This window comes from Streptomyces sp. NPDC104096 (assembly GCF_055584385.1).
Map to the genome: position 1 here is coordinate 1 of NZ_JBVJMD010000012.1, position 56,590 is coordinate 56,590.

Here is a 56,590-nt window from a genome sequence, read left to right on the forward strand (position 1 = left end):
GCTATCAGAGATCCCGTTGCGTCGTACGGTTCAACCACCAATACCCCCAACCCACTTGACGTGGGCAGGTTCCACTCTAACTCCGCGGCATTGGCTCCTGTGCCGATGGGTTGGGACTTCGAACACCTCCCTCAACGGCACGGGATCCCTGTCCGTTGCGGCACCCACCCCACACGCGTCACCCGATCGGTGGCCACCCTGAAAACGCTCGATGACGCGCTGGACATGGCCCGTGCTGCCCCGGGAGAACGCCTGGGAGGAGTTCACCCCCCTTCCTGCGGTTCGACACCGAGATCCGGCGCATCATCTGCACCACCAACACGATCGAGTTGGTCGACACCCGCATCCGGCGGGCGGTCAAGGCCTGCGGACACTTCCCCCACGAGCAGGCAGCGTTGAAGTGCGTCTACATGGCGATCATGTCCCTCGATCCCACCGGCAAGGGTCAGGCCCGCTGGACCATGCGCTGGAAGACCGCACTCAACGCCTTCGACATCACCTTCGCCGGCCGCCTCTCGGCGGCCCGCCAGTAACCTCAACTACCCCAGTTACACCACTCGTTTGAGAGTCCCGTCATCGGCAGGGACTACGTGGTCGACCACGAGGTATAAACGATGATCATGCGAGGGGCCGGGGCAGCCGGCCTCCCGTGTTTGTCACAACCGGAAATGGATACGCAGGTGGGCGATTTCGAAGTACACGTCGGCTTCAAGAAGGATTTCGAGCTCTACGTCGGACCGGCGCGGGAGATCGACGACTGGATGCGGTTCGCCGAGGAACTGTGGGAAAGCGTCGCCGGGATTCTGCGCGTACCCCTCGGTGTGTCCGCCGACGTATCACCCGACGGTGACGAGTTCAGGTACTGGTTCGAGAACAGCGAGATGAGCGTCTCCCTGTACGTGGGCCGTCCGGAGCCCGGTGCCGTCGACCGGGCGCCGGCGATCCTCACCGCCATCTCACGGTCCTACGACGTGGAGAGCTGGCGGCTCGCAGAGCAGCTCTACACCCAGCTCGTCTCCATGGGCGATTACCTCGTGGCGGCGTTCACGGACGACGGGACACCGATCGCCGCCAACTTCGACATCAACGACGACTGGTAAGCCTCCAGACTCCTTCAGGCCGCTCCCGATCTCTTCAAGTCGGCGGGAACGCCTGGAGGCGGTTGCCGCGCCCGTGTGGCGGTGTGTAGTGCCGCCTCGACCGGGTGGCGGCGCCCGGCGTTCAGGTCGCGCAGAGGCCAGCTGCCGACGCGCGAAGAAGAAGTGCCCACTCCGATCCCGCGAGACTGGCCGCCTACCCGCCCCTACCTCCTTCCTTTTCCTGGCTTGGGCTGGGTGTGGGGTGTGCAGAGGGGGATGTCTGGGTCCCGGCCACGCTCGAGCAGCATGGTGACCTGCGGAGACTCCGTCAGGGGTCGGGAGAGGGGCGACAGTTGTCGGTGGGGTTGTGGGCGTGGTCGGGGTTATCGGATCGTGCCCGTGGTCGGGTGGTCTTGGTCGGGACTGTGGTCAGGGCTGGCTGCTGTCGTGGCTGTACGGGGTGCCGGAGGGACCGGCGCCTGGTACGGGAGGTGGCGGGTGTGTCGTTGAATCTGGGGCTCTGGCTCAAGTTCTGTGGTCCGTGACTGTGGGTTACCTGTTAGATCTCGAAAAGAACTTCTTCTTGTGGCGGGGTCGGAGGATCGAGAACATCGCGGAGGCGCGTGATGTCCTGGCGCCATTTCGGCCCCTTCGTGGCCTCGCCCCACAGCTCGGCGAGTTCAGACAGCTCGGCAACCACTTGGTCCAGGGCGTCGATGGCGAGTGCTCGAAGGTCTTCGGACAACTGCGGCAGCGGCTCCGATGGGCCGTAGTTCGAGCACGCGGGCTCGCCGTCAGGGTGCTGGGCGACCACCAGGGCTGCTGCGGCAACCGCTCGCTTGGCATCGGAAGTGTTCAGGTAGTCGGCGGTGTCGGCGGCACGTTTGAGGACTCTCCGGATCATGGGTTCGCGGTCTTCCATGGTCGCGTCATCCAAGTCGCCGGCGAAGTCGGCGGCGGTGTCGTTGTCGAAGGGGCCGATGTCCCAGGTGCCCATATCTCTCCTCGCGCGGTCGTCTGGAGATCGTCGCACTGGCCACCGACAATGAGGTCAGGAGGCAAGCAGCACCCGCTTGCGCAGGAGCTGGAATCCCGCGCGGCCGAACATCTGGCGCTTCAGCATCGTGATCCGGTTGACATGGCCTTCGACCGCGCCTGAGCTCCAGGGCAGGGTGAGTCCGACGATGACGGCATCAAGATCGCGGTCGATGCCTGCGGCGAGGGTGTGGAGGCTCGGGAGGTCGTCCTGCCGGACGGCGTCGAGCCAGTCGGGGAGGCGCTGCCCCTGGCGTTCGGTGAGCATGGCCGCGAAGGACCGGACCTGGCGGGTGAGGGCGTTCAGTTCCGGACAGTTGCTCTGGACCGTCTTGAGCTGGAGCTGTTCGGATTCGGCGAGGGTATCGGGGTGCCGAAGGACCCATCCGGCAACAATGCGTGGTGAGGGCGGCCGGGCGGTCACCGGCCGTGGTGAGGTGCGCTTTTCTCTCAGATAGGCACGGACGCGCTGGTAGCTGCCCTTGTAGCCGAGCGGCACGATCTCCTCCCACAGCTTCCACGCGTTGGTGAAGCCTTCGTCCCAGCGGTCGTCCAGGTAAGGCTTGTAGTCGTCGAGGACCGAGGGCCGGTTCTGCCACTGGCCGGTGAACAGATCCTCCGGCTTCGCGGCATCGGAGAACCGTTTGACGGTGTGCCAGGCCATGCCGAGCTGACGCTGGACGGAGCGCAGGCTGTGTCCAGCCTCCAGGAGTGCGTGGACGGTGGCGTGCCGGGCCCGGGTGCGGTCGGCGAACCGGTGCCCGGTCGGCCAGGGCGAGGCGGACGTTACCTCTTCCGGGCCGGGTTCCGGGTCGGGTTCAGGGGTAGCTGGCACAAGGGCACGCAGGCAGCGACGGTGCTGGGCGACGGCCCGCTCGGCAGCCGCGCTCAGGTTGTGCCAGAGATGCCACCGGTCCGCGACCTGGACGGCCTGTGGGGCGCCAGCGGCGGCACCCTCGGCGAAGAAGGGCTCCCGGTCCCGGCACACGAATTCGACGCCAGGCCGGTCGGCGAGCCAGGCCGCAAGGTTGGACGCCTCCCGGTCCGGCAGTAGATCGACAGGGCGGCGGGTTTCGATATCGACGAGGACGGTGCCGTAGTGGCGGCCTTTGCGGGTGGCGTACTCGTCGACACCGACCACCCGCGGTGTGGTGGTCTCCGGTTCGGGCAGGCCGTCGATCAGGCGCAGGACGGTGCTCCGGCTGACCGGCATGCCGAGGACGGCGGCCAGCCGGGAGCCGGCCCGCCCCGCCAGGGCGAGACCGACCACGGCCAGATCCGAGCGCAATCTCTCGGTGCGCTGGCCGTGTCGACGTGTCAGTCCGGCTATCTGCTCGACAAAGGTCCGGCGCGTGCACACGGTGTTCCGGCAGACAAACCGGCGGACTCGTAACCGGAGTACGACTCTTCGTCCCGCACTCGGGGCATCGGCAGGAAACCGCAGGTAGGACCCGTGAACCCGGCTCGACCACACACCGCATCCCGGACATGCGGCGCCGTCCGCAGTACAGCGGGCGTCAACACGGACTATCGCGATGTTCACGTCCACCGACAGCACCTCTACGTCCGCGACCGACGGAAACAACAGCTCCTTGAGTCGGAGCACGGCCTCTTCCACGGCCCCGAACTCTCAGCCCAGCCGCCTTGTCCACAAACCATTTTCGGGCGACTTCATGCACCACACGAAGAGACCCAGCTATCACTCAGAGTAGCCACTCCACAGAAGTTGAGCCAGAGCCGAATCTGGAGGCGACGGTCGGGGACCGGCTAGCGTTGGCCGTCGTGGGGCAGTACCGGCTGGTGACTGCGGAGCAGCTGCATTTGTTGACTGCGGCGGGGGTGCGGATCGAGCAGACGCGGCGGCAGTTGATGAAGTTGCGGGGTAGGCCCTGGTGCAGCGGGTGACGTTGCCTCAGGCGGGGCGGCGGCGGGTCTGGTTCGCCACGGCGTACGGGGTACAGGTCGCTTGCGAGTGGCCGGAGCTCCGTGGCTTCGCTCCGCCGCGGCTGATCGCCGATACCACGGCAGCGCGGCTGCGGGTGGCCCACGCCCTGGCCGTGGGCGAGGTGGCCCTGTCGTTCGTGCAGGACGCCCGCGCCCGCGGCGACATCTGCCGGCCGCTGGACTGGATACCGGAGGTCCACCCCCTCGGGGGCGGAGAGGCAGCCATCCCCGACGCCTTGCTGTTCTACCGCACCGACAGCAGGTCGATGCTGCGGGCGTTCGTCGAGGTCGACCGGGCAACCATGGGCCCGGAACGGCTCGCAGCGAAACTCACTGCATACGCCCGCCTGCACGCTTACGTCCCCATAGCGCCGCCCGGCCGGCACCGGCAGGCCGGCGGGGTGCAGACGGAGCCCGGCTGACGGCACCGCTACCCGCTCTTCCCGCGGCTGCTGTTCGTCCTGGACGGCACCAAAGCAGCCGGCGTCGACAACCGGATCAGCGCCCTGCACGCCGCATCCCAAGAACTGCCTGTCGCGGCGTTCCTGCGGGACGTCCCGGCCATGGCAGCGCCGCTGGTCGACCTGCTGCGCGACGGACCCTCCGCACCCGTGTGGCGGCCCGTAAGCAACCCGGTCCGCAGGGTCGGCTGGATGCACTCACGCACGTCGTGAGCGCGGCCTCGCGCAGGCCTGCGCGGTGCGCCGTGCGCAACGCCGGTGTCTTCTCCGCTCTGCTGGAAGGTCTGATCGCTGCGGCAGCCCGCGTGGACCGGACGGATCTGTCGCTGGTCAGCGTGGATTCCACGACCGTGCGGGCCCACCACGACGCTGCGGGGACGCGGGTGAGCGATGACCTCATGAGGGTGCTGGAGGAGGCCGCGCGGGAACAGGAGCGGGCCCGGCAAAAGGGGGCGGTGCGCAGGAACAGAACGGACGGGCCGAACGGCGGCGCGTCCGGCGCCGGCTCCGCCTGAAGCAGGCTTTGCTCGGCAGGTCCCGGGGCGGCCTGACCGCGGGGCAGGCGGCCGACAGTCCACAGTTCATCCCCGTCCTGCAAAGGGTGCGGGTCCGGTTACCCGTCGGCCGTCTTTTCACCAGGCCCGGTGCGGTCGCTGGGGACAAGGCCTATTCATCCCGTGGAAACCGCGCCTACCTGCGCAGACGCAACATCGAAGCGGTCATTCCCGAGAAGAGGGACCAGGCCGCCAACCGGAAGAAGAAGGGCGCCGGAGGCGGCCGGCCCGCCAGCCACGACGTCGATCTCTACAGGGAACGCAACACCGTCGAACGCCTGATCAGCAAACTGAAGGCCTGGCGAGGCATCGCTACCCGATACGACAAGTCGCCCGAGAGCTACCTCGCCGGCCTCCACCTCCGCGCCGCAATGAGCTGGATCAGCGAACGATCGAGGACCGGTAGCTCGTCGTGGTCGTAGCTGTGTCTGCCCGGAGTGCGCCGTCAGATGTCCGTCACGCGCAGTCCGGCGTGCGCCTTGTACCGCCGGTTGATCGAGATCAGGTTGGCGACCAGGGCTTCGACCTGGTGGGCGTTGCGCAGTCGGCCACCGTAGATTCCGCGCATGCCGGGGATGCGCTCGGCGAGAGCCTGGATCGTGTCGGTGTCGGCCCGTCTGTCGCCAAGCACGAGAACGTCGGTGTCGAAGTCGCTGACGGTGGTGTCGGCCAGGAGGACGGCAGAGAGATGGTGGAAGGCTGCCGTGACGCGGGAGTCCGGGAGAAGAACGGCTGCCTGCTCAGCGGCGCTCCCTTCATCGGGGCGCAGTGCAAAGGCCCCCTGCTTGTCAAAACCCAGTGGGTTGACGGTGTCCACTACGAGCTTGCCGGCGAGTTCGCTGCGCAGGGACTCAAGAGTTCGTGCATGACCGTCCCAGGGGACCGCGATGATCACGATGTCGCTGTGTGCCGCGGTGTCCGCATTGTTCGCGCCGCTGATGCCCAGGCCGAGTTCTGCCGCGATGTCCGCCGCCCTCTCCTCGGACCGGGAGCCGATGATCACCTTCTGGCCTGACTTGGCGAACTGGTAGGCGAGCCCCTTCCCTTGTGGTCCGGTGCCGCCGAGGATTCCCACCGTCAGTTCGGAGATGTCCGGGAGATCGCGCGGAGTGGGGGCCGATACGGATTCTGAAGTCATGATGTTCTTGCTTTCTTCTCAGTGTTCGAAGGGCGCCGGTGCATGGGCGGAAGTCGGAGGGCGACGGTCTCGCCGGTCTGGTCTTGGGTGAGGCTGTCGTCGGCAGTAGCTGTCGCTCGCCCTGCCGCCTGGTTGGTTCTGAGGGGGCGAGTGGAGGATCGATCCGGTCAGTTCGCCCTCCTCTTTCGGGTGGCTATCCCACGTTTCCCAGAACGGGCAGGAGTTCGGGGAGGTGCCCGTCGGAGGCGAGGCCGGCGTCGATCCGCTCCTGCGGCACCGCGCCGTACAGCGTGGTGCGCTGGCGGGCGGGTCGGCCCGCGGCCTCCGCGATGGCGACAAGGTCCCGGATGGAACGGTGCGAGCCGTATTTGGAGCCCGCCATCCGGGAGATGGTCTCCTCCATGAGGGTGCCGCCCAGGTCGTTCGCGCCCGAACGCAGCATCTCTGCCGCGCCTTCGGTGCCGAGCTTGACCCAGCTGGTCTGGATGTTGGGAATGTGGGGGTGCAGCAGGAGGCGGGCCATGGCGATGACCGCGCGGTTGTCACGGGTGCTGGGTCCTGGCCGGGCGATGCCCGCCAGGTAGACCGGTGCGTTGGTGTGGATGAACGGCAGGGTGACGAACTCGGTGAATCCGCCGGTCTGCTGCTGGATCTCGGCGAGGAGGCGAAGGTGACCCAGCCAGTGGTGGGGCTGGTCGACGTGGCCGTACATCATCGTCGAAGAGGATCGAATGCCCAGTTCGTGGGCTGTGGTGACGACTTCCACCCAGGTCGCGGCGGGCAGTTTGCCCTTCGTCAGGACCCAGCGCACCTCATCGTCGAGGATTTCCGCGGCGGTCCCAGGGATGGAATCCAGGCCCGCTTCCTTGGCAGCGGTCAGCCACTCGCGGATCGACATGCCGGTCCGGGTGGCACCGTTGACGATCTCCATCGGGGAGAAGGCGTGCACGTGCATACCGGGGACGCGTTCCTTGACCGCGCGCACGATGTCGAAGTAGGCCGTGCCCGGCAGGTCCGGGTGAATGCCGCCCTGCATGCAGATCTCAGTGGCGCCGACCTGCCACGCCTGCTCGGCACGATCGGCGACCTGCTCGATCGACAGGGTGTAGGCGTCGGCATCGGTGCGGCGCTGCGCGAAGGCGCAGAACCGGCAGCCGGTGTAACAGACGTTGGTGAAGTTGATGTTGCGGGTGACGATGTAGGTGACGTCGTCGCCGACGGTGTCGCGGCGCAGGTCGTCGGCGATCCGGGTCAGTGCGTCCAGAGCCGGGCCGTCGGCGTGCAGCAGGGCCAGGGCCTGATCGTCGGTGAGCCGAGTGGGGTCGTCGGCGGCAGTGGAGAGGGCTTGTTTGATGTCGGCGTCGAAGCGATCGGGGACAAGGCCGGGTGCTGCCTGCTCCTTCAGTTCCTGCCAATCGCCGTAGACCTCGTCGAAGTCGTCGCGGCGGTCGCCGGTGCGGCCGTCCGTGTCGATCGTGCGGTGCAGGTCGGTACGGCCGAAGCCGGTGGCAGAAAAGGCCTCCTCCGGCTCCTGCCAGGGTCGGCCCGTGACGACCGCGTCCTCGCGGGCGAGGCCGGTGTCGCGATCTGCCAGTGCCTCGACGTGCGGCAGCAGCCGCGGGTCGAGCCAGGGTTCGCCTCGGCGGACGAACTCCGGGTAGATGGTGAGCCGTTCCTTGAGGGTGAAGCCTGCGGCGGCGGTGTGCTCGGTGAGCTGATCGATCTGGGGCCAGGGGCGTTCGGGGTTCACGTGGTCGGGTGTCAGCGGTGATACTCCGCCCCAGTCGTCGATGCCCGCGTCGATGAAGCGGGCGTATTCATCGTCCACCAGGTTCGGCGGCGCTTGGATCCGTGCGGCCGGGCCCAGCACGACCCGGGCGACGGCGATCGCGGCGGCGAGTTCCTCCAGCTCCGCGTCGGGCATACCGCGCATGGCGGTGTCCGGCTTGGCACGGAAGTTCTGGACGATGACCTCCTGGACACCGTGGTAACGGCGGGTGGTGCGGCGGATGGCGAACAGCGCATCCGCGCGCTCCTCGTAGGTCTCGCCGATGCCGATGAGGACGCCGGTGGTGAACGGCACGTTGGAGCGGCCTGCGTCCTCAAGGACGCGCAGCCGTAGGGCCGGTTCCTTGTCGGGCGAGCCGTAGTGCGGCTGGCCGGGTTCGGACCACAGTCGGGTGGCCGTCGTCTCGAGCATCATGCCCATAGAGGGGGCGACGGGCTTGAGCCGCTGCAGGTCCGTCCAGGACAGCACTCCCGGGTTGAGGTGCGGCAGCAGGCCGGTCTCCTCCAGGACACGGATCGACATTGCCCGTACGTAGGCGATGGTGTCGTCGTAGCCGTGCGCATCCAGCCACTCGCGTGCTTCGGGCCAGCGGTCCTCGGGCCGGTCGCCCAGGGTGAACAGGGCTTCCTTGCAGCCCATCTCGGCGCCTCGGCGCGCGATGTCGAGCACCTCGTCGGGCGAGAGGAACATGCCGTGGCCGGCTCTGCGCAGCTTGCCCGGGACTGTGGCGAAGGTGCAGTAGTGGCACTTGTCCCTGCACAGTCGGGTCAGCGGGATGAAGACCTTGCGGGAGTAGGTGATGATTCCCGGGCGGCCCGCCTCCTCGAGACCGGCGTCGCGTATCCGGGCTGCGGTCGCCGCGAGTTGGGTGAGATCCGCACCGCGGGCCTGCAGCAGCACTGCGGCCTCACCAGAGTCGAGTGCGACACCCGTCTCTGCGCGATGCAGGGCACGTCGCATTGCGTTGGCAGACGGTGCTGTCGTGTCTTTCATGAATACAACCATAGAGTGATGGAAAAAGTCCGCCGACTAGGGAATTCGACGACTTTCTCTGTGCGGCCCGGCATACCGATTTGCATGCTCAGGTGATTCTTTTTTCTGACCAGGAGCGGCCGGATTCTTCTTCGTGGAGGTGGCGGGTTCCGCAGCGACTCGAACGCGGCCGCACCTGGAGTGCTCAGGACTGCATCGACCGTTGGCGGCTTGGGGCGACGGCCGCGTGGGAGTGGTGGAGTAGCACGGACAGGATCAGTACAGCTGCGACAGCGAGTGCTCCGCCGAAGTACATGACGCTGCGGATTCCGGAGAAGTCGACGACGCGTCCTCCGATGAAGGATCCGAATGCGATGGAGAACTGATAGGCCGCGACAAACATTCCGGATCCGCTTTCGTTGGAAGCCGATTCGTCTGCCGTGAACAGCCAGGTCTGCATGGCGACGGGGACTGCTCCGTAGGAGATGCCCCACACCGCCTGCACGGCGAAGGCTCCGGCCGACCAATGACCGAGGAGCGGCATCGCCAGCGCGGACACTCCGAGCATGAACATCATCAGGAATACGGTGGCCATGAGCCGCCGAGCCAGCGCGTAGACGGCGACGAAGTTGCCGACGACTCCCGCGACGGCGAACACCAGCAGCAGGGTGCTGACACGGCCGGAACTGGCTCCGGTGTGCTGCTGCAGGAAAGGGGCGACGAAGGTGTAGGAGGCGAACTGGGCGGTCACGACCAGCAGGGTCGCCAGTAGCGCCAGGCGAGCCGGCTTGCTCTTCAACAGCGCGCCGAGGGAGCGGACATGGGGTGCTTGGCCGACGGGAAGACGCGGCAGCACCATGAATTGCAGGATGAGCGGCAGGATGCCGAGGGCGGCCACGAACAGGAAGGCCGATCGCCAGCCGAAGAGTTGATCGAGCAGGGGGCCGGCGGGAACGCCGACGACCGTGCCGATGGATATGCCACCGAAGATGACGGCTGTGGCACGCGGCACGGAGGGCTCGGGTACCAGACGAACGCCCAGCCCCATCGCCACCGACCAGAAGCCGCCGATGCCGACCCCGAGAAGAGCCCGGGCGAGGATCATGGTCGGAAAGTCGGGGGCGGCAGCGGCCAGGACGTCGGCCAGCACGAAGACGATACTGAGGGCCAGCAGAGCGTGGCGCCGATCGACTCTTCGCAGTACCACCGGCAGCAGGGGGGACGAGACGGCGGCGATGATGCCGGGCGCGGTGACCATGGCACCGGCCGTGCCTTCGGTGACGTGCAGGTCGCGATGGATGTCACCGAGCAGGCCAACCGGCAGAAACTCGTTGGTGACCAGGTTGAAGCTGCCGGCGGCTACCGCCATTACCGCCGACCAGGAGCGCAGGGGGCCTGCGGGGCGCGGCGTGAGGCGGGTGACGGGGGCGGGCACACCCGCCTGGGTGGTTGTGTGAGCCACAGTTGCTTTCGCTTTCCGGGTTGACGCTATGGCTGGAGGCGATCGGCCCCGCGCGGTCGTACGGATAAGACGTGCGGCCGGGGACGCGTCGCCCGGGCGCTCGACGACCCGCCCGGGCCGTCTCCGACAGCGCCGGTTGCCAGCTGACGACCATATGTCGCTAGAGCCATCTACAGTCGCCTACAATAATTGCATGTGCATTTAATTGCGCCCCGCGCGCACATGTGATTCACCGCACTCCCCCCATCAGGCCGGTCGCACGGCCTCGATCAGCGGCACACCCGGCATGGCGGCAGCCGCCCGGGCACGGCACAGAGAGACTGGACATATGCACCTAGTGGTACTGGCCGGTGGCATCGGAGGATCCCGATTCCTCCGGGGCCTGCAGAGAGCCACGGCATCCGATCCCGACACCACGATCACCGTGATCGGGAACACCGGGGACGACATCGACCTGTTCGGACTGCGGGTGTGTCCCGACCTGGACACGGTGATGTACACCCTCGGTGGTGGCATCGACGAGCAAAAAGGTTGGGGCCGACCGCAGGAGACGTTCCGCGTCAAGGAGGAGCTGGCCGCCTACGGCGCCGGGCCCGACTGGTTCGGCCTGGGAGACCAGGACCTCGCCACCCACCTCGTACGCACTCAGATGCTGGCGTCCGGCATGCCGCTGAGCCAGGTCACGGCCGTGCTCAGCGCGCGGTGGAAGCCCGGCGTCAGGCTCCTTCCGATGACGGACGACCGTGTCGAGACGCATGTGACGGTCAAGGCTCCCGATCCCGCGAGCGGGCTGCCGGCCGTCACGAGCATCCATTTCCAGGAGTACTGGGTCCGCCTGCGCGCCTCCTTGCCCGCCGAGGCGGTCACGTTCGTCGGTGCCGAGCAGGCCGCTCCGGCACCGGGGGTGTTGGAGGCCATCGCCGCCGCGGACGCCGTGATCCTCCCGCCGTCCAATCCCGTGGTGAGCGTCGGGGCGATCCTCTCGGTTCCCGGCATCCGACAGGCGATCGTGCAGGCTGCGGGCCCCGTGGTAGGGCTCTCCCCCATCGTCGGAGGCTCTCCCGTCCGCGGGATGGCCGACCGGATGCTCGAAGCGGTCGGCGTGGAGACCTCTTCCGCGGCCGTCGCCGAGCTCTACGGCCACGACCTCCTGGACGGCTGGCTCGTCGACACGGTGGACGCCGACGCGGCGCACCGTGTCGCGTCGGCGGGCATCCGCTGCCGCGTTGTTCCCCTGCTGATGACCGACCCTGACACCACCGCCGTCATGGCCCGCGAGGCACTGACCCTCGCCGAGGAGGTCCGAGGATGACCCTCACCGGATCCATCGCGTCTTCCGCCTTCCAGGTCCGGGCGGTTCCCGGCGTCCCTGAGGTCTCACCGGACGACGACCTGGTGAAGACGATCGTCGGCGCGATCACTGCCGAAGGGGTCGGGCTGGCCGACGGTGACATCGTGGTGGTGAGCTCGAAGATCGTCAGCAAGGCGGAGGGGAGGGTCCTGACCGCTGACGACCGTGAGGCCGCCATCGACGCCGAGTCCGTCCGCATCGTGGCCCGGCGTGGCGACCTGCGAATCGTCGAGAACCGTCTGGGCCTGGTGATGGCTGCGGCCGGAGTCGATGCGTCCAACACACCGTTCGGAACGGTCCTGCTGCTGCCCGAGGACCCTGACCGGTCCGCACGTCTGCTGCGCGAGGGGCTCAAGGAGGCGCTCGGTGTCGACGTCGCAGTCGTCGTCACCGACACCTCCGGGCGGCCGTGGCGCAACGGGCTCACCGACATCGCCATCGGCTCCGCCGGGCTGCGGGTCCTGGACGACCTGCGGGGAGGCACTGACGCCCATGGAAATCCCCTGTCGGCCACGGTCGTCGCGGTCGCCGACGAACTGGCCGCTGCCGCCGACCTGGTGAAGGGCAAGGCCGCCGGTCTGCCCCTGGCGGTGGTCAGAGGGCTCGGGCACACGCTGGACGCCTCCGCTCCGGGAGCCAGGGCCCTCGTGCGCCCCTCGGCCGAGGACCTCTTCCGACTGGGCACCTCCGAGGCGGTGCGGCAGGCGGTCACCCTGCGCCGAACCGTGCGGGAGTTCACCGACGCCCCGGTCGAGGGCACCGCGGTCCGGCGTGCCGTCGCCGCAGCGGTCACCGCTCCGGCGCCGCACCACACGACGCCCTGGCGGTTCGTGCTGCTGGAGTCCGCCGACAGCCGCACCCGACTGCTGGACGCCATGCGCGCCGCCTGGAAGCACGACCTGCAGAACGACGGCAAGTCCGCCGAGTCCATCACCAAGCGACTGCGCCGCGGTGACGTCCTGCGCAACGCCCCCTACCTGGTCGTTCCCTGCCTGGTGGCGGACGGCGCCCACGTCTACCCCGACGAGCGGCGCAACGCCGCCGAACGGGAGATGTTCGTCGTGGCGGCGGGCGCGGGCGTACAGAACCTGCTCGTCGCGCTCGCAGGCGAGGGACTCGGCTCCGCCTGGGTGTCCTCGACCATGTTCTGCCGGGACACCGTGCGCGAGGTCCTCGATCTGCCCTCCGGCTGGGACCCGATGGGGACGGTCGCAGTCGGCCATCCCGCGGCCGCGGCACGTCCGCGGCCCGAGCGCGCTGCCGACGACTTCCTCGTCGTGCGCTGAGAGGGCCGTGGCCCCGCACGCTCGGTCGGCGGAGCCACGAACGATCTGCGGGGCTGCCGAAGAACGGTGCAGCGGGTGGGCTGGTTCTCCAGTTGCAGTACCCTGCCGACGCAGCATGTCGGATTGATCCAAACGGTTCTCAACTGCACAGACAGCGCGCCTGCGGTGCCCCGGCCGAAGACCATTCCCTCGGCGCGCACCCGGCGCGGGAGACCTCGTCGAACGCGAACGCGTCGATCACCTGCCGGTGAGTCCGCCACCGCCCATCGTCGAGGCATCCGAGCCGACAGCAGCGTGCCCCTGAGCAGCGATCGACAGCACACCTGACCAGCGGCATGAGCCGGGACTCCTGCGCCGATGGCTCGAGAGCCTCGGTCAGTGCACCCTCACGGGCTGGCCGGGCCCTGACGGGCAACTCCAGAACGTCCCTCTCACGTCGGTGCAGTTGCCTCGTCGATCAGTGAGGCACCGGTGGCGCGCCGACAGTCGACTGTCACGATCTCCCCTTCCGTTTCCACACGTGGGTACAGAACACAACCGGTATACGCTGTGCGCTGAATGCAGGCGCTTGCACATTGCGCGCGTGTGCAATTAACTGGAGTTCCTGGCCCCCGCTCATACCTCCCGAGCGACCGAGGCCGGTACTTCTGCGGAGCCCCCGCCCGGCGACTCGTCGAGCGCCGTGAGCCCATGGCCCCTCCGCACCCCGGCCGGACCACACCGGTCCGACCAGACCACACATGCACTGCACTACAGGAGCAACACATGCCTCTGCACGGCGAATACCAGCCCAGCTCGGTGGAGTGGGTCCGCGACCAGGTCGCGGCCTACGAGGCCACCAACGGTGCCGAGGGTGGCACCTTCCTCGACCTCCCCGTCATCATCCTCACCACCAAGGGCGCCACCTCGGGCAAGATCCGCAAGTCCCCGCTGATGCGCATCGAACACGACGGCGCGTACGGTGTGGTCGCCTCCAACGGCGGCGGCCCCGAGCCCTCCTGGTACCGCAACGTCAAGAACCACCCGCTGGTGGAACTGCAGGACGGCGCGGTCAAGCAGGACATGACCGCCCGAGAGGTCACCGGGGCCGAGAAGGACGAGTGGTGGAAGCGGGCGGATGCCGCCTACCCGCACTTCCCGGAGTACCGCGAGACCGCAGGCCGCGAGATCCCCGTGTTCGTCCTCGAGCCCGTCAAGGACTGAATCTGACCGGCGGCACCGAGCGCAGCCCGGTGCCGCCGGCCAGCGAGCAGACCTCTTCCCGCCCCACGGGCTTTCCCGCCCGCAGGAAGAGGTCCTCGCTGCTCCCCCGACCCAGAGAGACCGCCATGACCTTCAAGAACGCCGTCGGAAACATCGGTATCTTCACCCATGAGCTCCGCGCGGAGGATCCTGCCCTGAGGCCGCGACTGCAGGAGGCCGCGGCAGAACTCGAAGAACTCGGTTTCGGCGCCATCTGGCTGGGCGGCAACACCGACACCGAGCACGCCGAGCGTCTCGTGACCGCGACGTCCCGCATCGTCGTCGCCACAGGCATCACCAACATCTGGCACCGGCCGCCCACCGCTGTCGCCGACGACCGAAGCCGCCTCGACAGTCGGCATCCCGGTCGCTTCCTCCTCGGACTGGGCGCCAGCCACGCACAGCTCGCGGCCGCCTATCACCGCCCGTATTCGGCCATGCAGACCTACCTCGACGAACTCGATGCCGCCGAGCGACCCGTCCCGGCCGGCGCGCGGGTCCTGGCCGCACTCGGTCCGAAGATGCTCGAGCTGGCCCGTGAACGAGCTGCGGGTGCCCATCCCTACCTCGTGACGGCCGAGCACACCGCGGGCGCACGCAAGATTCTCGGGCCTGAGCCCCTGCTGGCCCCCGAGGTAGGCGTCGTCCTGGAGAGCCGACCCAGCGCCGCTCGCGCGGTGGCCCGCGGTTTCCTGAGGTACTACCTGCAACTCCCGAACTACATCGTCAACCTCAAGCGCCTGGGCTTCGAGGACGCGGACTTCCTCGGCTCCGGCAGCGACCGGCTCGTCGACTCCCTGGTCGTCTGGGGAACCGACGAGCAGGTCCGCCGCCGTATCCACGACTACCTGGCCGCAGGCGCCGACCACGTCGCCGTGCAGGTGCTGACGCCGGACGACACCACCGACACGCTGCCCCTCGACCAGTGGCGCCGCCTGGCGCACATCGCATTGTGAGCCTGCCTCGTCCGCGGCGCCAGGCCGCGGACGAGGCTCCTCAACCTCCCATGGCGCAGCGAGCCGCTCTCACATCGCCGCGATGCACGACACGGCCGCCAGAGCGCTCAGAACTTCTGGTCGGCGATCTCCACGGGCTCCAGCACGTAAACCGGGATCTCCCGTCCTGCCACCTCCCGATAGTCCGCGAACTCGGGGTAGGCCGCGTCCGCCCGCCTCCACCACTCGGCCTTCTCCGCATCGAAGACCTCGCGGGCACGCATGTCATGCTTGATCGGGCCGTCCTGCAGTTCCACCAGCGGGTTGGCCATGACGTTGCGGTGCCAGGCGGGATCCTTGGCCCCGCCCCCGTTGGAGGCGACGATCGCGTAGTTGCCGTTGTGCTCCACACGCATGAGTGGGTTCTTGCGCAGCTTCCCGGACTTGGCCGCCTTCGTCGTCAGGATGATGACCGGACGGTTCTTGAACGTGTTCCCGATGGCGCCATCGGTCAGTTCGAACAGCTCCACCTGAAGTCGCACGTAATCGGTCGGGCTGGGCTCGTACTCGCCTTCAAGGGGCATGATCTCTCCCACCATCGGGGTGCGTCGGCGCAATGAAGCGGCGCGAAATTCCGGCAGTGCCTGGCAGCGCAAGGACCTGGGAACAGGCTTTGGCCCCAAACCGCTCACCGTTCCGAAAGGGCCTTGCCTGGCGAGGTACCGTGCGGTGGTCTCGTGGGCGGTCCGTCATGGCGCCCGAAAGTGTTTCCGCGATACTCGGATCACCGAAAGGACGCACGCGCGGGCCTACGCCGCCCTTCGGAACGCGCCGGGCTCTACGCCCGGCTGCACACAGTGCCCACTGTAAGCGCGGGCAAGGGACAGCGCATGCCAAGCCCCCGGAGAGGGTTCGGCCCACGGTCATCTCGATGTCACAACGATGGCCGCCAAACATTCCTCGGTTCCTTCCGCAAACTCGCGGCAGGCCGTGGAAGCTTCCTCGTAAACCGGTGAAGGCGTCACACCTCCGGCGATGTCGAGCAGGCTCGCCGGTGTCCGCCGCTCTTCACGCATCGAGGCAGGAGACCATGGACGAGTACGGGCGCCGGTAGTTGCGGCCCACGGTGACTCACTCCCAGTCAGTCCAGCGGAACCGGTCGGCTGCGGCTTCCTTTGGGCGCCGTGTTCAGCGCACACGGACCGAGCGGGTCAGCTGACCGCCGCGACGGCTTCGAGGATGACCTCGACGACCCGGTCGGGCTGCGAGAGGGCGACCGCGTGCGAGCCGCCCTCGATGACGTGCACGGTGCGTTCATGCGCTCGCGGTCGCTCGTTCGGAATCGGGGTTGATCGTCCGATCGGAGCTGGCTACGGCGAACCAGGCCGGCGCCTTCCTCCAGCCGGGCTCGATGGGGAGGGTCTCACCCAGCGTCGCTTCGGCGGTGGGACGCTGACTGAGGGCCAGGACGCGGGACTCGTCCTCGGGCAGATCCGCAGCGAAGATCTCATGAAACCTGTCCGGCCGGATGACGAATTCCGTCCCCGTGCCGTCACCCTCGGGGTAGGGCCTGGGCACAGGGACTCGCCCAGTGCCGTGGGCGGGAAGTCGGCGACCGAGCCGAGGATGCTGTCTCCGTTGTCGATACCGAAGGAGGCGACGTAGACCAGCGCCTTGACGTTGTCTGCCTTCAAGGAGGCATAGGTGATGACGGCGCCGCCGTAGGAGTGACCGACCAGCACCACGTGGCCCTGAACCTGGTTCAGCAGACTCGCGACGTATTCGCCGTCGCTGGACAGCCCTCGCAGGGGATTGGGCGGCACGAGGGTGTCGATGCCCCGGCTCAGGAGGCGGGATGCGACGCGCGACCAAGTCCCCCCGTCGGCGAATGAGCCGTGCACAAGGACGACTGCTGGCGTGTCGCCCATGATGAACCTGCCTCGGAGACTCGCACACCCTGATTCCTCTCCGCACCAGATTGGGTTGCCGAGGCATCGGGGGCAAGGAGCCTGTCCGTTCAGCCGTCCGCGAGGTGCTACGGGCACCCTGTCCACGCAGGCGGTGCACCACTGGACAGCGACAGCAAGAGGTCGACCACTGTCGTCTCCCACCCTGGTTCCATCGCCCGGCCGGTGAAGACCGCCCTGTAATAGATCGGTCCGAGCAGAATGTCCGCGGCCTGGTCCGGGTCGGGGACCTCCCCTCCTCTGGACTGCTCGCGCTGGAGCATCGCCGCGAGCTGGGCCCGCCGGTCTGCGATGCATGCGCTGCCTCCCTCGAGGCCGAAGCCCACCGCCGCCCGGATCAACGCCTGCACTTCGGGGTCCTGCACGTCGACGGCGACGTCTGCGGCCCAACGCTCGAGGTCGCCGCGCAAACTGCCCGTGTCAGGGACGACGATGTCGCCGCTGAAGCGGCTGGTCGCGACATCCGCGAGCAGTTCGGGGATCGCCCTCCACCGGCGGTACACGGTGGTCGGATGCACGTCCGCGCGGGCGGCGATGTTGGGGACCGTGAGTAGCTCGGGGGCGTCGCCGCCTTCCGCGAGCAACTCCTTCACCGCGCGGTGTACTGCGGCACGCACGCGCGCCGACCTGCCGCCGGGACGGGACTGGGGCTGAGGCTGTTGGCCTGGTGCGCTCGACACTCCCCCACTATCGCATCAATCCATGCGTTAAGTTAGTTCCACTAACGCACTGATCTTTGCTTCAAGGACTTCCTCATGCCTGACACCCCCGCTGTGTCGCCTCTGACGGCACCCCCGGTCACCGCCGCCGTACCACTGCGGCGGCGCATGTCCTCCAGAGCCGCGTTCACCACCGTGGCCGCGGTTCTGGTGCTGTTCACCACCGCCTCCAGCGCCCCGTCCCCTCTGTATGTCGTGTACCAGCACGAGTGGGGATTCACCGCGACCACTCTCACCGTCGTCTTCGCCGTCTACGTCTTCGGCCTGCTCGCCTCTCTGCTGACGCTCGGCGGCCTCTCGGACCACATCGGTCGGCGCGCCGTGCTGCTGGCGTCGATCGCCCTGGAGGCTCTGTCCCTGCTGTTCTTCCTCGCCGCAGGAGATGTCGCGGTCCTCATGCTCGCCCGGACGGTGCAGGGTGTGGCGACGGGCGCCGCCATGGCCACCGCGGGCGCCACTCTGGTCGACCTCGATCCGCCGCACGCCCCCGGTCGCGCCGGGGTCGTCAACGGCGTGGCCCCTGTCAGTGGCCTGGCACTCGGCGCACTGGGAGCCGGATTCCTGGTGCAGTGCGCGCCGGCTCCGACACACCTGGTGTACGCCCTGCTCCTCATCGGCATGGCCGCTGCCGCCGTCGCCGTGGCCTGGATTCCCGAGACCTCCTCCCGCCGGAACGGAGCGCTGGCCTCTCTCGCACCCCGCCTCGGCGTGCCGCACCGCCTGCGCCGTGACCTGCTGGCCCTGCTCCCGATCCTCGCCGCCAGCTGGGCTCTGGGAGGCCTGTATCTCTCCCTGGGCCCTTCGGTCGCGGTCTACATCTTCGGGTTGACCAACCATCTGGTCGGCGGACTGGTGGTCACCCTGCTGTGCGGAACAGGTGCGGTGACGGCCTTCCTCCTGCGGACGGCGCCCGGCCCCAGGGTTCTCGCCATGGGCTCCGGCCTGCTGTTCGCGGGCACAGCCGTGTCGTTCGCCGGCGTCGAATCCAGCCAGGTGACGCTGGCTGCCGTCGGCACGGTCATAGCGGGTGTCGGGTTCGGTGCGGCAGCGCTGGCCTGCTTCGGTACCCTGGCCCGGTTGGCCACTGCGGCCGAGCGCAGCGAGTTGTTCGCCGTCGTCTATGTGCTCGCCTACCTTGCGTTCAGCATCCCTGCGGTCATCGCCGGGTTCGCCGCGACCTCCATCGGCCTCCGCCCCACCACCAACGTCTACTGCCTGGTGGTCCTTTCCCTCGCGCTCGCCGCCGTGTTCACACAGCGACTGCTGCACAAGCCGGTCTCCCGGGAGGAGCGCGCGAAGCAACCGGCCGCCTGAGAACACCGCCCGGGCACGGGCCGAAGACGGTGCGCGGACCCAGGTCCAATCTCGCTCCGGGCGCCGGGGGCCCAGCCGACCGGACGACGGTGACGGGCCTTGGTCCCAGCCCCGTCGGGTTCGTGCCACCTGCCGCCGGGCGGCATCTCGACAGCGGGGAACACCCGGAGCGAAAGAGTCCCTTTCCTTGCGGGCGCCCCGCCCGGGCGGGGCACGACGCAGCCCGGCACATGTCCGCCCTGCCGTGCCACGCCCGCGAGGCGACTTCCTCAATCGGGCCCGTTCCGACCGAAAGGACGGCAGCAGGCAAGGTCTGGCCACTCGTGGCGCCGTGGAAACAACTGCCCCTGACAAAGAGCGGACTCTCGGGATCGTTCCACGACGACCCTTCCCATGGCGTGGGCAATCGCCGTGGAAACCGCCACCTCCGCGCTCATACGCACGGAGGTGCCCGCGATGACCGGCGACGCGACTCTGCGCGCGGCACTCCGGCTTGGGTACACGCGTCGTCGCCGATGCGCCGCACGCGGGCTCAACGCCCTACCGACCCAGGCCGAAAGACAAACGCGGCACCGACGGCACATCGCTGCGATGAACGGTGACCTGCCGGCGCTGCGCCGTCGGGACCGACTCGCACACTGCGAGCGGCGGGCGCGTATCCCGGACGCCCCTGCGTCGCCGACTACCAGTCGTCCGTGCTCCGCCCTCCCTCGAGGGCGGGCCGCTCAGCGGCGGACGCACGAGGGTGCGGCCGGTTACGGCTGCCGTGCCTCAGTCCGTTGCGGCAGCAGCGTGACGCTGGTCGTAGTCAGCACGAGCCGCATACACCTGGACGGCGCGGCGCTCCGTCCACATGCACAAGGCTCGCGTCTCCTTCGCGATCTCCATGCCAAGACCAGTGAGCCCATACATCACCAGAGGGGGCGACACCTCCGGTGCCACACTGCGGAAAACCAGGCCGTCGCGCTCCAGGGTCCGCAGGGTCTGCGAGAGCATCCTGCGGCTGATCCCTCCGAGGGACCGCTGGAGCTCGGAGTAGCGCTGGTCTCCGGCCTCGCGCAGGCTCGCAAGCATCATCAGGGCCCACTTGTCGGCCAGGTCCACAAAGACGTCACGACTGGGACACGCCGCGTCGAGGATATCCATGGGGCGGCTGGGATCGAGGATCACTGGTTCCTGTTCCTGATGCGCCATGGTGACATTCTAGACCAGGCAACTGAAATGTCCCATGCATCTCTCAAGGGCAAAGTTCTCAATAGAGACCAGGTTCCAGAGGTAGACACGGCACGGCCGTCGCGCCTGATGCCGGACCGCTCAGCCTTCCCGCTCCCATGCCGCCGGACCTCCCAGGGCCACATCCACCGCCGCAAAGCACCATGAACAACCCCTTTGCACACGCGGCACGGGCATGCCACCGGCCGCAACGTGACGGCCGCAACCACAAAGGGCAATGGCAACGCCTGGAGTTATGGTCTACATTAGATACCTAGTCTAAAAATGGTTCTCCATCGCGCCGACGGAGCCGGCGAACCGCCCTCGCCTTCTCCGCAAACCTCCACCACAGGCGCTGCCACACGTTCCGACGGAGGATTGGACACGCCGCTCCGCGGTGAGAAGGCCGCCATCGCTGCGGCCGACAAGGTCCGCTCGCGCCGAGTTCAGGCGACCCGGCAGGAGCGGCAACAGCGGCCCTCTCATCCGTAGACAGCAGCGCTCCACGACAGAAAGTCTCCGAGCACCATGACTCGTTCCGACACCGCAGGAACCAACACGCTGACCGCCTGCGGCACACCGCGACGGCCCTCCATCACGCCGGGCCGCGCCGACGTCACTCCAGGCCGATGACAACATCCAACGCCTCCAACTGGACCGTCGTGCTTCCCGTGAAATCCTTTCACCGGGCCAAGACCCGCTTGCGACTCGAACCGCCCACCAAACGAGCGGAACTCGCCCGCGCCTTCTATCTCGACACCCTCGAGGCCGTACTGGCCACCACCACCGTGAATGAGGTCCTGGTCGTCACGGACGAGCGCCAAGCCGCGCTGGACGCAGTCGACCACGGAGCACATGTAGTGGCCGACCGGCCTCGCGCAGGCCTCAACCAGGCCGTCCGCCACGCCGTGGGGCACGCGCTCGAATTCGTCACGACCGAGCGCATCTGCGTCCTGACCGCAGACCTGCCCAGCCTGCGCAGCAGGGAACTGGCACACGTCCTTGCAGCCGCAGACTCGCATCCGCGGTCGTTCCTCTCCGACCACACCCGCAAGGGGACCACCCTTCTCGCGGCGACCACTCCACGGCTCCTGATCCCGGCGTTCGAGGGCAACTCCAGCGTCAACCACCGCCGTAGCGGGGCAGTCGAGATAGCGGACCTTCCGGCACCCACGGTCCGGCTCGATGTCGACACTCTCGACGACCTCACCCTGGCCCGGTCCCTGGGCGTGGGTCGACACACCCGTGGCGTCCTCGACCTCGCGCAGCCAGCGGCCCGACACCCTGTGGCAGCAAACACGCATCCGCGCGAGAGGGTGCCGAACGCCGGACCCTGACGTGCGTGCTGCACCGCATTCACCTCTGAAACCAACCATCCGTCATGGAGACAAAACAATGGCTACGAACGCACGCCCTGCAGACGCTTCAGGCACCTTGGCACTGGGCGGGGACTTGGTGGTCAACCGTCTGGGCTACGGCGCGATGCAGCTGACCGGCCCCGGAGTCTGGGGCGACCCGAAGGATCCCGACGAAGCCGTCCGAGTGTTGCGCCGCGCCGTCGAACTCGGCATCAATTTCATCGACACCGCGGACTCCTATGGTCCATTCGTCAGTGAGAAGCTCATTCGCAAGGCACTGCACCCCTACGTCGATGACCTGGTGATAGCAACCAAGAGCGGTCTCAGCCGCTCGGGACCGGATGACTGGCGCCCTCTCGGCCGCCCCGAGTACCTGCGTCAGCAGGCCGAGCTGAGCCTGCGCCACCTGGGCGTGGAACGCATCGATCTCTACCAGTTGCACCGCATCGACCCGAAGGTTCCCCTGGCTGAGCAGCTGGGTGAACTGGTACTGCTCCAGGAGGAGGGAAAGATCCGCCACATCGGTCTCTCCGAGGTGTCTGTGTCAGAGATCGAACAAGCCCGCCGGATCACCGATGTCGTCTCGGTACAGAACCTCTACAACCTGGCGAACCGTTCCGCTGAGGACGTCCTGGACTACGCGGAGCGTGAGAACCTGGCCTTCATTCCCTGGTTCCCCATGGCCACGGGCCAGCTGGCCCGGCCGGGCAGCCCGCTCGACGACATTGCGAGGGAACACCACGCAAGCCCTGGGCAACTCGCCCTGGCATGGCTGCTTCGCCGCTCGCCTGCGATGTTGCCCATCCCCGGCACGTCGCGGGTCGCGCACTTGGAAGAGAACACCGAAGCCGCCCGCGTGACCTTGAGCGACGCCGAGTTCGACAGGCTCAGCCAGGCCCTTTGACCAATCCCCGTTTCACGGCAAGGAGACACCATGAGTTCCAGCGAGCAGGAACAGAACAAGAAGCTCGTTCTCGAAGCCTTCGACACGCTGTTCAACAAACGCGACTACGCCGCCGCGGCAAAGTTCTGGGATACCGAGTACATACAGCACAGCGCGTTCATCCCGCCGGGCCGAAACGGTCTGTTCGACCTGATCAAGGCCGCCCCCGACACCCTCAGACACGAGGCTGGAATGATCGCCGCAGAAGGCGATCTCGTCATGCTGCACGGCCGCTTCTCCGGCCACGGCCAGCCCGCCCCGTGGGTCGTCGTCGACATCGTCTGTGTCGAGAACGGTCTGTTGAAGGAACACTGGGACGTCATCCAGGACGAGGTCACCAAAGAACAGTCCCTCAGCGGCCTCCCCATGTTCGGTGGCTTTCCCGAAGAGCGCTGACCTGACCGCGGGTAACGTCCGTGTGGTCGGCTGGGTGGCCCCGGCAGGATTTCCGTGCAGGTGGATCGCCACCGCGCACCCGTGATGCTCCGCTCCGTCATTGGCAGCTGCACTGTCAGCGAGCGTGAAGGCCTCCTACGGATCGTCTTTGCGCCCAAACTGCGGTCGCGGTTGCGTGCGGGGCTCAGGCGCTCCTGCCGGATGCCGGACGGAGCCGCTGTCGAACCGTCGGTGCGGTGATTGTGACGGCCCGGGCTTCGGTCGACGGCCGAGCAGGCCGAGACGCCGACGGCGCACCACCGGCGCCGCAGCCGCTGTTGCAGCACCCGGGCACACGTCCGGCGTCTGGTGGATGCACCGCCGGCTGCTACACCGTCGAGCGCTGCAAAGCCGGCTCGATGGCTTCCGGCCGGAGGTGCCTGTTGTGCGCGGCCGGCCTGCGCTGCACTCCGGCAACGTGCCGAACGCACGCGCGATGGACCACCGCAGCCAGACCCCTCGCGCCTTCACAGCTGGTCGTCAGGGACCGCTCGAAGTGAACGGCAGATCGAACCACACTGTCTTTCCCTGGCCGTTCGGCGAGTTGCCCCAGGCGCTGGCAAGCGCGGACACGATCAGAAGCCCCCGTCCTCCTTCCTCCTGGTCGTCTTGACGCGGGATGGTGACCGGAGTGGCGAGGTGCGGGTTGGCGTCGTACACCGCCACGTGCAGCCGGTCGGGGTATCCGCGCACCTGCATGTCGACGTCGCTGTCACCGTGGACCAGCGCGTTCGTCACTACTTCGGAGACAAGCAGTTCTGCCTGATCGGTCAACGACTGCATGGTGTGCTGCTGCAGCCACCGGCGCATGAAGATCCGCGCGCAATGTACGCCTTGCAAGTCGTGGCGCTGCAGCTTCATCTGTCCGACGCAGTGCGCTGGGGAGGGAGGTTCTTCGTAGCGCAAAAGGAGCAGGGCCACATCGTCAGCCGCGTGGCCCGATGACTTGGGTGCGACAAGCAGATCCCCCAGGGTCTCCAGTTCGTTTCCTGACTCGGTCAGTGCCGATTCGAACGAATCGGCCCTCAGCGTGCCCCCTCGCTGCACGAGCCCGTCCGTATACAGGGTGAGCAGAGCACCCGGCAACAACTGGATGATGGTGGTGCCGTACCGGGGGGTGCGTTCGACGCCCATGGCAACGCCGACGACGGGTTCTGCGTTCCAGTACTGCCCGTCGCCGTTGCGGATCAGGGGAGGCGGGTGGCCGGCGATGCTCATCTCTGCTCTGCCTGTGCCGGGGTCGATCCACAGGCAGCAGCAGGTTGCCAAGAGGCCGGTTTCCAGCTCCAGGAGCAGCTCGTTGGTGCGTCGCAGCACCTCGGCGGGTCCGTGTCCCTCGGCCGCGTAGGCGCGTACCGCGCTTCGCAGCTGCCCCATCACCACCGCTGCTGTCGTGTTGTGGCCTTGGACGTCGCCGATCACGGCTGCAACGTGGCGGTCGTCCAGCCGCACGAGGTCGTACCAGTCTCCGCCGAGTTCGAGGCCACTGCCTGCTGGTATGTATCGGCTGGTGCCGAGGACCCCCGCAATCGGTGGCAGGGAACGCGGCAGGAGTGCCTGTTGCAGCTTCTGGGCAAGCAGGGTGTGAGCGTCGTTGATCTGCGTCCGTGCGAATGCAGGACCGAGCAAGGCGGACAGGGCCGAGAGGGCGGCCTGTTCGGCAGCTGTCGCCGGAAGCCCGTCGGAGAATCCGAGCGAGCAGGTGCCCACGGCTTCTCCGCCGGCGATCAAGGGCATCACGATCCACGACTGCGACAATTCCGGAGCCGACACCCAGTCATTTCCTGGCGGTCGGGTGAAAACTTTCATACCCCTCTCGTAAAGAACTTGAGATTCCATCGCCGGTTTACTGAGATGCAAGCCATTGATTCTCTTTAGATACTCTTGAGAACAGTTGGCAGACCCCACCACACGCAAACGATCAGCATCGGTCAACGCAAGAACGACCGAGTCGACACCGAATGCTGCCGCTATGCGCTCGATGGTGATCCGGGCAGCATCCACAGTATGGCTTGCTGATGCCAGCCGGACACTCATTTTCTGCAGATGGTAGGCGACTACAGGGCCGCGGCTTTGGGATCCCTCGACTGGTCCGCCGGATCCATAATGGTCACCGGCAACCACCATGGGCATACGTGCCAGTCCACTGAAACCCGCATGGTCGCCTTCTCCGAGGTGTCGGATGATCTCTTGCGACTGGGATTTCAGGAATTCGATCTCCTCAGGGCTGGGCTCGTGAAACATACGCGGCCAAAAGACGCTGAGCGTCCCCAAAGGAGCTCCCCCGTCCAGCAGGGGAACAGCCGTGATCGTGAAAGGGAAAGGAGCAAAAGACGCCAGTGCGGGATGGTCCTTGACCATGTCGACAGAGTGCCCGGTGACAGGCCTGAGTTCTCGGTAGGCACGCGCTGAAGGCAGGACTTCATCTCTCATCGGCACCCGTTCGACAGGCGCAAGCCCCACTTCGGACACGGCGACGACCGCGGCAGCGAGGAGGGGCTCGCCGGGGACGGGTAGGTAGATGCTCGCCGCATCAGAGGCCATCTGCCGCATGGTTCTGGCAGCCGCTGCGGCAAGCAGTTCCCGGGCTTCACTGACCAGTGGCTCTGACGTGATCACTGCTCCTCCACAGATCGTCTCTGTGGTCTGCTCGGCCTCTGCCGGCTGGCCATCGGCGCGATGTCCGGGCGTGACCACACCCCGAGACACCTGACGCGGACTGTCCGGGCAGGCATCGCTGCCGCCATCCGGAAAGCGCCGACACGTCGGTGCAGCGCCCACCGTCCCGTATGCCTGGTATCACCGTATCGCCCTCCCCGGGACAGTGACGTCTCGAGATGTCGGAACGATGCACTTCAGAACAAAATCAGGCAGACGCCACTCAGTAGGTGAAGTCCGTGCGCGAGACATCGACGGAAGCCGCGTCGCGAGTACGGCCGGGCCTCTGTTGCACTGACGCGTCGCAACACAAAAGGCCCAGGACGGAGACCTCCGGTTCTTCGAACCACGTCATGCAGAATGCGTCAGCAAGGCACTCGACCCAGTCCTCCGATATTTCCGCTTCGCCCCGATGATCACGCTTTGCGAATGTTCTGGCCATCTGCACGTCCGTGCAGGATCTATTACACCGCAGCGCTGCCGCGTCCGAGATTTCGGGCGACCTTACCGGCGCAAGCGAGCATTCGGGTACTGGCCGTCAGCGCAGTCGGTAACGGAGTGTGAAATCGACCTCACATACCCCTCCCTAACGCCCAGCGGCGGGCGCTCGGTGTTTTAGATCTCCTACAGGAAGGCGTACTCGTACGGCACGGTCACGCCGACGGATACCACCGAATGGTCAGAGCAGTCCCGCTCCGATGACGTAGGCCACAGCCTGGGTGCAATTGGTTGCACCAAAGCCCCAATTGGCGCCATGGATGAAATTCTTGATGCTTCGCTCGAAGTACTTGAGCCGACTCTCGATCTGCGCGCCCGTCCCCCAGAGACGCCGAGTCCGGTCGCACCGGACCGCGGGGCGCAACACATCCCGCCCACAGCACACCCCGCACGAAGTGGAACAAGTGTGACCAGGGGCCGGCTCAGCTCGGCTCAACCATTCCCTCGACGAAGATCAGCCGCCTGCGCGCAGCCTTCGTCCGGTACGCAAGGGCTCGCGTGTACTCAGGTGACGCGTACCAGGCGTGGAGACTCTCGGAGTCCGGGAACTCCACAACCACGATCTGCTGCCTCTCCGCACCGGGCGGGCTCCAGTCACCTTCGACGACTTCCGGGCGCGCACCGCGGACAAGGTACCGACCGCCGTACTGTGCGATGGCGTCCTGTGCGATCGACCGGTACTTCTGCCAGCTCTCTTCGTCGATGACTTCGACCTGGGAGATCAGATATGCAGGCATGTTCGACCTCTTTCCGGGTTACTGATGGCATGTGAGCGGACGCACGGGTGAGCTCCGCCGAGGACCATCGAATGTTTGTGTGCCGCCGGAGTCGGCACATGGCATGAGGCAGGTCCTTCCTCTGACAGGCGGGAGAACCTGCCTCATCCCAGGGATTTGCCGGTTCGGTCAGGAATGGGTCCCGCCCGTCAGGCACCGAGCTCGACGGAGATCTTGTCCAGACATGCCTGGTAGAAACCGCCCACGGCTGCTGCGGCGTCTTCAGCGGTCACGCCTGGGACCGGTTCGAAGGCGGCCTCCCACTCGATCGCCGAGTGCTGCGCTCCGGTCTCGACAACCGTGATCCTGGCGCTGAAGTCCCGAACAGGCACCGGTCCGGGATCGACGAACCGGTAGGAGTGGAAGCGGGGGCCCTTGTCGAGCAGCTGCTCGACAAGGCATCCGCCATTGTCCATCATGATGGTCCGCGTCTGCTGCTCGGCGTCCCGGACGACTCCGGTCACTCCGGGCATCCAGGTTTCGACGTCGTAGAAGTCGCCGATGAGGTCCCACACCTTCGCGGCGGACGCGTCGTACTGCTGTTTCTTGACGAATGTCGTCATCTTGGTCTTTCAGTGCAGATGAGGGCTTGCTCGGCGCTGCCCGTCGGCCGAGGCGGGCGTCATCAGGACCAGCCATCGGCCGCCGTAGTTCCGTGCCGCCTCATGGAACGGACTACTCAGAGGCTCGCGAGGACTGCCTTGCCGGCTACCTGGATCTCCGCCTGGCGGGCGATGCGGGCACCAAGGTGTTCGGCCGTGGCGATGTCCGAGGCGTGGACGGTTTCGACACCTCCGTCCTGGGGGGTCTGGGCACCCGCGCCGATCCAGAAGCCAAGGCGGTTTAGGTCGTCTTCGGTGGCGGTGAGCGCGTTCCAGCCGGGGGCGAGGCCGAGGCCGACCCAGATCATGTGGTGCTGGGCGGCGAGGGCAGCCATGAAGTTCAGTGCGTTGAGCTTGTCTCCACTCTTCGAAGCCGAGTTGGTGAAACCTGCGGCGATCTTGTCGGCCCAGGTGTTCTGAAGGTAACGGCCACTGGTGGCTTCGGCGAACGCGTGGAAGCCGGCGGAGGCGCCACCCATATAGGTGGGCGAGCCGAAGATGATGGCGTCCGCGGCGTCCAGCTGCTGCCAGTGCTCTTCGGCCATGGCGTCTACGGGGATGTAGCTGACCTCGGCTCCGGCCTTCTCGGCACCTCGCCTGACCGCTTCGGCCAGGACAGCGGTGTGTCCGTACCCGGAGTGGAAGGCGACGGCGAGCTTGGGGGCGCGGGGGGCGATGCCGGTCATGTGTCTCCTTAAATCGACCTGGTCTCTAATGTAGACCATACATCCAAAAGAGTACACATTCCTCGGGAAGCTCACGGACGCCCGACCGCACCACCTCCTGGACCCCTGCACGCCTTGCGCTTCGGCGGCTACAGCATGTGGAACTGCCTGGCCGCTCCCTACCTGCTAGCCAGGCCCGGTACCCGCACCGCGGAAACTGAGCCCTGACAGGGGACCGGCCGCAGTGGCGCCGACCAGTGCTGGGTTCCTCAAATGGTGTACACATATCGGCGCCGCAGTACCCGGGTTGACGGCGTGGGTCTTCCCCATACCCAGGGCCGGGCACGGGAGTTGAGCTGGGATGTTGCCAGGCGGGTGGCGTGCTCGATCTCGGGCGGTCCGGCGAAGGACTGGCCGGCGAGGGCGGCCTTGCGGAAGATGCGCCACCAGCCCTCCTGGAGGTTGAACCAGCATGCGCCGACGGGGATGAAGACGTGCCGGATTCTGGGATGGTCCTCCAGTCAGGTGCGGGTGGACAGGCTGTTGTGCGAGGACAGGTTGTCGGTGACGACGTAGATGTCCCCGACAGGATTGGCTGCCTCGATCTTCTGGAGAAACTGCTGGTAGAAGGCACTGTTGCGGGAGGAAGCGGTCATGGTGACCTCGTGCCCGTCCCGCACTCGCAGCGCGCCGTAGACCCAGGTCTTCTCTGGCCCACGGCTGTAGTCGACTTCGGACTTGATGCGGTGGCCGTCCGGCGACCAGCCCGGCGCCGGCGGAAACGTGCGGGGGATCACCGGTCCGAGCTCGTCGGCGCAGACGACCGTCGCGCCTTCGGGCGGGCAGGTGTAGAGCTCGATGATCCTGGTCCTTTTCCCTCAAACTCCAGATCCTTCGAGCGGGTCCAGGATCGGGTGCGGCGCCAGCGCACCCCCTCGGCCAGCAGGATCCGGCGGACCTGGCTGCGGCCCACTTCGATGCCCAGCCGCTGTGCTTCAGCGGCAAGTGCGTCGAGAGTCCACTCCGCTGGCCCGGACTCATCCGCCGCGGCCAACTCGCCGTCGGCTTGCACCGTCAGCCGGCTCGGCGCCAGCTGTCTGACCAGGCCAATGATCTGGGAGCGTTCCGCCTCGGTGATCCGACGCTTGCGGCCCTGACCACCCAGATCCTCCAAACCGTCCAGGCCCAAGCGGTTGAAGCGGTGCAGCCAGCGGCGGACCGTCTTGGGGCTGCACCTCAACTCATCCGCGATGGCAGGCACCGTCTGTCCGGACCAGCTCAGCTCAACCATCCGAGCCCGCAGCACCAGATCACGCGGCGCCTTGCGCGCCCGCGCCAGCCGATGCACCACCCACTGCTCGCCCTCGTCACGGCTCAGCCGTGCCCGTAACACCACCGGCCAGCACCCGCCCCCGAACAACCGAACCACCCCGCCACCAGGACATATACCCAGCGAAAGAGGAATCCAGCACTAGGCGACGGAGTTCCCCGTTCGCGTGCGGGGGACCGCGCGCAGGGCGATGTCGACCGTCGCGTGCAGGGTGGCGCGCGTCGCCCCCGCCGCGGCATGGACGGCGTTGCCCTCGCTGACGACCATGACGTAGCGGGCGAGCTCGCGGGGATCCGTGTCGGCGGGCAGGTCACCTTCGGTGACCGCGCGCGCGAGGCGGTCGGCCAGCTCCTGTTCGCCGGCAAGGCGACTGTCGGCGAGGAACTTGGCGATGTTGCCGTGGTCGCCGCCCTCGGCGAGGCCGCCTTGCACGGAAAGGCAGCCGGCAGGGCGGTCGGAGCGGGTGAGCGCATCGGCGTTGGTCCGCAGGAACGTCTCGATGACGTCGTACGCGGTGGGCTGGGTGAGCGCCTCGCGCGCGTAGGCCATGTCCGCCTCGGCGTAGCGGGCGACAGCGCGGCGGAACAGCTCCTCCTTGTTGCCGTACGCCGCGTACATGCTGGTCCGGTTGATGCCCATGGCGTCGGTGAGATCGGTCAGCGACGCGCCTTCGTACCCCTGCCGCCAGAAGACCTCCACCGCGCGGTCGAGCGCCGCACCGGCGTCGAAGCCCCGGGGTCTGCCTCGCTGCGCCATGCCTACCTCCGCTCGTGGTCTTTTCGCGCCGCCCCCGGCCGTCTCCGGGCTCCTCAGGCCGTTGTTAAATCTTAACCGATCGGTACGGAAATAGTCGGCGCGGTTCCGTGGTTCTTCAGTACCGAACGGTACAGAAATGAGGGATCACGATGCGCGAACTGCGCGAGACGCCCGGGCGGCGGAGCGTGAAGGGGATGCCTGCTGCGCTCCGAGGCCAGGCCGCTGGCGCGCGCCACCTCAGCGTCCTCGACACCGCCGACCGGCCGGCTGCCGGCCGCGGCACCGCACGCCACCGTCCTCATGCCGGTGCCGAACGTGAGAGGGCGGCCCGAGGCCCCCGGCGCGACGCCGCGACGGCCACCGGCCATCCGATCCAGCACGCAACAGCCTTCCAAGGAGAAATGATCATGGGACAGCTCGACGGCAAGACCGCCCTCGTCACCGGAGCCACCTCCGGCATCGGACTCGCCACCGCCCGGCGGTTCGCAGCGGAAGGCGCACACGTCTTCCTCACGGGCCGCAGGCAGCAGGCACTGGACGAGGCGGTCGCCTCGATCGGCGACCGCGCCACCGGGGTACGCGCCGACGTCGCGGACCTCGACGACCTCGACCGGCTCTTCGCGGCCATCGGGCAGCGCGGAAACCTCGACATCGTCTTCGCCAACGCGGGCGGCGGCGCATTCGCGGCCCTGCCCGACATCACCTGGCAGCACTACGCCGACACCTTCAACACCAATGTCGGAGGCACCCTGTTCACCGTGCAGAAGGCGCTGCCCCTGCTGACGCAGGGCGCCTCGATCATCGTGACCAGCTCCAATATCGACACCAAGGGCGCCGCGTCGTTCAGCGTCTACGCCGCGACCAAGGCCGCGCTCCGCTCGCTCACCCGCAGTTGGGCCGCTGAACTCGTCACCCGCGGGATCCGGGTCAACAGCATCGCCCCCGGGCCGATCGCGACCCCGGGCCTGAGCGGTCTGGCCGGCGACCCGGGGGCGGCCGAGCAACTGCTCAAGGGGCTGGCCGCGGGTGTGCCGATGAACCGGCTCGGACGTCCCGAGGAGATCGCCGAGACCGTGCTGTTCCTCGCATCCGACGCCAGTAGCTACATGACCGGCGCCGAGATCTACGTGGACGGCGGCGCCAGCCAGATCTGACAGCGGCCGGGCGACCATGATCGGATGAGCCCGCCACCGCGACCCCCGCTGAGGTGCCGGCCGTAGCCCCTGCCCCGGCCGGCCCCGGGGCCAACCCCTCCGAAGGAGCACCATGCCGAGCGTGACCGACCTGCTGACCGCCAACCTGCACGAGGTCTTCGGAAACCGCGACGCCGCCTCCCGCCGTGCGGCGATCGAGCGGATCTACACCGAGGACGTCGAGTTCACCGATCCAGAGGGCGTCACCACCGGCCGGGACGCGCTCGAGGACAAGGCGCGTGCCCTGCTGGACAGGGTCCCGCCGACCTTCCGCTTCGCCGAGGACGGCGAGCGCTACGTCAGTGCGCACAACGGTGCCCTGGCGTGGGCCTTCGGCCCGGAGGGAGAACCCGCGGCCCGCGGCATCGGCATCGTCACCGTCCGCGAAGGAAGGATCGCCGCGCTCCTCACTCTCTTCGTCGCCTGAGCGGCACGCAGACCGCGGACCCGCGACCGAGCTCCCCTCTTGGCCGGCGTCCGGGCCCTTCGGTGCCGGTCGTCGGACCATACGACAGCCGCTAGGTGTATTGACCCGCAGGGTTGTTGACGCGGCTGATCGGGGGCTTGCCTCCGAGTGCGGTGTGGCAGCGATGGTGGTTGTAGGTGTGCAGGAAGTCTGCCAGGGCTGCTGTCCGCTCGTCATTTGAGGTGTAAGGCCGCAGGTAGGCCCATTCGTCGAGCAGGGTGCGGTTGAAACGTTCGACTTTGCCGTTGGTCTGGGGCCGGTAGGCGCGGGTGAGTCTGCCGGTCGCGCCGAGCCGGCTGAGGGCGTCTTTCCAGGCCAGGCCCTTGCGGTAGGCCCAGGCGTTGTCGGTCAGGACCCGCTCGATGCGGGGGATGCCGTGAGCGTGGAAGAACGCGGCGGCGCGGGTGAGGAAGCCGGCGCAGGTGGCGACCTTCTCGTCCGCGTGGATCTCGCTGTAGGCGAGGCAGGTGTGATCGTCGACGGCAGAGTGGACGTAGTCGAAGCCCACGCCGCGGATCGGCCGGCCGGCGTCGCGGCCGCGGACCCTGTGGCCGCCGCCGTCCGGGATCCGGCCGAGTTTCTTCACGTCGACGTGGACCAGTTCGCCGGGCCGGTCGCGTTCGTAGCGGCGGATGACCTGGCCGGTCGGCCGGTCCAGGTGGGCGAGCCGGTTCAGATGGTGGCGGGTCAGGATGCGGTGCACGGTCGAGGCGGGCAGGCCCAGGACCGGACCGAGCCGTGCGGGACCGAGCTTGCGGGCCTGGCGCAGACGGCAGACTTGGGCCTCCACGGCCGCCGGCGTGCGATGCGGTGTCGTGCGGGGGCGGCTGGAGCGGTCGGCGAGGCCCGTCTCGCCCTCAGCACGCCAGCGGCGGACCCACTTGTGGGCCGTGGCACGGGAGATCCCCATCTCGGCGGCCACATGAGCGACGGGGCGACCTGCGCAGACACGCTCGACGAGCAGCCGCCTGCCATGAACGGTCAGCCGGGCATTACGGTGGGACACGAAGACCTCCCGTGCGGTGCAGTCCTAGACAGCTCCACCACACCGGAGGTCTTCGCCATGTTCAAGCCCAGCAACTGTCAACAACGTTCGTGATCAATACACCTAGGGCGTGGGGCGTTGTCGGAGTTAACTCTTTAACAGCGTGACCGAGGAGCACGGTCTGCTGGTGTGAGAGCAGACCGGAGACGGCTTGGACGATGTCACTCATGTGTTCGCGGCGGCCATGGTGGCGGGCGAGAGCCCGCCAGTTCTTCAGGTGCGCGATGCCGTGCTCGACACGGATGGTCGTGAGGAGTGGGCTTTGCGCTGCAGTTCGTGCCGTTCCTCGTACCAGGCGGGAGCGTTCTTCTTGAACTTGCGGCAGGAAGGTGTCACCACGCGTCCGCCGGTCTGCGCTCCCATCCCCCGACAGCCGACAGCCGCGAGGATCTCCACGAATGGACCGACCGTCAGGCGCTGGGCCAGTCCCACATGCCGCGCCTGGGCGATGTCGGCACAACTGCCTGGCCTTCCCGGAGACGGATGTGTCCCGGTCCTTGCAGCCTGCCGCCTCGCGTCGGACATGGATCTCCGTCCCGCCGATGATCCCGGTCCGACCATTGCCGCCCAGGTACTCGATGACCTCGGCGAGCGTGCGCAGCCGGACGTCCGGCGCGACGGTGCGTCCCCGCTGCGCGAACAGGGGCCGCACCTCCCCGATGGTGCGCTTGATGGTGGAGCGGTCCACGCCGAACCAGCGGGCCGGCACGTCATGAGTGGTGCCTGGCGCCTGCTGACCAGTGTGGCCGGCAGGCGGTCGGCGAAGACGAACCTGTGCTTCGCTCCAGCTCCTACAGCCCGCCGCCACGGCCGGGCCGTCAGACGCGCCTGCCGCTTTTCGTGCCACCACGGCCCTGCCTCAGCAAAAGCCGCACACTTCGCCCACTGGCTGGTCCTGTGGACGGACACCGTGGACGAACTGTTCAGCAGCCCCGAAGGCCGAGCTGGCCAAGCACCGGGCCGCGCGGATCGCTGCTGCGCAGGGTCCAGGGCGGGGAGGCCGACGAGGTGGTCTCGTTCCACCGGACGAGGCCCACCACGGACGGTGAACCGCCGGCCGTCACAGGTCGTTCTGCACCACGCCCCGAGTGGAGAACGTGACGGCTTCGCCCGGCATGAAGTCCCCCGGCGGGATACCGGGATGATGGCCGTCGGGTGGCGTGGGCCGGTCGGCACGCGGACCGAGCGCCAGCCGGGACACGATGCGGTACCGGTCGCCCCGGTAGATCGAGTGCGCGTACTCCACCGGCCGGTTCCGGGTGTCCGAGGTGAGACGCTCGAAGAGGAGAGCCGGCGACAGTTCCGGCACGTCCAGCAGGTCCGCCTCGCCGCGCGTCACCACGGTGGGCTCGATCGCCTGCACCGCCTCACTGACCTGCACATCGTGGCGTTCCTTCAGGTGCTGGTAGAAATCGCCGTTCTCCAGCTCCTCCTGGGTGAGGTCCGGCGCCAGGTCCGCCGGGACGTGGAGGTACTCGATGGCCATGGGAGAACCGTCGACGAGCCGCAGCCGCGCCACGTACCGGATCTCCGCCGCGGGTGAGATGCGCAGCTTGCGCCCCACTCGCGCACCGGCCCGCTGGGTACTGAATTCGAGGAGCCGGCTGGTCCAGTTGCCCGCGGCCTGCGGAAGGCTGAAGGTCCGCCGGTCCAGGGCCAGTTCCTGAGTGATCTTCGCGCCCGCCACGAACATGCCGCGACCGTGCTCGCGCACCAGCAGCCCGGCCACGACGAGTTGGTTTACCGCGGCTCGCAACGTTGGCCGAGACACACCGAATTCGGCGCTCAGGACGCGTTCGGAGGGAATCGCGTCGCCCGGGCGGCGCTCCTCGATCAGTTCGAGGATGGCGTCGCGCACCCTCTCACGCTTGAGCAGTGCACGGGAGGCGGCCGGATCGATCTCCATGCGGGACTCTCGATCGTCGTCGGGACGTGGAACTGGTATGTCCCTGACCATAACTGGTCCACCGGTAAATGGGTCCGAGTGGTTCGGTGACAGCGACGCGATGCATCCCGTCGCGTCCACCATCTCCAAATTCCATACAGGATAAGGGGGTTGACGGAGGCATTGGTCTATGCCACCTTCAACCGACACCAACTGGTAAACCCGATTGGCCAACTGGTCAAGCACGATGTGCCGTCCGCTGTCAGGTCTTCCGGAGGCGAATCGCGAGGTACCACCGTTCCCCCGGCTCGGCCCCCGTCGTCGGCACCGGGCCCACCGCACCCTCATCTTCGGGCGATTCTGACGGCCGCCCTCCCCCCGGCCCTCCCGCGCGCAGCGGGAGTCCCCCTGAAAGGAACCTCGGATGAGAACCTGTCCCCCCACCAGCCGCGGTCGCGTGGCCCTGGCCCTCTCGGCCCTGCTGGGCAGTACCGTCCTGGCCGCGCTTCCCCTGACCGAGACCGCGTCCGCCGCGGCCGACGCCGTCGCCGTCCAGTACCGCACCAGCGCGACCGGGGCCACCGCCGATCAGAGCGAACCCTGGCTCAAGGTGCGCAACACCGGTTCTTCGACTGTGCAGTTGAGCCAGGTGAAGATCCGTTACTACTTCAAGGCGGACTCGGCGAGCGCCTCGTACCGTTTCGCCTGTTCCTGGGCGGTCAAGGGGTGCGCCAACATCAGCGGCACGTTCGGCACGCTGGCCCACCCCACCGCGACCGCGGACCGCTACCTGGAGGTCGGCTTCACCTCGGGGGCCGGGTCACTGGCACCGGGCGCCGACACCAGCGACATGCAGCTGCGTTTCTACCAGTCCACCTGGCAGACGCTGAACCAGGCGGACGACTACTCCTTCAGCGCCGCCCGGACCTCGTACGCGGACTGGAACAAGGTCACCGCGCAGCTCGCCGGCACCACCGTGTGGGGCACGGCGCCCGAGGGTAACGACCCGACGGACCCCACGGATCCGACCGATCCCACCGACCCGCCGGGCGGTGGCCAGAGCCTGTTCGACGACTTCGCCTACACCTCGTACACCGACCCCGCCATCGCCGCCCACGGCTGGAACGTCCGCTCCAACTCCGGTGGTCCCGGGGTGCCCGGCGCCACCTGGGACCCCTCCAAGGTCACCTTCCCCACCGTCTCCGGCAACACGGTGATGAACCTGGAGACCTCCACCGCGGGCACCGCGGAGTCCACGAGGCAGACCGAAGTCGTCTCCAGGAGCACGAAGTTCAAGAACGGCACCTACGCGGCCCGGGTGAAGTTCTCCGACACCCCCAAGTCGGGGCCGGACGGCGATCACCTCGTGCAGACCTTCTTCACCATCAACGACCTCAAGGCCCCGATGGCCGACGACTACTCGGAGTACGACTTCGAGTACCTGCCCAACGGCGGCTGGGGCGAGAGCGGCAACATCCTGTACACCACCTCCTGGGAGACGTACAACCCGGACCCCTGGCAGGCGGTCAACCAGCACACCGAGGGCCGTCAGAGCTACGACGGGTGGCACGACCTGGTGCTCACCATCGACAACAACAGCATCAAGTACTACGTCGACGGGCAGCTCTTCGGCACCCATGACGCCCAGTACCTGCCCGAGCGCCCGATGTCGATCAACTTCAACCAGTGGCTGATCGACCTCACCGGGCAGACCTCGACCACGGCCCGCGCCTACGACGAGCAGGTCGATTACGTGCTGCACGTCAAGGACCAGGTCCTCACGCCCGCCCAGGTGGCCGCGAAGGTCGCCGCGTACCGCACCGCCGGAACGAAGTTCGTGGACGAGGTCCCCGCCTCCTGACCCGACACACCCCGGCACACCACGACGCCGGCCTCCGCGACGTGACGACGCACCGCGTCGGCTGGATGCACTCACGCGCGTCGTGAGCGCGCATCGCGCAGGCCTGCGCAGTGCGCTGTGCAGAGCCCGACCATGAGCCCCACCACGCATGCGCAGTCTCCAGCCACAGACCCGACCATGCAGGTCACAGCGTTGCGCAGCCGATTGCGCATCGAATCGCGCAGCGCGCTCCCGCGGGAGGCCGACGGCGCCGCGACCGGTCCCCTGCTTCCGGTCGCGACCCTGCTGGGGGTGCGCAGCACTAGCCTCTCCGTCAATGCGTCGGCAGGTCCGGTTTTTCCTCAGGCGGAGTTGCGCAGGGTTTCCATCATCTTCGGGAAGCTGCGCAGCAGCTTCATCCTGGCCCGGGACAGGACTGTTCTCGCAGTCCCGGCGCTGATCTTGAGCTGGTGAACATCTTCTCGGGCAGCTTGCGGGCCGCGGGACGCGTGTGCAGTTCCATCAGGTGCCTCATTGAGCGAGGTGGGAGTCAGTCGGTGAAGTGCACCAGTTGCAGGGCGAAGTCGCCGAACATCTTCGCCGCGCCCGAGAGCTGCTCGGTGTTGTCGGACATGGGGGGCTCCTCTCATCGGGCCCCGCGGGAGCGGGGCGTGGCCGGGCGGGTCAGCTGGTATGCCGGGCGCTGGCCATGCGGGTGGCGGCCAGCGCCGCTGCCAGGGCGACGACTGCGGCCAGCGTGAGGCTGATGCGCAGGCCGTGGTGGAAGCCGGCTGTGCCGGAGATCAGGGCGCCGAAGACGGCCACGGCCAGGGCGCCGCCGATCTGGCGGCTGGTGTTGAACACGCCGCTGGCGGTGCCGGTCTGCTCTGCGGGTGCGTGCTCCAGCAGCACTGCGGTGGTCGGCGGCATCACCAGGGGGCCGCCCAGGCCGACGGGGATCAGCAGCAGCGCGCTGGCCCACACCGGTACGGAGGCCGGGACTACAGCCAGGGCGATCGATCCGGCCGCGATCAGCATCAGCCCGGCGATGACCGGCACACGGGGCCCGGTGCGCTCTGTGATCCGTGCGGAGAACGGAGTCAGGCAGGCGCTGAGCAGCATCATCGGCAGGAACGCGATGCCGGTGCCGAGGGCGGACAGGCCGTGCTGCTGCTGGAAGTCGAGGCTGAAGACGAACGGCAGGCCGTAGAAGCCGACCATGAACGCGAAGCCGATGCCGGTGGCGATCACCACCGTGGAGGTGCGGAACAGGGACAGCGGCACCATCGGGTGCGCCACCTTGGCCTGAGCCAGCACAAACCCGGCCAGCGCCACGACTGCGACGCCGAGCGCGACAAGCACCTTCAAGGCGGTGAACCCTGCCTCGCCGGCCTCGATCGCGCCGAAGGTCAGCCCGCCCATGGCGAGGATGCCGGTGATCTGGCCGATCCAGTCGAAGGGCGCCGGACGTGTCGGGGAGTGGGGGCTGCGGGTGAGCAGGGCCAGGGTGAGCAGGCCGACCGGCAGGTTGACGAAGAAGATCATGCGCCAGGAGGCCAGGCTCAGCACTCCGCCGAGCACCGGGCCAGCTGCGGCGGCCACGGCTCCGCCCATCGCCCACACTCCGACCGCGCGGGCCCTGCGGGCCGGGTCGGGGAAGGCGTGACGGACCAGCGCCATCGAGGTCGGCATGGTCACGGCGGCGCCGATGCCCTGCCCCACCCTGGCGGCAATGAGGACGGGCAGTGTGGGGGCCAGTCCGCACGCCAGCGACGCGAGCACGAACAGAAGGAGACCGCCCGCGAACGCCTTGCGCGCGCCGATGCGGTCCGACAGGGCGCCCGCGGACAGCAGCAGGGCGGCGAACATCAGCGTGTAGCCGTCGACCACCCACTGCAGGCCGGTGATCCCGCCGCCCAGTGCGTCACGGATCGAGGGCAGGGCCACGTTCACGATCGTCGCGTCCAGCGTGATCACGAAGAACCCCAGTACAGCGGCGGCCAGCGTCGCCGTGGCGTGCCGGCCGCTGCCAGTCGTGCCCACCTCCGGGGAGCAGCGCGAGGAAACGGTGACGGTCATGACGGGCGTGATCCTTTCCAGTCCGGGAAACGCGCCGGGCCAGACGGTCCGGTCACCCATCCACAGAACCACGCACTGGCTCTGACCTGGGAGTCCTTGCTGGGAGGGGTACTGGCAGGGACCCTCGCAAGCGGCACCGACCTAAGCTTGAGCAGTGCCAGCCGACACCGTCCGCGAAGACATCCGCACCTTTCTCACCAGCCGCCGTGCCCGCATCACCCCCAAGGAGGCCGGCCTGCCCGACTTCGGCGGACGGCGGCAGGTCTCCGGACTGCGACGCTCGGAGGTCGCCCAGCTCGCCGCCATCAGCGTCGAGTACTACACCCGCATCGAACGCGGCAACGTCGGAGGCGTCTCCGAGGACATCCTCGACGCCCTCGCCCGCGCCCTGCGCCTGGACGACGTCGAACGCGCCCACCTCGCCGCACTTGTCCGCGCCGCCAACAACCCCCACCGCGTACCCGACCGCAACGGCGGCGCCAACCACGTACGGCCCAGCCTCCAGCAGATCCTCGACGCCATGACCGGCGCGGCCGCCTTCGTCCGCAACGCCCACCTGGACATCCTCACCACCAACGCTCTCGCCCGCGCCCTGTACGCAGAGGCCCTCGACAGCGACGAGCAGCCACCGAACCTGGCCCGCTTCGTCTTCTGCGATCCACGAGCCCGACGCTTCTACCGCGACTGGGAGGGCATCGCCCATGACGCAGTCGGCAGCCTTCGCGCAGAAGCCGCCCGCACCCCCACCGACACCGACCTCGCCGACCTCATCGACGAACTCACCACTCACAGTACCGAGTTCGCGATGGGCTGGAACGCCCACGATGTCGAGTACTACCGCTCCGGCCGACAGCGCTTCCACCACCCCGACGTAGGCGACCTCGACCTCGACTACGACGCCCTCGAAATCCCCGCCGACCCGGGCCTGACCATCGTCACCTACACCGCCACTCCCATCTCCCCTCACGCCGCAGCACTTGCCCGCCTTGCCAGCGATCCCTCCACCGACGAGCCGTCCCACGTGCAGAGCCAAGACGGCTAATGAACGTCTCGGCGGCCGCCGAGACGTTCATCGACGCCGTCACGAACGTTCTGCGGTTTGCTAGGGCGTGTGTCGGAAGTACTCTAGGTTGACTCGTGTGAGTGGGCGGGCGCGGAGTTATAGGTACGTCGGACCGGTCGAGCTGAAGACTGCGGTCAGGCCTGGTGACGGCGGGTGCCGGATTGGCTCGGCGGCTGACTTCGATGGCTGGATCGCGGAGCGATCGGCGTCGGAGCTGGCTGAACCGTTCACCTTCGTGGTCGGCATGGACGGTGTGCTCCGGCTGGCACCGCGACGAAGCGAGCACGTGGCCTGTGCCGACGGAGACAGGGTCCTGAGTGCCGGCGAGATCAGCTTCATGTACGAGGCAGAGCGGTGGACCGTGAGAGAGATCAGCAACCAGTCCACCGGGTACTGCCCGGACGTCACCTCCTGGTCGGCAATCGCCCGTGCTCTGGACGACGTAGAACTTGGGCGGCCCTCCGGCTTCACCCACGAGGTGGTATTCCGGCGGTGCCCCGACTGCCAGGAGCACAACATCGTGCGCGAGAACGACTTCGTCTGCGTCTTCTGCGACAGCGATCTGCCCGCGGCGTGGAACGTAGATCCCACCACGTGACGGCTGTGATCAGCAACGCCGCTACAGCTCGTAGTCCTGGGCCAGTTCCTCCCAGCGAATGCTGCGCAGCACAAGGTCGGCGTCCTTGCCCGACGGGACATCCAAGCCGGCCTGGAACCAGATCACGGTGAGAGCTGAACGGTGCAGCACCGGGTCGAGTTCAGATGCGACCGCTGTCGAGCGGAAGGCGCCGATGCAGGCCACGGCGGGCAGCACCTCAACGGGGCCGAAGGCGCCGGCAGTCTGCTCCGGGTATTCGCGGGAGGGGGCAACCAGATGGACCGGCGTGGAGGGAAACGCACGTTCAGCCTGCCGTTGGAGGCTCCTGACCTTCATGTCATTGATGGGCTTGCACGGGTAGCCCTCCAGCATCCCCTCATAGGTCGAAGGCATTCGCAGCTCGGTGAGCTCGATCGAACGTCCGGACGAAAGGGTAATGTGGCTCAGCGACATACTGACACCCTATGCACAAGATCCACTTTCGATACACGGCCTAGCGGCACCCTCCTTCGGTCACATCGGTTGCTGTACTTCTGTGCTGTACCGGGCAGTCGGAAGGACCGGTCGCATGGTTGACCGGATCAGAGATGAACATCGGCCCGGGTTAGGACCGTGATCGAGTCGGGCTTCCCCGTGGCGACGTGGCCCGGCTGGAAGATCAGCTCACGCGATACCTGCTGAGCACGTGCACCACTCCTCCCATCAGGAACTTTCCGCGGCCGCCCAAGACCCCGTAGATCTCGACGAAGGCGTCTCTCGAATCCGGCACTGCCGCGATCCGCATGGTGAACGTACGTCGGCCGGTCAGCCGATGGCTGTACCACGCATCACGCTCGATGTCCGTTCCCGACAGGGCCGCCTCAACGACCTCCCATTCGGAGTCCCCGAAGTCGTGTTCGGCGAAGTGCGCCAACACCTCGCACAGGGGCCGCAGGTTCTCGCCGTATATCCGCTGCTTGCCGACGGCGCGGGTCTCGCCAACCGAGCGGGCGTGGATACCGTCCCAGACCCCCAGGCGCACGAGCCGGCGCTGGCGGGATCTTTCACATCGGGCAATCAACCCAAACCATCCGCCGAACAGCACGCCCACGCCTAACGCGAGCAGAACGTCGCCCTCGAAGACGAGGATGAAAAGGCCCCAGAGGAAGATCCCTGCCACAAGCCAGATGACGAGTGGCCACCTCGCTGCGAACATCTGAGAACTGGTCGGAGGGCGTTGCCCCCCGATGGCACGGTCGAAAGCCCAGAACGCACGCGCCAGATCCCCACCCTTGATCGGCATGGCAGGATCGTAGCCTCTCCCCTGCTCAGAAGTAGGCCCTGAGAGGACGTTTTCTCCCCTTGTTTCATCCCGGAATCTGCTGATTGGCCTGTGGTGTCGGGTCGCGCCAGGAGATGGTGCTCTCGCTGGTGAGGCGGCGGGCCATGAGGTCGGTCATGGCGATGTGGATCATGGCTTCGGAGCGGACGGGCAGGGTCTCGTAGTCTCGGGCCAGTCGACGGTTGAGCATGAGCCAGCCGTAAGTCCGCTCGACCGCCCAGCGTTTCGGGATCGGGGCGAATCCCCTGCATCGATGCCCTGACCGGCAACGGGGACGCTGGTGGAGGACTTGACGCTCTGGGCGTCAATCACACAGGCCGACGGCTCGGCATCCCTGCCTCCTTCTCCCGCAAGAGCTGCCGGAGCACGCTGTCGAGCTGTGCGAATACGCCCTCGTCAGCCCACTTGATGAAAACGACCTCTTGCTCGCCGCCCACGACCAACATGCCCTCTACGTTCCCGGCCGGACGGTCAATCGGATGTCCGGGTCCTACCGCGGTGAAGCCAAGACCGACGCCCGGGACGCCTACGTGATCGCCGACACCGCCCGCCCGCGGCGGGACTTCGCCTCCATCGACGTCCCTGCCCAGCTGACAGTCGATATGGCTCTGCTGACCGCCCACCGCACCAACCTGATCGCCGATCGCGTCCGCATGCTCAACCGGCTCCGCGACATGCTCACCGGAACCTTCCCCGCTCTGGAACGGGCCTTCGACTACGCCGATCACAAAGGCGCGCTCATCCTGCTCACCCGTCACCAGACCCCGGCAGCCATACGCCGCCACGGCCACGCCCGCCTCACCGCCTGGCTCAAGGCACGGAACGTCCGCAATCCCAACGCGGTCGCCGCCGACATCGTCGCGCAGGTCCTTGTCCTGAACGACCGGCTAAAGCACATCGACCAGCAGATTCGGCGAACGTTCCATACCCACCCCCAGGCCCACATCATCGAGTCCCTGCCGGGCATGGGCCCCATTCTGGGAGCCGAGTTCATCGTCGCAGCCGGCGATCTGGGCGCCTACGCCGACGCAGGCCGCCTCGCCTCCGCCGCCGGCCTGGTGCCCGTTCCACGCGACTCCGGACGCCGCACCGGAAACCTCCACCGCCCCAAGCGCTACAGCCGACGCCTCCGCCGCGTCTTCTATCTGTCCGCCCAGACCAGCATCATCCGCGAAGGCCCAACCGCGACTACTACTTGAAGAGGCGGACCGAGGGCTGCAAGCACGTCCAGGCCGTCATCGCCCTCGCCCGTCGACGTGTCGATGTCCTATGGGCGCTCCTGCGTGACGGCAGACTCTTCACCTTCCATCCACCCGTCGCCCAAGCCGCTTAAACGGGCCAGCGCACCCCGCCCACCTGGCGATAGCCTGCGGGCCAAATCAGGAAGGCGGGTCCAGTGGGCTTCGACGCAGAACGTTCAGCGCGCATCGCTGCCATGCAGGAAACCGCCCGGCCTTTCTGGGAGGCAACCGGCGACACGGACGCACTGCAGCAGTTCCTCAAGGACAACGGGTGTCACGGAGTGGAAGCCGTGTTCGTGACCATGGGCCTGCTGAACTGCGGTCTTGCCGAAGCTCAACGAGCCTTCTTCAACGCCCCATGTCGCGACGCCGAACGCCGCTTCCACAACCACGCCATGGACCTACTCGAAGAGGCCGCCGACACAGAGGCCTGACCGCACCAGCAGTCAGCAGGGTCCTTGACTCGGCCATTAAGACTCCACCGACCTTGGCGTGGCAGGCAGAAGGCTGAACCATAAAGTTGACGGCCCAGATCACCGCTGACCAGCCTTGGAGCAGTGCATGTCCTCGTTGGATGAGTTGCAGGCCCTACTGGGGGCTCCTGCCCGCCGGCAACCGAGCCCGGCCGACTGGGACGAAGTCGAGCGGCATACAGGCTCCGCGCTGCCCAGCGACTTCAAAGGGTTCCTGGACGCCTACGGGAGCGGGGTCATCTCCGGCGAGCTCGTTGTGTTCCACCCCACGGGATCGAGCCCGCTCCTGACACGCATGCGCAAGACGCACCAGAGGTTCACCGAGCGCCGGGACAAGGCCCTGAGCCGCGGCGACTCCGAGCACATTCCGTACCTCTTGGAGTTCCTGGAACCGGAAGACCTCGAGGAACTGGTCGCCAACGGTGAGATCGGGCCCGTTCAGCCGGCCTTCGAGCCGTTCTGACGCGACACTGCGAGGCTCCTGTCACTGACATCAATGCCTGGCACCAACAAACAGGCCCGGACAGCAACGATCAGCGTTGAACCCCGGTGGACGGTCAGCCCGAAGCCACGGCCGGTTGACCAACGCCGCCGACCCGCTGCAATCGACCTGATAAAGATGAGGCCACAGGTTCAAAGGATCACCGTCATACGGGTGGGGGCGCCGTCCCGGTAGGAACGGCGCCCCCACTGGACATCCGCTGACACTCGACCAGGCGTGGTGTGACGGTCGCCTGTGGTCGGAAACGCTCTCAGTACGTGGCTATCGGACGTCCACGAAGTCGCCGGTCGCGTTGACCGTCGAAGTCGTCGTCGTGCCTGCGAAGCTGTAACGGAAATAGCCGTCGGTGGAGGCGGTGACAGTCGTCCTCAGGTTGCCCGTCGCGTCGGACTTGATCGTCTTCACCGTGGTGTAGGTGTTGCTGCCCTTCTTGCGGAACTGCAGCTTTACCGACTGGTTCGCGTAGCCGTGGTACTTGTTGTCCTCCCAGTTGGCCCGGGAGAGCTTGCCGGTGACCGTAATGGTCTTGCCCTTCTTCACCGGCTCCGGCGAGGCGTTGACCGTCAGCTTCGAGCAGCGCTGCACCTTGAACGTGGTGGCCGCATCCCGGTGGATGTAGTTGTAGTCGTTGGCGGAGACCAGCGTGGCGAGGTTCCAGGTGGCCGCCGCGTTGTTGCCGACGAAGCCGGTCGACGCCTGCGGGTCGAACGTCAGCGTGCCCGTGCAGGTCGACGTAGTGGCGCTCGCCTTGGCGCACGTGATCTCGCCGTCGTCGTACCAGATCTGCGCGTAGTTCGGCTTCGGACCGAAGGCGCTGATGTACGTGGTCTCGGCGATGCCCGAATCGTCCGACGCGGTCACGGAGACCTTGGCAGACACCACGTTGGTGGTACCGACCACGACCGGCTTGCCGCCGTTGACGACGACCTTGTCGATCGTGATGTTGCCCGAGCCACCGTCTGCCGCCTGAGCGTTGGTGGCACCGATTGCGGTGGCGACCAGTACGACGCTGGTGCCGAGCAGGGCGAGGCGCATGGTTGTGCGCAAAATGTTCCCCCACTGATTCTTTGATTGATCAGAGGAAGCGTACGGCGCTGGCCAACGGTTAACCACTGGTTTGGTTGCGGTACAACAGTGAAGTACCGCAACCACGTCAACCTCCCGCGGCCAGCAGCCTCCGAATAAGGCCGTGGCGCAACCGGTATGACCACCACCCACCGATCCACATAGAGCTGCGGATCAGAAGGTCGTAGCCTGGGCGGTCGGTGAGGTCGTCCGCACAGTAAAGGCCGCGACCCGGGGTGCGACAAGGGTCGGCTGCCTCACCACCACCCGTGCCACTCTCGTGCCAGAACGGGCGGGGACTCACGGGGACTCGACGGCAACAACGGTGCACGCACCAGGCCTTGCTCCAAGCCATGTCTCCGCAGTTCACGCCGGCAAACGCCCCACCTCGCTCCTAAAGCGGGTGTCGGCCGCCTACCGAACCATGCCTAATGCGAGCGCTCCGTCAGGCATGGGAGTGGTAGCGGGCATCAGGGGTGGGCCAAGCGCGGTCCATGAAAGGCGGCCGGTCGATACGGTCGAAGCAGCGCACGAGGAAGTCGCAAAAGGTGCCCGCAGTCTCGAACCAACTGTCGCTCTCGCTGCCGACAACGATGCGCCACTCATCAGGGTTCGGTTCGATTGCGAGGAAGTAGTACTCGCTGCCGTGCTCGTCCGAACCCCAGGAAATGAGGCCGCCAGGATCGGGGTGGAAGGGATACGGATACAGGTCCGGGGCACTGAGTCGCGCCCGGCGCCAGTCCTCCAGCGACCACAACCGCTCCAACTCGGTGGCGTCGGCTTCCAGAGGCCGGCTCAGCGACAGGTAACCGTCGATGCTCCCCGGCCCGTACAGATCAAGGAACGCTTTGTAGTCCGAGGGCAGTTCGACCCCGAGGTACTGCTCGGACGCGGTCCACAGACGCGGCCTGGCCCAACCCCAAGTCACCGGTTCACCCAGCAGCGCCCTGAGGCGGTCGAGCGACGACATCCGATCCTCCCAGCGGAACCGACCGACGCCTCATGGTGCACCATGAGGCCTCTGAGCGCCCGCGGTGCAGTTGTACAGCAGCTCCGTACCGCAACCTCAGTAGACGACCGGCTACTGACCGCAGTTGCCGGTTTTTGCCACGCCCATTGAAACTCCACCGACCTCACATCGTCGTGATCTCCCGCGACCGCCGAGCTATCCACACGTAGCCCGCCAGTCCAAGCGAGCCACGCACCATGAAGTCAGCCCACAATTGCATGAGCTCACCGACATCCTCCATCCGCAGGGCCACCAGCAAGGCCAAGGCTGTGAGGACTCCCGCAATCGCCAGGGTCGAAACGTAGGTGATCAAGCCACCATGTTTGAGGCCCAGCCTCGTACCCAGAAGCCCGGATGGGATTTGCACGAGCACGTGGAAGCCCACGCAGTAGAACAGCAACCCAGCGAAGATCACGAACGGGGGGATGTCTGCTGAAGGGTCGCTGGCTGGTGCCGCGCCGTAGGCATCGAAAGCCCAGGCCGGAGGGATCACGTAGGTGAACAGCAAGATCGCACCACTCAGATGCATGGCGCCGAGGTGACGCGCACCTGACGGAGAGTGCCTGCTGCTCGGTCCGAGCGGACTGACCATGCCTGTGTTCACGTGCCCCCCTGGCCCCTGACAGCGCCCCTCCGGCTGGGCGGCACAGTACAGCCACCGGCCAGGCTGCTGCTGAGTTGATCCGATCAGCGGTGGCCGCAGTGATCGTCCGCTGGGCCGTCCCTGGGCCGTGCGAGGGCGCCCGAGGCCGACCAACGGCGACCGACAGTGACAGTCGAGCCGCAGCCGCCACTAGCGAAACCCCAGATCACAGGCCCCCGACCCCACGGGTTTCCGTCCAGGGGTGACGGTGCGGCAAGATGGGGCGCTTCTTTCCGCCGGACAGCGGTGCTGTCCGGCATGCCCTGGGGGGACGGTCACGTCCGCGAGAGTGGTGTATCGACGGCCACTCGGTGATCTCGTTTTGAGGCTATGCGGTGAGTTCGGTGGGCAGGGTCGTCTCGCCGGTTTCTGACTCGATCGGGTGGAGTCGGGACTTGGCGAGGAGGTCGAGTCCCATGTAGCGGCGGGCCTCGGTCCATTCGTCGTTCTGTTCCGCCAGGACCGCTCCGACCAGGCGGATCAGGGCGGTGCGGTCGGGGAAGATCCCGACCACGTCGGTGCGGCGGCGGATCTCCTTGTTCAGCCGTTCCTGCGGGTTGTTCGACCAGATCTGCCGCCAGATCTCCCGCGGGAACGCGGTGAACGCCAGCAGATCATGCTGGGCAACATCCAAGTGGGCTGCGGCTTTCGGGAACTTGGCCTCCAGCGCGTCCAGGACGTGTCGCATCTGGGCCTGGACGGCGTCGCCATCGGGCTGTTCGAAGTCGGCATCGGGCTGTTCGAAGACGGTCCGCAGCAGTGTCGCCACCCAGGGCTGGGCGGATTTCGGGACCTGGCTGAGCAGATTTCGGGCGTAGTGAGTTCGACAGCGCTGCCAGGAAGCACCGGGCAGGACGGCGCCGATCGCCACGACGAGGCCGGTGTGGGCGTCGGAGACGACGAGCTGGACGCCGGACAGGCCGCGGGCGGTCAGCGAGCGCAGGAAGGCGAGCCAGCCGGCGCCGTCCTCGGCGGTGGCGACGTCGATGCCGAGGATCTCGCGGTGGCCGTCGGCGTTGACACCGACCGCGATCAGCGCGTGGACGTTGATGATGCGGCCGTTCTCCCGGACCTTCTGGGTCAGTGCGTCGACCCAGACGAAGGCATACGGTCCGGCGTCCAGTGGCCGGTTACGGAACGCGGCAACCTGCTCGTCGAGGTGTTTGGCCATCGAGCTGACCTGGGATTTCGACAGCTGGGTGACGCCGAGGGACTCGGCGAGCTTCTCGACCCGGCGGGTGGAGACGCCGAGCAGGTAGGCGGTGGCGACGACCGAGATCAGGGCCTGCTCGGCCCGGCGGCGCCGTTCGAGGAGCCAGTGCGGGAAGTAGCTGCCCTGGCGCAGTTTGGGGACGACGAGTTCGACGGTGCCGGCGCGGGTGTCCCACTCGCGTGGGCGGTAGCCGTTGCGGTGGTTGACGCGTTCGTCGCTGTCCTGCCCGTATGCGGCGTTGCAGAGGGCATCGGCCTCCGCGGACATGAGCGCGTCGGTGAACGTCTTGACCATCGCGCGCAGCAGGTCGGGACTCGCCGCGGCGAGGTTCTCCTCGGCGAGGGCGTGCAGGGGCAGACTGTCTGGTGCGGTCATCGTGCTGATCTCCTTCGAGCCTAGACATCTCGAAGATCAGCCGGTGGCCGTTCTCATATCCGGACCCTCACTCCGACGCCGGGACAAACACCCGGATCAGGTGGGAACCGGCACACCACTTCCAAGGACGCAACCGGGGGGACTTCCGTGATCATCGCTGTTTCAGACGGGCACGACCCGGCCTATCAGCTCCAGACGAGCCTGCTCACCTGGTCTTTGGCATAGCGCTCATCAGTGTCGGGCGGATGCTGCGGCGGACCGGACGGCTATCTGTGTATCTCGATTTCAGGCAGAAGACGTTGGGCTCGCTGGTTCCGCAAGAGGGCAGGAGTGCCAGCGTCGGGAAGCTCGGCGCAGCCATGATCGCCGTGGGTGGCTTCTTCCTCTTCGGTACCGCCTGCCTCATACTCGGCGCGCTGGGCGTGCTCGGTCCCTGAGGGCGGGCCATGCGGGGGCTGCGCCAGCATCAGGCGAGTGTCTAAAGGAAGGAGATGGCATGAGTGACGTATACGTGCCTGAGCGAGGAGACCGCTACCACCTCTATGAGGACTGCGCGGACATCGGCTCCGGACAGCTGGGGAACACTACTCAGGGAGTCGGGACGTACAGCATCACGTCAATGCCTCTCGACCAGGCGGAAGCGCTGAAAAGGACTCTCTGCCGAACCTGCCGCAAGACCGCACTACGCCCGTAGCTGGGCGTCACCCAGATGCCGACCGCGGCTTAGCTTGTCGTTTAACCTCGTCCCTGTTGGGGGTGGGGATGGAGCAGGTGGTTTTCGAATCTGTCAGGTACTCCGCGATGTGTCAGGACTGCGGTGCAGAAGTGGAGTGTCGGGGGACTCAGGCTCTCGTGAACAACCGCTTGCGGTGGGACGTTGAGTCAACGTGTTCTGCCTGTGGATGTGCAGTAGCCGTGTGCGGTGGCGACGTGCCGGCCGAACGGCGGGATCAGATGCTTTTTGAGCATGGACCCGCGAGGCTGCAGGTGAGCAGTCCGCCGGTCAAGAGTGTCGTCATCATGCGGGTGCTGCGGGCTGAGCTCGGTGTTGACCTGACGGGCGCCAAGGCCTTGGTGCGTCGCGTGGTGAACGGTGACTACTCAGGAACTCTGCCGGAGATGGAACGCCTGGCTCGCAAGCTGAGAGAGTCCGGCATCACCGCTGTAGCGACACACCCTTAGTACTCCAGCTGTAGATCGTGATCTTGCTGGTCGGGGCGAGTGCGGAGACGGGTGCGGCCACCGTTGATCATCGTGAGTTGTGTGGTCAAACGACGAGACGGTGGGCGCAGGCCACAGCGACGACGTGCGCGAATACGTCGTCGAGCACCTCTATGACGAGGCCGCGGTTCTGGTCGTCGACGAGACCGGTGACCTGGAGAAGGGCACCCGCACGGTCGGGGGCCAGCGCCAGTACACCGGCACAGCCGGGCGGATCGAGAACTCCCAGGTCGCCGTCCACCTCGTCTACGCCAGCGAGCGGGGGCACGCCGCGGTGGACCGGGAGCTGTACCTTCCGCGCTCCTGGACGTGCGACCCGGAACGCTGTCAGGCTGCCGGGCTCGGTGAGGACGTCGCCTTCGCGACCAAGCCGGAACTGGCCAGGATGATGATTGAACGGTTCCTGGAAGCCGGGCACCACGAGGGCTGGGTCACCGGGGACGAGGTCTACGGCGGCAACCCGAACCTGCGGGCCGCCCTGGAGAAACGCGGCCCGGGCTATGTACTGGCGGTGGTCTGCTCGACCCAAGTGACCACCGGCACAGGCACGTTCCGTGCCGATGCACTGGTGAAGAATGTGCCCACGCGGGCCTGGCAGAAGCTCTCGACCGGACGCGGTGCGAAGGGACAGCGGTTCTACGACTGGGCCGTCATCGACGTGGCCGACCCGACGCCGGGCCACCGTCAGCTACTGATCCGCCGCAACCGGACCACGGGTGAACTCGCCTACTACCGCTGCCACTCACCCGAGCCGGCACCGCTGGCCACCTTGGTGAAGGTCGCCGGATCCAGATGGCGGGTGGAGGAGACCTTCCAGGCCGGCAAGGGCCTGGCCGGCCTCGACGAGCACCAGGTCCGCCGCTTCACCCCGTGGTCCCGCCGGGTCACCGTCGCCATGTTCGCCCACGCATTCCTCGCCGTCGTCCGCGCCCACGAACACACCTGCCATCCCGCCCCGGACGAGCTGACCCCGCTCACCTGTAACGAGATCCAGCGACTGCTCACGGCGCTCGTCGTCCGGCCTGTCCACGACGCAGATCACCGGCTCGACTGGTCCCACTGGCGGCGGCGTCACCAGGCCCGATCCCGGGCCAGCCACTACCGGCGGCAGGCAGCCCAGGCATGATCGAGCGGTTCAGGTGGCGAGTTCCGTCCGGTACGACGCTCGGTATTCGATCCGGATCACCGCGCGCACAGGGTCCAGTCACCCGACGGCGGCCAGGCGGCGCCGAAGCTCCTCCTGCGAGACGTCTTCCACGTGGGTCAGAAATACCCACATGTGACCGGAAGGGTCCTTGAGGATGACGGTGCGGTCACCGTGGAACATGTCCTTCGGCGGCTGGACGATCTCAGCGCCGGCGGCTTCTGCGCGCTCCGCCAGGCTGTCGACGTCCGGCACGAAGACATGCAGTGTGACGGACGTACCTCCGCCGAGCGAGGTCGGCGCGGCGAAGGAGGCAGCCTCCGCCTCGCCCACGCTGGCGTCGCCCAGCATCAGGGTCGACCGTCCGACGGTGATCTCGGCGTGCAGAATTCCGCCGCCCGGAGCGTCGACCCTGAAGTCCTCACGGGCACCGAACGCCCGCTGGTAGAAGTCGATCGCCGCGGCGGCGTCATCGACCATGATGTGCGGGATCACGGCATAGCGGTAGCGGTCGGGAATCTCGATGCTGGCTGTGTGCTCGGTCACGGCGAACCTCCTTGAAAGGCACCGCTGGTCGGTTCCTGCGGCTCTGGAAGGAACCTAAAAGCTCAAGTTTGGTCGAGGTCAAGCGTCAATGCGGCGCTGCAAGTACCTGTCTGCAGGCCACCTGCAGTCCCTGCCCTGCCGATCGGAAGGCACAGCTCGCCAGCTCAAGTGCTCATACGCCAGCAGAAGCGTTGAAATCACATCAGACGTGAAGATCACGATCTACGGCTGGAGTACCAGTCGCGAGCGAGGATGCTGTCGCGCGGGGACGCAGGGGCGACCATGACGGCGAGCGGCATGCCTCGCATGCCGACGGCCAGGTGGCGCTCCCTGCCATTGATCAACTTCCCGCCGTGGAAGCCGCGGGTGTCCTGGCCCACCCTCTCGGCACCCTTGACGGACCGGGAGTCCAGGATCACTGCGACGGCAATCTCCCCCAGCCGGCCGGGCAGGCGCATGGGAATCGGCATCACGGCGGACCCGGTCGCCCGGGTCTGCTTCGCGGACGAAGCAGACCGGGGGCCTGAGGCCGCCCGAGGGCCGCCGCGGCCGCACCCGAATCGCGCGGATCACCACGCAAGGCATCCAGCGAGTGTCCATGGCGGCGCCGATCTGTACCAGGGCCGACCACGGGCCGCGGCTGATCCACCGCATCCACGCCCGCTTCTGCCGATGTACCTCATGCCAGGCAAGGGACACTAGCGGGTGGAACCATCAGTGTTATCTGCGACATTTCCTCTTATATTGTCCTTGTGATCAAGCGGCTGGACCTACTCGACACCGCTGACGACGACATCACGGAGAGCGAGGTCCTTCGGCTCGCCCTTGAGCACTCCGTCGCGGAGCTGGGCTGTGCCGGAGGAACCGTCTACCTGCGAGGCCCCATGTCGGCTCTGCGCCTGGTGGCGTCCGTCGGCCTGCCGTCGTCCCTCGTGCGGACCTGGGAGATCGTCGACCAGGACGGGCCCACCGCGACGGCACGCGCCGTACGCTCGGGCGAGCACGTGTGGATGGCCCCCCTCCTCTGCAACCCGGCCGAACCCGCCGCGCCGCTTCATTCACGGCTCGGCTTCATCTCCGTACCCCTGATGATTGGGCACCGGGCCATCGGTGCGATCACCTGCCTCACCGGGGCCGACGAGGAGCCGACCTCCGCGCAGTGGACGTTTCTCACCACGGTGGCCGAGTGGGCCGCGGACCGTCTGCAGAGGATCCCGGCGCCCGCACGCCTGCGCACCGACCTCGAAGCCACTCCGGTCGGCTCCTGGGAATGGGACGTGCGCACCGGTGAGCTGCTGTGGGACGAGGTCGCCATGAAGGTCTACCAGACCGATCCGGCGGCCTTCGTGCCCGCCGTCCAGAGCTGGATGCGGGTGGTGCACCCCGACGACCTGCCGAGCACCCTGGCAGCCGCAGAACGCACCATCCGCACGCACGCGCCGTTCGAAGCCGAATACCGGGTCCGGGACGACAGCGGGCACTACACGTGGACGCGGGCATCCGGTCACGTCGTCCTGGACGACCAGGGCCAGGTCACGCGCATCATCGGCAAGGGGTGGGCGAGCGAAGCCGCACGCTCCACCCGCGACGCGCTGAGCCGTGCGCTGCAGCACATGAGTGACGCCTTCCTGTCCGTGGACGACGACTGGCGCATCACGTTCGCCAACCTGGAGGCGGAACAGGTTCTCGGTTCGCAGGGCGAACAGCTCTTCGGACGTCAGCTGTGGGAGCTGCCCGCGCTGCGCCGGATGCCCGACCTGGAGAGGCGGTGCCGCAGCGGCGCCGAGCGGTCCGTCGCCGTCGGCTTCGACGTCACGATGGCCGATACCGGCCGCTGCTACCACCTGCGGCTCGTTCCCGTGCCCAGCGGGCTCACCCTGTATTTCACTGACGTCACCGACCGGCGCCGCCGAGAGGCCGAGCGGGTGGCGGCCATCCAGTCCGCGGCCGAGCGGGCGAGCCGGACGGCGGAGCTGACCACGCAACTCGCGGCGGCAACCACCTCGCAGGACGTGGTGACCGCCGTCGCCCAGCGCGTCCTGCCACCGTTCGACGCCCAAGGGCTGCTCGTGCTGGTCATCGAGGACCAGAGGCTGGTGCACATCGGGTCCGTCGGCTATCCGAGTACCTTTCTGCGTCACATGGGCGGATCGCACGGCATGGACCTGTCCGACACCGATCCCGCCGGACAGGCGATCCTGACGGGGGAGCCACAATTCTTCTCGTCCCAGGACGAATGGGCCTCAGCCTTCCCCGACGGGGTCGCCCGGCCGCCGACCGACAAGAAGGCCTGGGCCTTCCTCCCGTTGACGGTCTCCGACCGCACCTTCGGCGTGTGCGTCGTCTCCTTCGACGCCCCGCGGCATCTCACGTCCGAGGAACGCACGCTCCTCATCACCATCAGCGCGCTCGTGGCACAGTCCCTGGAAAGAGCCCGGCTCTACGACGCCGAACTCACCCGCTGCCAGGAACTCCAGCGGGCGCTGCTGCCCCTGCGGCTGCCCACCGTGCCCGAGGTCACCGCGGCGGCGAGGTACCTGCCGGCCGGGGAGACCCGCGACGTGGGCGGCGACTGGTACGACCTGATCCCGTTGTCCGCGGGCCAGGTCGCCCTGGTCGTCGGTGACGTGATGGGCCACGGTCTGCCCCAGGCCGCGACCATGGGACGCCTGCGCACCGCGCTGCACACGCTGGCCGCCCTGGAACTGCCGCCCGACGAGATCATGGGCCACCTCAACGACATCGTCGGCGCCCTCAGCGATCAGTCGTACGCGACGTGCCTGTACGCGCTCTACGACTCCACCGACGGGTCGTGCACCATGGTACGGGCGGGGCATCCACCGCCGCTCGTCGTCCGGCCCGACGGCGGAGCCTACTTCCCCGAGGTCGCCGCCAACCCTCCCCTGGGCGCCGCGCTGCCTCCGTTCGAGACGACGCAACTACGACTGTCTGCGGACAGTCTGCTGATCCTCTACACCGACGGCCTCGTGGAATCACCGAAGCGGGAGATCGACCAGGGCATGGCCCAGCTCGCCGATCTGCTCCCCCGTACCGCCTGTTGCCCGGATCTGGAGGATCTGTGCGACACGGTCACCGCGGGCCTGCTGCCCGGCGGACAGCCCACCACCGACGACGCCGCCCTGCTGATCGCACGTCTGCACCCCATGGCCGACCGGCAGATGGCCTCCTGGGATCTGCCGGAGGGACCGCAGGCTGCGGGCGAGGCCCGCCGCCACGTACGGGAGCAGCTCGCTCAATGGCATCTGGACGATCTGGTCATGACGACGGAACTGCTGGCCAGCGAGCTCGTCGGGAACGTCGTCCGCCATGCCAGGGGGCCCATTGGGCTGCGGCTCCTGCGCAGCAGAACCCTCATCTGCGAAGTGTCCGACGCGAGCCTGACCATGCCCCGCATCCGCCGCGCCTCGGCGACCGACGAAGGAGGCCGGGGCCTCCAGCTCATCAGCGCCCTCTGCGAACGCTGGGGCAGCCGCTACACCACTCGAGGAAAGGCCATCTGGACCGAACAGGCCCTCCCGGGTTCGAAGGACGGACGCACCGCGACCGGCATGCCGCCACCCGATCCCAGGGCCGTGCTTCAGGAAGTCCCGAACCGGTACTAGCGTCCAGGGAGCTGGGGTGCACCTCTACTCGCCGCGCAGCGTCGAGAACGCTCCCGAATCCACAGCGAGAAGGGCATCCGCCGAGGAGGGCGCCCCATCCTCGAGTCGGTGGCTCGAGCCGCCCTGCGTATGCGGCACACCGCACACGCTTCCCGGATCACCGCCTCGGCGGCGGTCGTCGCCCGAGGCTGCGGTGAGTTCGGTGCGCAGCTGGTTACGGGCGCGCACCAGAATCCGCCCGAGCATGTTCTTGCCGTTCCCGGTCCTGCCCCGACCCCAGTAGTGATCGGTGGTGGTGTCTTCGACGATCTCTTCCTCACCGGTGGACAGCAGGATGTCACGGATATCGGCATGCGCGCGGAACTTGGTCACCACCGCACGGCGCATCACGTCGTCCTTGACCCGCTCCCAGTCCCTCCGCAGAGGTTTGGACGAGTCACGGCCCAGCTCCGCTGCCCGCAGCGGCGTGCCCGCACGCCGGATGGGATCAGCGTGTCGGGTGCCCTTGAACTTCTGCGCCTGGAAGTAGTGCTCCGAGGTTGGCCACCGGACCCCGTCGAGGTCGAAGCCGTGATCGGAGAAGTTCGAGAAGCATCCGTAAGGGACTTCATCGGCGCCATAGAAGTAGATCGTCACGGGAACCTCACGGGTGTTACGGAAACCCGCACCGTGTCAGGCATGCCCCAGCCCCCGCAACCAGTTTCTTCGCCAGGCCCGGCCCTTCAGCGCACCTGCGACCCGGTGAGCCTTCCCGGTCAGAGCACCACCCATCCATCACGGTGAAAGCCAAGCTGCCGCTGCACGTCCGGACCTACCGGTGCGATGCCTGCCACCTGGTCATCGACCGGGACGCAGGCGCCGCACGCAACCTCGCCGCCCTCGCGGCAGCCGGCATGACCGGTACCGGAGTGGCCGGAGACCAGGACACCCCCCGAGCGGGTGTCGAAGTCTCGCCGAGCCGACCGGAATACCGCGCCACCCGCCCTCGCCGTAAAGCGGAGGCGGGGCGGGCAGGCGGCGCGACCCTGTCGCACGAACAACAGGAGGAAACAAGAGGCCGAACTCAAGCCGACGTCCTCACGCTTTGGCGGGGAGACGGACCTTCCGGGCCGAAATGCCCGGGATGCCGAGACCTGACTGCGGACTCAGCAACGGCCATTCGCGAACGTCACTTCTTCTGCTGCGCGAACCAGTCGGCGAACCGGGTCCCGGCGAGCTGCGCGCCGGCCCCGGGCACGAGCGAGGCCTCCTGCAGCTCGGATCCGAAGTAGGGGGCGTGCGGGTCCGCGACTACCGTGCGGGGGTCGTTCTGGGCAGTGAGCACGTCGCGGACCAGCTCGTCGAACCGGAACGTGTCGGGGCCGGCGATCTCCACCGTCCCGTCGAGGGGGGTGCCGGCCGCGGTGCGGGCGACGGCGGTGGCCACGTCGTCGGAGTGAATGGGCTGGAACTTGACGGGAGCGACGCGCACCGTGTCACCCTCGGTCGCCGAGTCCGCGATCCCGTTCATGAACTCGAAGAACTGCGTGGCGTGCACGATGGAGTACGGCAGGCCCGACGCCTT

General features: G+C 67.4%; 49 protein-coding genes and 6 pseudogenes (1 of these 55 cut by a window edge). 25 read left to right on the plus strand and 30 right to left on the minus strand.

The features are described from left to right. Positions 1–244: 244 nt before the first annotated feature. Positions 245–533, plus strand: a pseudogene (locus tag ACZ60B_RS15295) (transposase); the annotation flags it as partial. A 147-nt stretch (positions 534–680) separates the two neighbouring features. Next, positions 681–1,100 (plus strand): hypothetical protein, encoded by a 420-nt coding sequence (locus ACZ60B_RS15300; protein ID WP_469387044.1) that lies wholly within the window; start codon positions 681–683, stop codon positions 1,098–1,100. A 538-nt stretch (positions 1,101–1,638) separates the two neighbouring features. Here the strand turns inward: ACZ60B_RS15300 and ACZ60B_RS15305 are convergent. After that, on the minus strand, positions 1,639–2,076 hold the full coding sequence (locus tag ACZ60B_RS15305) for a DUF4259 domain-containing protein (protein ID WP_469387046.1): 438 nt from the start codon (positions 2,074–2,076) through the stop codon (positions 1,639–1,641). A 54-nt stretch (positions 2,077–2,130) separates the two neighbouring features. Continuing rightward, a complete protein-coding gene (locus ACZ60B_RS15310; RefSeq protein ID WP_469387048.1) occupies positions 2,131–3,732 on the minus strand; it encodes an ISL3 family transposase in 1,602 nt (533 codons plus the stop codon). Positions 3,733–4,015: 283 nt separating this feature from the next. Here ACZ60B_RS15310 and ACZ60B_RS15315 point away from each other — a divergent pair, with 283 nt between their 5' ends. Next, positions 4,016–4,480 (plus strand): replication-relaxation family protein, encoded by a 465-nt coding sequence (locus tag ACZ60B_RS15315; protein ID WP_469387050.1) that lies wholly within the window; start codon positions 4,016–4,018, stop codon positions 4,478–4,480. Positions 4,481–4,767: 287 nt separating this feature from the next. After that, a pseudogene (locus ACZ60B_RS15320) lies at positions 4,768–5,495 on the plus strand (transposase); the annotation flags it as partial. A gap of 23 nt (positions 5,496–5,518) precedes the next feature. On the opposite strand, the gene npdG reads toward ACZ60B_RS15320, so the two are convergent. From npdG to ACZ60B_RS15335, 3 genes are all read right to left on the minus strand, one after another. Next, positions 5,519–6,211: an NADPH-dependent F420 reductase gene (gene npdG / locus ACZ60B_RS15325; protein WP_469387052.1), complete on the minus strand. Its 693-nt coding sequence runs from the start codon at positions 6,209–6,211 to the stop codon at positions 5,519–5,521. Positions 6,212–6,404: 193 nt separating this feature from the next. Further along, positions 6,405–9,005, minus strand: coding sequence for a bifunctional FO biosynthesis protein CofGH (locus ACZ60B_RS15330; RefSeq protein WP_469387054.1), 2,601 nt, complete (start codon positions 9,003–9,005; stop codon positions 6,405–6,407). Positions 9,006–9,177: 172 nt separating this feature from the next. Further along, the gene (locus tag ACZ60B_RS15335; RefSeq protein WP_469387056.1) at positions 9,178–10,341 is read right to left on the minus strand and encodes an MFS transporter; all 1,164 of its coding nucleotides are present in this window, start codon (positions 10,339–10,341) and stop codon (positions 9,178–9,180) included. A gap of 421 nt (positions 10,342–10,762) precedes the next feature. Between ACZ60B_RS15335 and cofD the strand changes: the two genes are divergently transcribed. The 4 genes from cofD to ACZ60B_RS15355 all read left to right on the plus strand — a co-directional run bounded on the left by cofD (position 10,763) and on the right by ACZ60B_RS15355 (position 15,269). Further along, a complete protein-coding gene (gene cofD / locus ACZ60B_RS15340) occupies positions 10,763–11,746 on the plus strand; it encodes a 2-phospho-L-lactate transferase (protein ID WP_469387058.1) in 984 nt (327 codons plus the stop codon). Then, a complete protein-coding gene (locus ACZ60B_RS15345) occupies positions 11,743–13,071 on the plus strand; it encodes a coenzyme F420-0:L-glutamate ligase (protein ID WP_469387060.1) in 1,329 nt (442 codons plus the stop codon). Before cofD ends, ACZ60B_RS15345 begins: the two co-directional genes overlap by 4 nt. 765 nt (positions 13,072–13,836) lie before the next feature. Then, positions 13,837–14,274, plus strand: a complete 438-nt coding sequence (locus ACZ60B_RS15350; RefSeq protein WP_469387062.1) for a nitroreductase family deazaflavin-dependent oxidoreductase — start codon at positions 13,837–13,839, stop codon at positions 14,272–14,274. A 125-nt stretch (positions 14,275–14,399) separates the two neighbouring features. Then, the gene (locus ACZ60B_RS15355; protein ID WP_469387064.1) at positions 14,400–15,269 is read left to right on the plus strand and encodes an LLM class F420-dependent oxidoreductase; all 870 of its coding nucleotides are present in this window, start codon (positions 14,400–14,402) and stop codon (positions 15,267–15,269) included. A 107-nt stretch (positions 15,270–15,376) separates the two neighbouring features. On the opposite strand, the gene ACZ60B_RS15360 is transcribed toward ACZ60B_RS15355, so the two are convergent. The 3 genes from ACZ60B_RS15360 to ACZ60B_RS15370 all read right to left on the minus strand — a co-directional run bounded on the left by ACZ60B_RS15360 (position 15,377) and on the right by ACZ60B_RS15370 (position 17,832). Next, positions 15,377–15,832, minus strand: coding sequence for a nitroreductase family deazaflavin-dependent oxidoreductase (locus ACZ60B_RS15360; protein WP_469387066.1), 456 nt, complete (start codon positions 15,830–15,832; stop codon positions 15,377–15,379). Between the two features lie 786 nt (positions 15,833–16,618). After that, positions 16,619–17,176 carry an alpha/beta fold hydrolase gene (locus ACZ60B_RS15365; RefSeq protein ID WP_469387068.1) on the minus strand — a complete coding sequence of 186 codons (558 nt, stop codon included), beginning with the start codon at positions 17,174–17,176 and terminating at the stop codon, positions 16,619–16,621. A 107-nt stretch (positions 17,177–17,283) separates the two neighbouring features. Further along, the gene (locus ACZ60B_RS15370) at positions 17,284–17,832 is read right to left on the minus strand and encodes a TetR-like C-terminal domain-containing protein (RefSeq protein ID WP_469387070.1); all 549 of its coding nucleotides are present in this window, start codon (positions 17,830–17,832) and stop codon (positions 17,284–17,286) included. Positions 17,833–17,970: 138 nt separating this feature from the next. Here ACZ60B_RS15370 and ACZ60B_RS15375 point away from each other — a divergent pair, with 138 nt between their 5' ends. Beyond that, positions 17,971–19,248, plus strand: coding sequence for an MFS transporter (locus ACZ60B_RS15375; protein ID WP_469387072.1), 1,278 nt, complete (start codon positions 17,971–17,973; stop codon positions 19,246–19,248). A gap of 771 nt (positions 19,249–20,019) precedes the next feature. Here ACZ60B_RS15375 and ACZ60B_RS15380 read toward each other — a convergent pair. Then, a complete protein-coding gene (locus tag ACZ60B_RS15380; protein WP_469387074.1) occupies positions 20,020–20,442 on the minus strand; it encodes a winged helix-turn-helix transcriptional regulator in 423 nt (140 codons plus the stop codon). Positions 20,443–21,089: 647 nt separating this feature from the next. On the opposite strand from ACZ60B_RS15380, the gene cofC reads away from it, so the two are divergent. The 3 genes from cofC to ACZ60B_RS15395 are packed head-to-tail and all read left to right on the plus strand — an operon-like array spanning position 21,090 to position 23,157. After that, positions 21,090–21,797 carry a 2-phospho-L-lactate guanylyltransferase gene (gene cofC, locus ACZ60B_RS15385; RefSeq protein ID WP_469387076.1) on the plus strand — a complete coding sequence of 236 codons (708 nt, stop codon included), beginning with the start codon at positions 21,090–21,092 and terminating at the stop codon, positions 21,795–21,797. A 58-nt stretch (positions 21,798–21,855) separates the two neighbouring features. Further along, on the plus strand, positions 21,856–22,722 hold the full coding sequence (locus ACZ60B_RS15390) for an aldo/keto reductase (protein WP_469387078.1): 867 nt from the start codon (positions 21,856–21,858) through the stop codon (positions 22,720–22,722). A 30-nt stretch (positions 22,723–22,752) separates the two neighbouring features. After that, complete coding sequence (locus tag ACZ60B_RS15395; protein WP_469387080.1) at positions 22,753–23,157, plus strand: nuclear transport factor 2 family protein; 405 nt, start codon at positions 22,753–22,755, stop codon at positions 23,155–23,157. Positions 23,158–23,676: 519 nt separating this feature from the next. Here ACZ60B_RS15395 and ACZ60B_RS15400 read toward each other — a convergent pair. The 7 genes from ACZ60B_RS15400 to ACZ60B_RS15430 all read right to left on the minus strand — a co-directional run bounded on the left by ACZ60B_RS15400 (position 23,677) and on the right by ACZ60B_RS15430 (position 30,481). After that, entirely contained in the window at positions 23,677–25,893 is a 2,217-nt protein-coding gene (locus ACZ60B_RS15400; RefSeq protein WP_469387082.1) for a SpoIIE family protein phosphatase, read from the minus strand. An 881-nt stretch (positions 25,894–26,774) separates the two neighbouring features. After that, positions 26,775–27,089, minus strand: a complete 315-nt coding sequence (locus ACZ60B_RS15405; RefSeq protein ID WP_469387084.1) for a DUF1330 domain-containing protein — start codon at positions 27,087–27,089, stop codon at positions 26,775–26,777. A gap of 188 nt (positions 27,090–27,277) precedes the next feature. After that, positions 27,278–27,691 carry an SRPBCC family protein gene (locus ACZ60B_RS15410; protein WP_469387086.1) on the minus strand — a complete coding sequence of 138 codons (414 nt, stop codon included), beginning with the start codon at positions 27,689–27,691 and terminating at the stop codon, positions 27,278–27,280. Positions 27,692–27,807: 116 nt separating this feature from the next. Next, on the minus strand, positions 27,808–28,416 hold the full coding sequence (locus tag ACZ60B_RS15415; protein ID WP_469387088.1) for a flavodoxin family protein: 609 nt from the start codon (positions 28,414–28,416) through the stop codon (positions 27,808–27,810). A 500-nt stretch (positions 28,417–28,916) separates the two neighbouring features. Further along, entirely contained in the window at positions 28,917–29,192 is a 276-nt protein-coding gene (locus ACZ60B_RS15420) for a transposase (RefSeq protein ID WP_469387090.1), read from the minus strand. Next, positions 29,189–29,791: a helix-turn-helix domain-containing protein gene (locus ACZ60B_RS15425; RefSeq protein ID WP_469387092.1), complete on the minus strand. Its 603-nt coding sequence runs from the start codon at positions 29,789–29,791 to the stop codon at positions 29,189–29,191. Before ACZ60B_RS15425 ends, ACZ60B_RS15420 begins: the two co-directional genes overlap by 4 nt. Before the next feature lie 75 nt (positions 29,792–29,866). Then, entirely contained in the window at positions 29,867–30,481 is a 615-nt protein-coding gene (locus ACZ60B_RS15430; protein ID WP_469387094.1) for a TetR/AcrR family transcriptional regulator, read from the minus strand. A 407-nt stretch (positions 30,482–30,888) separates the two neighbouring features. Between ACZ60B_RS15430 and ACZ60B_RS15435 the strand changes: the two genes are divergently transcribed. After that, complete coding sequence (locus tag ACZ60B_RS15435) at positions 30,889–31,635, plus strand: SDR family oxidoreductase (RefSeq protein WP_469387096.1); 747 nt, start codon at positions 30,889–30,891, stop codon at positions 31,633–31,635. A 112-nt stretch (positions 31,636–31,747) separates the two neighbouring features. Further along, positions 31,748–32,101 carry a nuclear transport factor 2 family protein gene (locus ACZ60B_RS15440; protein WP_469387098.1) on the plus strand — a complete coding sequence of 118 codons (354 nt, stop codon included), beginning with the start codon at positions 31,748–31,750 and terminating at the stop codon, positions 32,099–32,101. A gap of 91 nt (positions 32,102–32,192) precedes the next feature. Here the strand turns inward: ACZ60B_RS15440 and ACZ60B_RS15445 are convergent, their stop codons facing one another. Next, complete coding sequence (locus tag ACZ60B_RS15445; RefSeq protein WP_469387100.1) at positions 32,193–33,146, minus strand: IS481 family transposase; 954 nt, start codon at positions 33,144–33,146, stop codon at positions 32,193–32,195. Positions 33,147–34,245: 1,099 nt separating this feature from the next. After that, positions 34,246–35,091, minus strand: coding sequence for a GntR family transcriptional regulator (locus ACZ60B_RS15450; protein ID WP_469387337.1), 846 nt, complete (start codon positions 35,089–35,091; stop codon positions 34,246–34,248). A gap of 403 nt (positions 35,092–35,494) precedes the next feature. Here ACZ60B_RS15450 and ACZ60B_RS15455 point away from each other — a divergent pair, with 403 nt between their 5' ends. Both ACZ60B_RS15455 and ACZ60B_RS15460 read left to right on the plus strand, forming a co-directional pair. After that, complete coding sequence (locus ACZ60B_RS15455; protein ID WP_469387103.1) at positions 35,495–36,931, plus strand: cellulose binding domain-containing protein; 1,437 nt, start codon at positions 35,495–35,497, stop codon at positions 36,929–36,931. A 132-nt stretch (positions 36,932–37,063) separates the two neighbouring features. Beyond that, the gene (locus tag ACZ60B_RS15460) at positions 37,064–37,384 is read left to right on the plus strand and encodes a hypothetical protein (RefSeq protein WP_469387105.1); all 321 of its coding nucleotides are present in this window, start codon (positions 37,064–37,066) and stop codon (positions 37,382–37,384) included. 210 nt (positions 37,385–37,594) lie between these two features. On the opposite strand, the gene ACZ60B_RS15465 is transcribed toward ACZ60B_RS15460, so the two are convergent. Beyond that, positions 37,595–38,989, minus strand: coding sequence for an MFS transporter (locus tag ACZ60B_RS15465; RefSeq protein ID WP_469387107.1), 1,395 nt, complete (start codon positions 38,987–38,989; stop codon positions 37,595–37,597). A gap of 154 nt (positions 38,990–39,143) precedes the next feature. Between ACZ60B_RS15465 and ACZ60B_RS15470 the strand changes: the two genes are divergently transcribed. Together ACZ60B_RS15470 and ACZ60B_RS15475 are read left to right on the plus strand one after the other, a co-directional pair. Further along, complete coding sequence (locus ACZ60B_RS15470) at positions 39,144–40,031, plus strand: helix-turn-helix transcriptional regulator (RefSeq protein ID WP_469387109.1); 888 nt, start codon at positions 39,144–39,146, stop codon at positions 40,029–40,031. A 97-nt stretch (positions 40,032–40,128) separates the two neighbouring features. Next, the gene (locus ACZ60B_RS15475; protein ID WP_469387111.1) at positions 40,129–40,650 is read left to right on the plus strand and encodes a hypothetical protein; all 522 of its coding nucleotides are present in this window, start codon (positions 40,129–40,131) and stop codon (positions 40,648–40,650) included. A gap of 21 nt (positions 40,651–40,671) precedes the next feature. Here the strand turns inward: ACZ60B_RS15475 and ACZ60B_RS15480 are convergent, their stop codons facing one another. The 3 genes and pseudogenes from ACZ60B_RS15480 to ACZ60B_RS15490 form a co-directional block, all read right to left on the minus strand. After that, positions 40,672–41,103 (minus strand): hypothetical protein, encoded by a 432-nt coding sequence (locus tag ACZ60B_RS15480; RefSeq protein WP_469387113.1) that lies wholly within the window; start codon positions 41,101–41,103, stop codon positions 40,672–40,674. A 205-nt stretch (positions 41,104–41,308) separates the two neighbouring features. After that, on the minus strand, positions 41,309–41,932 hold the full coding sequence (locus ACZ60B_RS15485) for a hypothetical protein (protein WP_469387115.1): 624 nt from the start codon (positions 41,930–41,932) through the stop codon (positions 41,309–41,311). A 64-nt stretch (positions 41,933–41,996) separates the two neighbouring features. Then, a pseudogene (locus ACZ60B_RS15490) lies at positions 41,997–42,384 on the minus strand (transposase); the annotation flags it as partial. A 9-nt stretch (positions 42,385–42,393) separates the two neighbouring features. Here ACZ60B_RS15490 and ACZ60B_RS15495 point away from each other — a divergent pair. The 3 genes and pseudogenes from ACZ60B_RS15495 to ACZ60B_RS15505 all read left to right on the plus strand — a co-directional run. Continuing rightward, positions 42,394–43,304: pseudogene (locus ACZ60B_RS15495) on the plus strand (IS110 family RNA-guided transposase); the annotation flags it as partial. A gap of 63 nt (positions 43,305–43,367) precedes the next feature. After that, positions 43,368–43,646, plus strand: a complete 279-nt coding sequence (locus ACZ60B_RS15500; protein WP_469387117.1) for a hypothetical protein — start codon at positions 43,368–43,370, stop codon at positions 43,644–43,646. A gap of 127 nt (positions 43,647–43,773) precedes the next feature. Further along, complete coding sequence (locus tag ACZ60B_RS15505; RefSeq protein ID WP_469387119.1) at positions 43,774–44,148, plus strand: SMI1/KNR4 family protein; 375 nt, start codon at positions 43,774–43,776, stop codon at positions 44,146–44,148. 300 nt (positions 44,149–44,448) lie between these two features. On the opposite strand, the gene ACZ60B_RS15510 is transcribed toward ACZ60B_RS15505, so the two are convergent. The 4 genes from ACZ60B_RS15510 to ACZ60B_RS15525 all read right to left on the minus strand — a co-directional run bounded on the left by ACZ60B_RS15510 (position 44,449) and on the right by ACZ60B_RS15525 (position 48,492). Continuing rightward, positions 44,449–45,234: a calcium-binding protein gene (locus ACZ60B_RS15510; RefSeq protein ID WP_469387121.1), complete on the minus strand. Its 786-nt coding sequence runs from the start codon at positions 45,232–45,234 to the stop codon at positions 44,449–44,451. 463 nt (positions 45,235–45,697) lie between these two features. Continuing rightward, entirely contained in the window at positions 45,698–46,222 is a 525-nt protein-coding gene (locus ACZ60B_RS15515; protein ID WP_469387123.1) for an SMI1/KNR4 family protein, read from the minus strand. 163 nt (positions 46,223–46,385) lie between these two features. Continuing rightward, positions 46,386–46,769 (minus strand): hypothetical protein, encoded by a 384-nt coding sequence (locus ACZ60B_RS15520; RefSeq protein WP_469387125.1) that lies wholly within the window; start codon positions 46,767–46,769, stop codon positions 46,386–46,388. Between the two features lie 463 nt (positions 46,770–47,232). Continuing rightward, positions 47,233–48,492, minus strand: coding sequence for an IS256 family transposase (locus ACZ60B_RS15525; RefSeq protein ID WP_469387127.1), 1,260 nt, complete (start codon positions 48,490–48,492; stop codon positions 47,233–47,235). A 245-nt stretch (positions 48,493–48,737) separates the two neighbouring features. Here ACZ60B_RS15525 and ACZ60B_RS15530 point away from each other — a divergent pair, with 245 nt between their 5' ends. Then, positions 48,738–48,929 carry a hypothetical protein gene (locus ACZ60B_RS15530; protein WP_469387129.1) on the plus strand — a complete coding sequence of 64 codons (192 nt, stop codon included), beginning with the start codon at positions 48,738–48,740 and terminating at the stop codon, positions 48,927–48,929. A gap of 863 nt (positions 48,930–49,792) precedes the next feature. Continuing rightward, positions 49,793–50,839 (plus strand): annotated as a pseudogene (locus tag ACZ60B_RS15535) (IS701 family transposase); the annotation flags it as partial. A 78-nt stretch (positions 50,840–50,917) separates the two neighbouring features. Here the strand turns inward: ACZ60B_RS15535 and ACZ60B_RS15540 are convergent. Beyond that, positions 50,918–51,403 (minus strand): VOC family protein, encoded by a 486-nt coding sequence (locus tag ACZ60B_RS15540; protein WP_469387131.1) that lies wholly within the window; start codon positions 51,401–51,403, stop codon positions 50,918–50,920. Positions 51,404–51,618: 215 nt separating this feature from the next. Further along, a complete protein-coding gene (locus tag ACZ60B_RS15545; protein ID WP_469387133.1) occupies positions 51,619–51,873 on the minus strand; it encodes a transposase in 255 nt (84 codons plus the stop codon). A 4-nt stretch (positions 51,874–51,877) separates the two neighbouring features. On the opposite strand from ACZ60B_RS15545, the pseudogene ACZ60B_RS15550 reads away from it, so the two are divergent. Together ACZ60B_RS15550 and ACZ60B_RS15555 are read left to right on the plus strand one after the other, a co-directional pair. After that, positions 51,878–52,061, plus strand: a pseudogene (locus ACZ60B_RS15550) (IS630 family transposase); the annotation flags it as partial. A gap of 94 nt (positions 52,062–52,155) precedes the next feature. Beyond that, positions 52,156–55,026 carry a SpoIIE family protein phosphatase gene (locus ACZ60B_RS15555; RefSeq protein WP_469387135.1) on the plus strand — a complete coding sequence of 957 codons (2,871 nt, stop codon included), beginning with the start codon at positions 52,156–52,158 and terminating at the stop codon, positions 55,024–55,026. Between the two features lie 24 nt (positions 55,027–55,050). Here ACZ60B_RS15555 and ACZ60B_RS15560 read toward each other — a convergent pair whose 3' ends face one another. Together ACZ60B_RS15560 and ACZ60B_RS15565 are read right to left on the minus strand one after the other, a co-directional pair. Further along, positions 55,051–55,662: an NADAR family protein gene (locus ACZ60B_RS15560; protein WP_469387137.1), complete on the minus strand. Its 612-nt coding sequence runs from the start codon at positions 55,660–55,662 to the stop codon at positions 55,051–55,053. Between the two features lie 532 nt (positions 55,663–56,194). Next, positions 56,195–56,590, minus strand: the 3' portion of a protein-coding gene (locus tag ACZ60B_RS15565) for an SDR family oxidoreductase (RefSeq protein WP_469387139.1). The gene runs 354 nt beyond the window's last position; only the last 396 of its 750 coding nucleotides appear in the window; its start codon lies beyond the right edge, outside the window; its stop codon occupies positions 56,195–56,197.

Bases quoted from the DNA above. Each gene is read 5' to 3' on its own strand.
- ACZ60B_RS15305 (WP_469387046.1), bottom strand. From the start codon at position 2,076: ATGGGCACCTGGGACATCGGCCCCTTCGACAACGACACCGCCGCCGAC.
- npdG (WP_469387052.1), bottom strand. From the start codon at position 6,211: ATGACTTCAGAATCCGTATCGGCCCCCACTCCGCGCGATCTCCCGGAC.
- ACZ60B_RS15330 (WP_469387054.1), bottom strand. From the start codon at position 9,005: ATGGTTGTATTCATGAAAGACACGACAGCACCGTCTGCCAACGCAATG.
- ACZ60B_RS15335 (WP_469387056.1), bottom strand. From the start codon at position 10,341: ATGGCGGTAGCCGCCGGCAGCTTCAACCTGGTCACCAACGAGTTTCTG.
- cofD (WP_469387058.1), top strand. From the start codon at position 10,763: ATGCACCTAGTGGTACTGGCCGGTGGCATCGGAGGATCCCGATTCCTC.
- ACZ60B_RS15345 (WP_469387060.1), top strand. From the start codon at position 11,743: ATGACCCTCACCGGATCCATCGCGTCTTCCGCCTTCCAGGTCCGGGCG.
- ACZ60B_RS15350 (WP_469387062.1), top strand. From the start codon at position 13,837: ATGCCTCTGCACGGCGAATACCAGCCCAGCTCGGTGGAGTGGGTCCGC.
- ACZ60B_RS15355 (WP_469387064.1), top strand. From the start codon at position 14,400: ATGACCTTCAAGAACGCCGTCGGAAACATCGGTATCTTCACCCATGAG.
- ACZ60B_RS15360 (WP_469387066.1), bottom strand. From the start codon at position 15,832: ATGCCCCTTGAAGGCGAGTACGAGCCCAGCCCGACCGATTACGTGCGA.
- ACZ60B_RS15365 (WP_469387068.1), bottom strand. From the start codon at position 17,176: ATGGGCGACACGCCAGCAGTCGTCCTTGTGCACGGCTCATTCGCCGAC.
- ACZ60B_RS15375 (WP_469387072.1), top strand. From the start codon at position 17,971: ATGCCTGACACCCCCGCTGTGTCGCCTCTGACGGCACCCCCGGTCACC.
- ACZ60B_RS15380 (WP_469387074.1), bottom strand. From the start codon at position 20,442: ATGGCGCATCAGGAACAGGAACCAGTGATCCTCGATCCCAGCCGCCCC.
- cofC (WP_469387076.1), top strand. From the start codon at position 21,090: ATGACAACATCCAACGCCTCCAACTGGACCGTCGTGCTTCCCGTGAAA.
- ACZ60B_RS15390 (WP_469387078.1), top strand. From the start codon at position 21,856: ATGGCTACGAACGCACGCCCTGCAGACGCTTCAGGCACCTTGGCACTG.
- ACZ60B_RS15395 (WP_469387080.1), top strand. From the start codon at position 22,753: ATGAGTTCCAGCGAGCAGGAACAGAACAAGAAGCTCGTTCTCGAAGCC.
- ACZ60B_RS15405 (WP_469387084.1), bottom strand. From the start codon at position 27,089: ATGCCTGCATATCTGATCTCCCAGGTCGAAGTCATCGACGAAGAGAGC.
- ACZ60B_RS15410 (WP_469387086.1), bottom strand. From the start codon at position 27,691: ATGACGACATTCGTCAAGAAACAGCAGTACGACGCGTCCGCCGCGAAG.
- ACZ60B_RS15415 (WP_469387088.1), bottom strand. From the start codon at position 28,416: ATGACCGGCATCGCCCCCCGCGCCCCCAAGCTCGCCGTCGCCTTCCAC.
- ACZ60B_RS15430 (WP_469387094.1), bottom strand. From the start codon at position 30,481: ATGGCGCAGCGAGGCAGACCCCGGGGCTTCGACGCCGGTGCGGCGCTC.
- ACZ60B_RS15435 (WP_469387096.1), top strand. From the start codon at position 30,889: ATGGGACAGCTCGACGGCAAGACCGCCCTCGTCACCGGAGCCACCTCC.
- ACZ60B_RS15440 (WP_469387098.1), top strand. From the start codon at position 31,748: ATGCCGAGCGTGACCGACCTGCTGACCGCCAACCTGCACGAGGTCTTC.
- ACZ60B_RS15450 (WP_469387337.1), bottom strand. From the start codon at position 35,091: ATGGAGATCGATCCGGCCGCCTCCCGTGCACTGCTCAAGCGTGAGAGG.
- ACZ60B_RS15455 (WP_469387103.1), top strand. From the start codon at position 35,495: ATGAGAACCTGTCCCCCCACCAGCCGCGGTCGCGTGGCCCTGGCCCTC.
- ACZ60B_RS15460 (WP_469387105.1), top strand. From the start codon at position 37,064: ATGAGCCCCACCACGCATGCGCAGTCTCCAGCCACAGACCCGACCATG.
- ACZ60B_RS15465 (WP_469387107.1), bottom strand. From the start codon at position 38,989: ATGACCGTCACCGTTTCCTCGCGCTGCTCCCCGGAGGTGGGCACGACT.
- ACZ60B_RS15480 (WP_469387113.1), bottom strand. From the start codon at position 41,103: ATGTCGCTGAGCCACATTACCCTTTCGTCCGGACGTTCGATCGAGCTC.
- ACZ60B_RS15485 (WP_469387115.1), bottom strand. From the start codon at position 41,932: ATGCCGATCAAGGGTGGGGATCTGGCGCGTGCGTTCTGGGCTTTCGAC.
- ACZ60B_RS15505 (WP_469387119.1), top strand. From the start codon at position 43,774: ATGTCCTCGTTGGATGAGTTGCAGGCCCTACTGGGGGCTCCTGCCCGC.
- ACZ60B_RS15515 (WP_469387123.1), bottom strand. From the start codon at position 46,222: ATGTCGTCGCTCGACCGCCTCAGGGCGCTGCTGGGTGAACCGGTGACT.
- ACZ60B_RS15525 (WP_469387127.1), bottom strand. From the start codon at position 48,492: ATGACCGCACCAGACAGTCTGCCCCTGCACGCCCTCGCCGAGGAGAAC.
- ACZ60B_RS15530 (WP_469387129.1), top strand. From the start codon at position 48,738: ATGCTGCGGCGGACCGGACGGCTATCTGTGTATCTCGATTTCAGGCAG.
- ACZ60B_RS15545 (WP_469387133.1), bottom strand. From the start codon at position 51,873: ATGCCGATTCCCATGCGCCTGCCCGGCCGGCTGGGGGAGATTGCCGTC.